Annotated in this window: 54 protein-coding genes (1 of these 54 cut by a window edge); 36 read left to right on the top strand and 18 right to left on the bottom strand. The window is 61.3% G+C overall.

The features are described from left to right. From AC1DV9_RS18240 to AC1DV9_RS18225, 4 genes are all read left to right on the top strand, one after another. On the top strand, nt 1–768 hold the 3' portion of the coding sequence (locus tag AC1DV9_RS18240; RefSeq protein WP_477949590.1) for an efflux RND transporter periplasmic adaptor subunit. It extends 543 nt beyond the left edge of the window; only the last 768 of its 1,311 coding nucleotides appear in the window; its start codon lies off the left edge, out of view; it ends in the stop codon at nt 766–768. Nucleotides 769–779: 11 nt separating this feature from the next. Then, entirely contained in the window at nt 780–1,496 is a 717-nt protein-coding gene (locus tag AC1DV9_RS18235; protein WP_477949588.1) for an ABC transporter ATP-binding protein, read from the top strand. Beyond that, complete coding sequence (locus tag AC1DV9_RS18230; RefSeq protein WP_477949586.1) at nt 1,486–2,694, top strand: ABC transporter permease; 1,209 nt, start codon at nt 1,486–1,488, stop codon at nt 2,692–2,694. Before AC1DV9_RS18235 ends, AC1DV9_RS18230 begins: the two co-directional genes overlap by 11 nt. 94 nt (nt 2,695–2,788) lie before the next feature. Continuing rightward, nucleotides 2,789–3,403 carry a GntR family transcriptional regulator gene (locus tag AC1DV9_RS18225; RefSeq protein ID WP_477949584.1) on the top strand — a complete coding sequence of 205 codons (615 nt, stop codon included), beginning with the start codon at nt 2,789–2,791 and terminating at the stop codon, nt 3,401–3,403. A 47-nt stretch (nt 3,404–3,450) separates the two neighbouring features. Here AC1DV9_RS18225 and AC1DV9_RS18220 read toward each other — a convergent pair whose 3' ends face one another. Then, on the bottom strand, nt 3,451–4,263 hold the full coding sequence (locus tag AC1DV9_RS18220; protein WP_112387494.1) for a ferredoxin--NADP reductase: 813 nt from the start codon (nt 4,261–4,263) through the stop codon (nt 3,451–3,453). A gap of 245 nt (nt 4,264–4,508) precedes the next feature. Between AC1DV9_RS18220 and pcsA the strand changes: the two genes are divergently transcribed. The 14 genes from pcsA to AC1DV9_RS18150 all read left to right on the top strand — a co-directional run bounded on the left by pcsA (nt 4,509) and on the right by AC1DV9_RS18150 (nt 20,699). Beyond that, on the top strand, nt 4,509–5,237 hold the full coding sequence (pcsA, locus tag AC1DV9_RS18215) for a phosphatidylcholine synthase (RefSeq protein ID WP_112387426.1): 729 nt from the start codon (nt 4,509–4,511) through the stop codon (nt 5,235–5,237). An 11-nt stretch (nt 5,238–5,248) separates the two neighbouring features. Continuing rightward, on the top strand, nt 5,249–6,229 hold the full coding sequence (locus tag AC1DV9_RS18210; RefSeq protein WP_477949582.1) for a quinone oxidoreductase family protein: 981 nt from the start codon (nt 5,249–5,251) through the stop codon (nt 6,227–6,229). 47 nt (nt 6,230–6,276) lie between these two features. Continuing rightward, nucleotides 6,277–7,851: an ABC transporter ATP-binding protein gene (locus tag AC1DV9_RS18205; protein ID WP_477949580.1), complete on the top strand. Its 1,575-nt coding sequence runs from the start codon at nt 6,277–6,279 to the stop codon at nt 7,849–7,851. Continuing rightward, the gene (locus tag AC1DV9_RS18200) at nt 7,841–8,926 is read left to right on the top strand and encodes an ABC transporter permease (RefSeq protein ID WP_477949578.1); all 1,086 of its coding nucleotides are present in this window, start codon (nt 7,841–7,843) and stop codon (nt 8,924–8,926) included. The genes AC1DV9_RS18205 and AC1DV9_RS18200 overlap by 11 nt, the downstream gene beginning before the upstream one ends. Continuing rightward, entirely contained in the window at nt 8,923–9,843 is a 921-nt protein-coding gene (locus tag AC1DV9_RS18195; RefSeq protein ID WP_112387423.1) for an ABC transporter permease, read from the top strand. Before AC1DV9_RS18200 ends, AC1DV9_RS18195 begins: the two co-directional genes overlap by 4 nt. Nucleotides 9,844–9,899: 56 nt before the next feature. Continuing rightward, nucleotides 9,900–10,970, top strand: coding sequence for a BMP family ABC transporter substrate-binding protein (locus AC1DV9_RS18190; RefSeq protein ID WP_112443912.1), 1,071 nt, complete (start codon nt 9,900–9,902; stop codon nt 10,968–10,970). 148 nt (nt 10,971–11,118) lie between these two features. Then, complete coding sequence (gene ytfQ / locus AC1DV9_RS18185; protein WP_112387421.1) at nt 11,119–12,081, top strand: galactofuranose ABC transporter, galactofuranose-binding protein YtfQ; 963 nt, start codon at nt 11,119–11,121, stop codon at nt 12,079–12,081. Between the two features lie 118 nt (nt 12,082–12,199). Then, complete coding sequence (ytfR, locus tag AC1DV9_RS18180; RefSeq protein WP_477949576.1) at nt 12,200–13,723, top strand: galactofuranose ABC transporter, ATP-binding protein YtfR; 1,524 nt, start codon at nt 12,200–12,202, stop codon at nt 13,721–13,723. After that, nucleotides 13,720–14,730, top strand: coding sequence for an ABC transporter permease (locus tag AC1DV9_RS18175; RefSeq protein WP_477949574.1), 1,011 nt, complete (start codon nt 13,720–13,722; stop codon nt 14,728–14,730). The genes ytfR and AC1DV9_RS18175 overlap by 4 nt, the downstream gene beginning before the upstream one ends. After that, on the top strand, nt 14,727–15,695 hold the full coding sequence (gene yjfF, locus AC1DV9_RS18170; RefSeq protein WP_112387418.1) for a galactofuranose ABC transporter, permease protein YjfF: 969 nt from the start codon (nt 14,727–14,729) through the stop codon (nt 15,693–15,695). Before AC1DV9_RS18175 ends, yjfF begins: the two co-directional genes overlap by 4 nt. Before the next feature lie 27 nt (nt 15,696–15,722). Next, nucleotides 15,723–16,463, top strand: a complete 741-nt coding sequence (locus tag AC1DV9_RS18165) for a FadR/GntR family transcriptional regulator (RefSeq protein ID WP_405049648.1) — start codon at nt 15,723–15,725, stop codon at nt 16,461–16,463. 92 nt (nt 16,464–16,555) lie between these two features. After that, nucleotides 16,556–17,917: a bifunctional UDP-N-acetylglucosamine diphosphorylase/glucosamine-1-phosphate N-acetyltransferase GlmU gene (gene glmU, locus AC1DV9_RS18160; protein WP_477949572.1), complete on the top strand. Its 1,362-nt coding sequence runs from the start codon at nt 16,556–16,558 to the stop codon at nt 17,915–17,917. Nucleotides 17,918–18,017: 100 nt separating this feature from the next. After that, nucleotides 18,018–19,844, top strand: coding sequence for a glutamine--fructose-6-phosphate transaminase (isomerizing) (gene glmS / locus AC1DV9_RS18155; protein ID WP_477949570.1), 1,827 nt, complete (start codon nt 18,018–18,020; stop codon nt 19,842–19,844). A 120-nt stretch (nt 19,845–19,964) separates the two neighbouring features. Beyond that, nucleotides 19,965–20,699 carry a DUF502 domain-containing protein gene (locus tag AC1DV9_RS18150; protein ID WP_112387414.1) on the top strand — a complete coding sequence of 245 codons (735 nt, stop codon included), beginning with the start codon at nt 19,965–19,967 and terminating at the stop codon, nt 20,697–20,699. Here AC1DV9_RS18150 and recG read toward each other — a convergent pair. Continuing rightward, entirely contained in the window at nt 20,655–22,760 is a 2,106-nt protein-coding gene (gene recG / locus AC1DV9_RS18145; RefSeq protein ID WP_477949568.1) for an ATP-dependent DNA helicase RecG, read from the bottom strand. The genes AC1DV9_RS18150 and recG overlap by 45 nt on opposite strands. Nucleotides 22,761–22,852: 92 nt before the next feature. On the opposite strand from recG, the gene AC1DV9_RS18140 reads away from it, so the two are divergent. Both AC1DV9_RS18140 and mfd read left to right on the top strand, forming a co-directional pair. Beyond that, nucleotides 22,853–23,170 carry an FAD assembly factor SdhE gene (locus AC1DV9_RS18140; protein WP_112387412.1) on the top strand — a complete coding sequence of 106 codons (318 nt, stop codon included), beginning with the start codon at nt 22,853–22,855 and terminating at the stop codon, nt 23,168–23,170. Beyond that, entirely contained in the window at nt 23,167–26,673 is a 3,507-nt protein-coding gene (mfd, locus tag AC1DV9_RS18135) for a transcription-repair coupling factor (RefSeq protein ID WP_477949566.1), read from the top strand. Before AC1DV9_RS18140 ends, mfd begins: the two co-directional genes overlap by 4 nt. Before the next feature lie 6 nt (nt 26,674–26,679). On the opposite strand, the gene AC1DV9_RS18130 is transcribed toward mfd, so the two are convergent. Continuing rightward, nucleotides 26,680–27,351 carry a DsbA family oxidoreductase gene (locus tag AC1DV9_RS18130; protein WP_477949564.1) on the bottom strand — a complete coding sequence of 224 codons (672 nt, stop codon included), beginning with the start codon at nt 27,349–27,351 and terminating at the stop codon, nt 26,680–26,682. 85 nt (nt 27,352–27,436) lie between these two features. Beyond that, entirely contained in the window at nt 27,437–29,239 is a 1,803-nt protein-coding gene (locus tag AC1DV9_RS18125) for an extracellular solute-binding protein (protein WP_477949562.1), read from the bottom strand. A 268-nt stretch (nt 29,240–29,507) separates the two neighbouring features. On the opposite strand from AC1DV9_RS18125, the gene AC1DV9_RS18120 reads away from it, so the two are divergent. Next, nucleotides 29,508–30,161, top strand: coding sequence for an invasion associated locus B family protein (locus AC1DV9_RS18120; protein ID WP_112387408.1), 654 nt, complete (start codon nt 29,508–29,510; stop codon nt 30,159–30,161). A 111-nt stretch (nt 30,162–30,272) separates the two neighbouring features. On the opposite strand, the gene hspQ is transcribed toward AC1DV9_RS18120, so the two are convergent. From hspQ to AC1DV9_RS18105, 3 genes are all read right to left on the bottom strand, one after another. Continuing rightward, on the bottom strand, nt 30,273–30,602 hold the full coding sequence (gene hspQ, locus AC1DV9_RS18115) for a heat shock protein HspQ (RefSeq protein WP_112387407.1): 330 nt from the start codon (nt 30,600–30,602) through the stop codon (nt 30,273–30,275). A gap of 150 nt (nt 30,603–30,752) precedes the next feature. Further along, on the bottom strand, nt 30,753–32,162 hold the full coding sequence (gene glnA, locus AC1DV9_RS18110) for a type I glutamate--ammonia ligase (protein WP_112387406.1): 1,410 nt from the start codon (nt 32,160–32,162) through the stop codon (nt 30,753–30,755). Nucleotides 32,163–32,222: 60 nt separating this feature from the next. Then, a complete protein-coding gene (locus AC1DV9_RS18105; protein ID WP_003539626.1) occupies nt 32,223–32,561 on the bottom strand; it encodes a P-II family nitrogen regulator in 339 nt (112 codons plus the stop codon). A gap of 342 nt (nt 32,562–32,903) precedes the next feature. On the opposite strand from AC1DV9_RS18105, the gene AC1DV9_RS18100 reads away from it, so the two are divergent. Next, nucleotides 32,904–34,379, top strand: a complete 1,476-nt coding sequence (locus AC1DV9_RS18100; RefSeq protein ID WP_477949560.1) for an NAD(P)H-hydrate dehydratase — start codon at nt 32,904–32,906, stop codon at nt 34,377–34,379. Here AC1DV9_RS18100 and AC1DV9_RS18095 read toward each other — a convergent pair whose 3' ends face one another. From AC1DV9_RS18095 to uvrA, 3 genes are read right to left on the bottom strand one after another with little or no spacing between them, the layout of a single operon-like run. Further along, nucleotides 34,380–35,186, bottom strand: coding sequence for a DUF72 domain-containing protein (locus AC1DV9_RS18095; RefSeq protein WP_477949559.1), 807 nt, complete (start codon nt 35,184–35,186; stop codon nt 34,380–34,382). 21 nt (nt 35,187–35,207) lie between these two features. Further along, nucleotides 35,208–35,660 carry a GNAT family N-acetyltransferase gene (locus AC1DV9_RS18090; protein WP_477949557.1) on the bottom strand — a complete coding sequence of 151 codons (453 nt, stop codon included), beginning with the start codon at nt 35,658–35,660 and terminating at the stop codon, nt 35,208–35,210. A 1-nt stretch (nt 35,661) separates the two neighbouring features. Continuing rightward, the gene (gene uvrA, locus AC1DV9_RS18085) at nt 35,662–38,586 is read right to left on the bottom strand and encodes an excinuclease ABC subunit UvrA (RefSeq protein ID WP_477949556.1); all 2,925 of its coding nucleotides are present in this window, start codon (nt 38,584–38,586) and stop codon (nt 35,662–35,664) included. A gap of 252 nt (nt 38,587–38,838) precedes the next feature. Here uvrA and AC1DV9_RS18080 point away from each other — a divergent pair, with 252 nt between their 5' ends. Both AC1DV9_RS18080 and AC1DV9_RS18075 read left to right on the top strand, forming a co-directional pair. Then, entirely contained in the window at nt 38,839–39,393 is a 555-nt protein-coding gene (locus AC1DV9_RS18080; protein WP_477949554.1) for a single-stranded DNA-binding protein, read from the top strand. Between the two features lie 67 nt (nt 39,394–39,460). Continuing rightward, a complete protein-coding gene (locus tag AC1DV9_RS18075) occupies nt 39,461–39,727 on the top strand; it encodes an RDD family protein (protein WP_477949552.1) in 267 nt (88 codons plus the stop codon). Between the two features lie 27 nt (nt 39,728–39,754). Here AC1DV9_RS18075 and AC1DV9_RS18070 read toward each other — a convergent pair whose 3' ends face one another. Then, nucleotides 39,755–40,384, bottom strand: coding sequence for a MarC family protein (locus AC1DV9_RS18070; protein ID WP_112387399.1), 630 nt, complete (start codon nt 40,382–40,384; stop codon nt 39,755–39,757). Nucleotides 40,385–40,600: 216 nt separating this feature from the next. Between AC1DV9_RS18070 and gyrA the strand changes: the two genes are divergently transcribed. From gyrA to AC1DV9_RS18045, 5 genes are all read left to right on the top strand, one after another. After that, complete coding sequence (gene gyrA / locus AC1DV9_RS18065; RefSeq protein WP_477949550.1) at nt 40,601–43,411, top strand: DNA gyrase subunit A; 2,811 nt, start codon at nt 40,601–40,603, stop codon at nt 43,409–43,411. 106 nt (nt 43,412–43,517) lie between these two features. Then, nucleotides 43,518–45,011 carry an FAD-binding oxidoreductase gene (locus AC1DV9_RS18060; protein ID WP_477949548.1) on the top strand — a complete coding sequence of 498 codons (1,494 nt, stop codon included), beginning with the start codon at nt 43,518–43,520 and terminating at the stop codon, nt 45,009–45,011. Between the two features lie 9 nt (nt 45,012–45,020). After that, nucleotides 45,021–45,428 carry a hypothetical protein gene (locus AC1DV9_RS18055; protein ID WP_477949734.1) on the top strand — a complete coding sequence of 136 codons (408 nt, stop codon included), beginning with the start codon at nt 45,021–45,023 and terminating at the stop codon, nt 45,426–45,428. Then, nucleotides 45,428–46,498 carry a hypothetical protein gene (locus AC1DV9_RS18050; protein WP_477949546.1) on the top strand — a complete coding sequence of 357 codons (1,071 nt, stop codon included), beginning with the start codon at nt 45,428–45,430 and terminating at the stop codon, nt 46,496–46,498. Before AC1DV9_RS18055 ends, AC1DV9_RS18050 begins: the two co-directional genes overlap by 1 nt. A 12-nt stretch (nt 46,499–46,510) precedes the next feature. After that, nucleotides 46,511–46,858, top strand: coding sequence for a hypothetical protein (locus AC1DV9_RS18045; RefSeq protein ID WP_477949544.1), 348 nt, complete (start codon nt 46,511–46,513; stop codon nt 46,856–46,858). Between the two features lie 41 nt (nt 46,859–46,899). Here the strand turns inward: AC1DV9_RS18045 and AC1DV9_RS18040 are convergent, their stop codons facing one another. The 3 genes from AC1DV9_RS18040 to AC1DV9_RS18030 all read right to left on the bottom strand — a co-directional run bounded on the left by AC1DV9_RS18040 (nt 46,900) and on the right by AC1DV9_RS18030 (nt 47,535). Next, complete coding sequence (locus tag AC1DV9_RS18040) at nt 46,900–47,034, bottom strand: hypothetical protein (RefSeq protein WP_281438207.1); 135 nt, start codon at nt 47,032–47,034, stop codon at nt 46,900–46,902. 33 nt (nt 47,035–47,067) lie between these two features. Continuing rightward, nucleotides 47,068–47,223: a hypothetical protein gene (locus AC1DV9_RS18035; RefSeq protein ID WP_310299585.1), complete on the bottom strand. Its 156-nt coding sequence runs from the start codon at nt 47,221–47,223 to the stop codon at nt 47,068–47,070. A gap of 159 nt (nt 47,224–47,382) precedes the next feature. After that, nucleotides 47,383–47,535, bottom strand: a complete 153-nt coding sequence (locus AC1DV9_RS18030) for a hypothetical protein (protein ID WP_477831494.1) — start codon at nt 47,533–47,535, stop codon at nt 47,383–47,385. Nucleotides 47,536–47,731: 196 nt separating this feature from the next. On the opposite strand from AC1DV9_RS18030, the gene coaD reads away from it, so the two are divergent. The 5 genes from coaD to tgt all read left to right on the top strand — a co-directional run bounded on the left by coaD (nt 47,732) and on the right by tgt (nt 51,649). Continuing rightward, nucleotides 47,732–48,226, top strand: coding sequence for a pantetheine-phosphate adenylyltransferase (gene coaD, locus AC1DV9_RS18025; RefSeq protein WP_477949542.1), 495 nt, complete (start codon nt 47,732–47,734; stop codon nt 48,224–48,226). Between the two features lie 28 nt (nt 48,227–48,254). Continuing rightward, entirely contained in the window at nt 48,255–48,815 is a 561-nt protein-coding gene (locus AC1DV9_RS18020) for a peptidylprolyl isomerase (RefSeq protein WP_112387394.1), read from the top strand. 39 nt (nt 48,816–48,854) lie between these two features. After that, nucleotides 48,855–49,364, top strand: a complete 510-nt coding sequence (locus AC1DV9_RS18015; protein WP_112387393.1) for a peptidylprolyl isomerase — start codon at nt 48,855–48,857, stop codon at nt 49,362–49,364. Nucleotides 49,365–49,436: 72 nt separating this feature from the next. Further along, nucleotides 49,437–50,522: a tRNA preQ1(34) S-adenosylmethionine ribosyltransferase-isomerase QueA gene (queA, locus tag AC1DV9_RS18010; RefSeq protein WP_477949540.1), complete on the top strand. Its 1,086-nt coding sequence runs from the start codon at nt 49,437–49,439 to the stop codon at nt 50,520–50,522. Next, a complete protein-coding gene (gene tgt, locus AC1DV9_RS18005; protein WP_112539426.1) occupies nt 50,519–51,649 on the top strand; it encodes a tRNA guanosine(34) transglycosylase Tgt in 1,131 nt (376 codons plus the stop codon). The genes queA and tgt overlap by 4 nt, the downstream gene beginning before the upstream one ends. A 3-nt stretch (nt 51,650–51,652) precedes the next feature. Here tgt and AC1DV9_RS18000 read toward each other — a convergent pair whose 3' ends face one another. The 4 genes from AC1DV9_RS18000 to AC1DV9_RS17985 all read right to left on the bottom strand — a co-directional run bounded on the left by AC1DV9_RS18000 (nt 51,653) and on the right by AC1DV9_RS17985 (nt 54,308). After that, a complete protein-coding gene (locus AC1DV9_RS18000; protein ID WP_477949538.1) occupies nt 51,653–52,081 on the bottom strand; it encodes a DUF4864 domain-containing protein in 429 nt (142 codons plus the stop codon). Between the two features lie 90 nt (nt 52,082–52,171). After that, nucleotides 52,172–53,437 carry a beta-ketoacyl-ACP synthase II gene (gene fabF / locus AC1DV9_RS17995; protein WP_477949536.1) on the bottom strand — a complete coding sequence of 422 codons (1,266 nt, stop codon included), beginning with the start codon at nt 53,435–53,437 and terminating at the stop codon, nt 52,172–52,174. Between the two features lie 13 nt (nt 53,438–53,450). Further along, a complete protein-coding gene (locus AC1DV9_RS17990; RefSeq protein WP_477949534.1) occupies nt 53,451–53,954 on the bottom strand; it encodes a winged helix-turn-helix transcriptional regulator in 504 nt (167 codons plus the stop codon). Between the two features lie 45 nt (nt 53,955–53,999). Then, nucleotides 54,000–54,308 (bottom strand): hypothetical protein, encoded by a 309-nt coding sequence (locus AC1DV9_RS17985; protein ID WP_477949532.1) that lies wholly within the window; start codon nt 54,306–54,308, stop codon nt 54,000–54,002. Nucleotides 54,309–54,509: 201 nt separating this feature from the next. Here AC1DV9_RS17985 and panC point away from each other — a divergent pair, with 201 nt between their 5' ends. Next, entirely contained in the window at nt 54,510–55,385 is an 876-nt protein-coding gene (panC, locus tag AC1DV9_RS17980) for a pantoate--beta-alanine ligase (protein WP_477949530.1), read from the top strand. After that, nucleotides 55,382–56,203 (top strand): 3-methyl-2-oxobutanoate hydroxymethyltransferase, encoded by an 822-nt coding sequence (panB, locus tag AC1DV9_RS17975; RefSeq protein WP_477949528.1) that lies wholly within the window; start codon nt 55,382–55,384, stop codon nt 56,201–56,203. Before panC ends, panB begins: the two co-directional genes overlap by 4 nt. The last annotated feature ends 279 nt before the right edge of the window (nt 56,204–56,482 follow it).

Below are 56,482 nucleotides of genomic sequence, written 5' to 3'. Positions count from 1 at the left end.
GACGCGACCTACAAGTATGATTCCGCCGTCGCTGCCAAACAGATCAACGAGGCTGATGTCCTGTCCGCCGAGGCCGATCTCCAGCTTGCGGAGGTCAATCTTCAAAAGTCGCGCATCGTATCGCCGATCGACGGCGTCATCCTGACCCGCTCCGTCGATCCCGGCGCGACGGTCGCCGCATCGCTGTCGGCGCCCGTTCTCTTCGTCATCGGCGGCGATCTGAAGAAGATGGAGCTGCAGGTCGATGTCGATGAGGCTGATGTCGGCCAGATCGCCGTCGGCCAGAAGGCGACATTCACCGTCGATGCTTATCCCGACCGGACATTCCCAGCTGAAATCGAGCAGATCCGCTTTGCCTCCGAGACGACGAACAATGTCGTCACCTACAAGGCGGTGCTGTCGGTCGACAATGCCGATCTGCTGCTGCGTCCCGGCATGACGGCGACTGCAGACGTGACGGTCGAGGCCGTCAAGAACACGCTGATGGTGCCGAACGCCTCGCTGCGCTATGCCCCGCCGGAAGCGGGCTCCGGCCGCAACCGCGGACTGCTCGGTCTCTTCCGGCCGCCGCGCATGGGGCCACGTTCGGGTGCCGGCGGTGAAGCGCTGACGGGAAACAAGCGCCGCATCTGGGTTCTCCGGGGTGAGCGGCAGGTTCCCGTGGTGATCCAGGTCGGTTCCTCCGATGGCCAGTTCACGCAGGTGGCGTCTGGCGACGTCAAGGAAGGCGACGCGCTTGTGACCGACGCCACGGCGAAGACGCGGTAGGCGGCAGAGCGATGAGCAATCCGCCGCTTCTGGAATTCAAGCAGGTCTCGAAAGTCTACGGCGAGGGCGAGGCGGCAATCCGCGCGCTCGACCATGTCGACATGATGATCAATGCCCATGAGTTCGTCGCCATCATGGGCCCCTCGGGCTCCGGCAAATCGACGGCGATGAATATCCTCGGCTGCCTCGATGTGCCGACATCGGGCGACTATGTCTTTCAGGGCATCTCCACCGGCGGGTTCGATCGCAGCCAGCTGACCCTGTTGCGGCGCCACATGCTGGGCTTCGTCTTCCAGGGCTTCAACCTGCTGTCGCGCACATCAGCTGTCGAGAATGTCGAGCTGCCGCTGATCTATCGCGGCATGGCGGCCGGCGAACGGCACGAGCGTGCCAGGGAGGCGTTGAAGCTGGTCGGCCTGTCTGGCCGCGAAAACCACAAGACGCAGGAACTCTCCGGCGGCCAGCAGCAGCGCGTCGCCATCGCCCGCGCCATCGTCACCGAGCCGGCGCTGCTGCTCGCCGACGAACCGACTGGCAATCTCGACACCAGGACCAGCGTCGAAATCATGGACCTGATGACCCGGCTGAACCGGGAACAGGGGATCACCATCGTCATGGTCACGCACGAGCCGGATATCGCCGCCTATGCTCAGCGGCTGCTGCGGTTCGTCGATGGCAAGCTCGAAACCGAAACGGTGCACCAGGCGAGGGCGGGCCATGTTTCTTGAGACGCTGAAACTTGCCCTGCGGGCCATCACCCGCAACATGCTGCGATCATTCCTGACGGTGCTCGGCGTGGTCATCGGCGTTGCCGCCGTCATCGCTCTCGTGACGATCGGCAACGGTACGACGGCCCAGGTCACCACTGAATTGCAGCGCCTCGGCACCAACATGCTGTTCGCAAGGCCCGGCCAGTTCGGTCCCGGACGTGCGAGTGCCGAAGCGCGCCGCTTCACGGTCAAGGACGTCGAGGCGATCCGCGATCAGGTCGGCGGTCTGCGCGCTGTTGCCCCGCTCAACCAGACGACGGCGACGGTCATATATGGTGGCCAGAGCCATTCGACCAGCGTCATGGGGACGACCAACGACTATTTCGTGGCGCAGGATTGGGACATGGCCCTTGGCCGCACGTTCGATGCCGCGGAGGAACGCGGCAGGGCGCGCTGCATTGTCGGCGAGACCGTACGCTCGCAGCTCTTCGGAGCCGCCGATCCGACCGGCCAGCAGATCCGCGTCGGCAAGGTCTCCTGCAGCGTCATCGGCGTTCTCGCCAAGCGTGGCCAGTCGGGCATGGGCAACGACCAGGATGATGTCGTCATCATGCCGGTGAAGGTCTACCAGCGCCGCATCGGCGGCAAGGCCAACGCCAACGTGCAGATGATCGTCATCTCGGCCCGAGACGGCGTTGCGACATCGAAGATCCAGGACGAGACGGAGAACCTGCTGCGTGAGCGGCGCAAGATCATTCCTGGCCGCGAGGACGATTTCAACGTCAACGACATGACGCAGATCGCCGAGGCGATGACCGGCACGACCACGCTGCTGACCGGCCTGCTCGGCGCGGTCGCGGCCATCAGCCTGCTCGTCGGCGGCATCGGCATCATGAACATCATGCTTGTTTCGGTCACCGAGAGGACCCGCGAGATCGGCATTCGCCTGGCGATCGGCGCGCTGGAAACGCAGGTGCTGATGCAGTTCCTCGTCGAGGCGGTGGCGCTGTCGCTCTTCGGCGGCATCACTGGCATCGTGCTCGGCATGGGGATCGGCTTCGTTTCGGTGACCCTACTCAAGGTTCCCTTCGTCGTCAGCCCGCTGATGATCGGCGTCGCCTTTGCCTTCTCGGCGGCGATCGGCATGATCTTCGGATATTTCCCAGCCCGCCGCGCCGCGCAGCTGAACCCGATCGAGGCGCTTCGTCACGAGTGAGGTGTCTTTGATTTGCCGTTCGCATCTGTGATCTTGTCATCGCCCGAAAGGCATGCAAGGGATGATATATCAGTAACTTGCGGCGGATCGCCTGATGCAGAACTCGCAAAGCCACCAATCCTATCTGGCGCTGGAGCACGCGATCGTCACGCTTGCGCTGAAGCCGGGTGCTCTGGTGACGGAACGGCAGCTGATCGACATGACCGGCCACGGTCGTACCCCGGTTCGCGAGGCGATCCAGAAGCTTGCCTGGCAGGGCCTGATCGTGGTGCGCCCGCGTGTCGGTTTGCAGATCGCCGAGATCGCGCCGGGTGATCATGCAAGCGTCATGCAGGTGCGCCGCGAACTGGAGCCGATTGCTGCCTCCCTCGTCGCCGAACATGCCGGTGACGACCATCGAATTGCTCTGGCGGCGTGCGAGAGCGCCATGCGGGCCTGCGCAGATAGCGGCGATCTCGCCGCCTTTTTCGCTGCCGACAAGGCTTTCGACGAAATCCTCGAGGAGGCCTGTCCGAACCAGTTCATCACCGCGGCGCTCGGCCCGGTACAGACGCATTCGCGCCGGATCTGGTACTCGACGGCCAATCCGTCGCGCATGGAGCGTTCCATCGCTCTGCATGCCGCCACGATTGAGGCGATCCGCGAGGCGCGCACCGATGAGGCGCGCGACACCATGGTGGTGCTGATCGACTATCTGAGCCAGAAATGAAAACGGCGCCGTTTCCGGAGCCGTTCGAAACAATCTGATGGGGCGTGTCAGCCGACGAAGGCGCGCTCGATGACGAATTCTGCCGGCTTGCTGTTGGCGCCTTCTTCGAGGCCTGCCTTTTCCAGCAGTTCCTTGGTGTCCTTCAGCATCGCCGAGGAGCCGCAGATCATGCCGCGGTCGATGGCCGGGTCGATCGGCGGGATACCGAGATCGGTGAACAGCTTGCCGGATTCAATCAGGTCGGTGATGCGGCCGGTGCGTTCGAAATCTTCGCGGGTGACGGTCGCGTAGTGGCGCAGCTTGTCGCCGACGACTTCGCTGAGCAGCTCGTCATTGCGGATCTCGTCAACGAGGTCGAAGCCGTATTTCAGTTCGGCGACGTCGCGGGTCGTGTGGGTGAGGATGACTTCCTCGAACTTCTCATAGGTCTCGGGATCGCGAATCAGGCTGGCGAAGGGCGCAATGCCGGTGCCGGTCGAGAACATGTAGAGACGCTTGCCGGGGGTCAGCGCATCGAGAACCAGCGTACCGGTCGGCTTCTTGCGCATCAGCACCTGGTCGCCGGGCTTGATGCCCTGCAGATGCGAGGTCAGCGGACCATCGGGAACCTTGATCGAGAAGAATTCGAGTTCTTCGGCCCAGGCGGGGCTGGCGATCGAATAGGCGCGGAACACCGGCTTGCCTTCGACCATCAGGCCGATCATCGCAAACTCGCCGGAGCGGAAACGGAAGCCCTGCGGCCGGGTCATCGTGAAGCGGAACAGCCGGTCGGTATAATGCGTGACGCTCAGCACCGTTTCGGCATAGACGTTTGCCGGAATGGAGGAGGCGAAGTCTTCGGTCTTTGCAGGGGCGTTCATTTCGGTATCGGATCCCGTATTCATCGCACGATAATTCTATTGCGAGGCTGATATTACAAAACCACCGCAAATTAAAGGCAATCCATTCTCTGCCGCGTGCCAGCCGCGAAATATGCATGTCATTCTCATGATTCAATGCCCTGTGGGCTCTTTTCGCTTTTGATCTGGCGGAGCGGGGCAAAGGATGCATATTAGGGCCAAAACGCGCCCGGTAGTAATGGGGGCGGCAGGCGGTACGGGGAAACATGAAGATTTTCAATTACAAGCGCGTGCCCTATGCGGAAATGCGCGCCTTTTCCGTCCATATTCTGACGGCTTCCGGCTCGTTTCTGGCTTTTCTCGGTGTCGTCGCCGCTGCCGAGCATCGCTTCATCGATATGTTCTGGTGGCTGGGTCTGGCACTGCTCGTCGATGGCATTGACGGCCCGATCGCCCGCAAGGTCCGCGTCAAGGAAGTGCTGCCCAACTGGTCTGGCGATACGCTCGACAACATCATAGACTATGTCACCTATGTGCTGCTGCCAGCCTTTGCGCTCTATCAGAGCGGCATGATCGGTGAGCCCTGGTCCTTCGCCGCGGCCGGCATGATCGTCGTCTCCAGCGCCATCTATTATGCCGACATGGGCATGAAGACGGAGGAGTATTTCTTCTCCGGATTCCCTGTCGTCTGGAACATGATCGTCTTCACATTGTTCGTCATGGATGCCAGCGCCTTGACCGCGATGATCGTCGTCACCGTATCTGTGGTCCTGACCTTCCTGCCGATCAACTTCCTGCACCCGGTCCGCGTCAAGCGGCTGCGGCCGCTCAATCTCGGCGTCTTCTTCCTCTGGTCGGCGATCGGCATCTATGCGCTGCTGATGCATTTCAGCATTCCGCACTGGGCTGTTGTTCTCTTCATCATCAGCGGTATCTATCTCTATTGCATCGGCGCCGTGCTGCAGTTTTTCCCGGCGCTCGGAAAATCGGCATAAGGACAGGCACGATGGCACAGACGAAGGCAGTCGCATTCAGCCGCAACGGCGGACCAGAGGTTCTGGAATATGTCGATGTCGATCTGCCGCCGCCATCTGCAGGTGAAGTGCAGTTGAAGCATGCCGCAATCGGCCTGAATTTCATCGACGTCTATTTCCGCGATGGCACCTACAAGGCGCCGCATCTGCCCTTCGTTACCGGCAAGGAAGCCGCAGGAACGATCACAGCGGTCGGGCCCGGTGTCACCGATTTTGCCGTCGGCGACCGCGTTGCCTATGCCGGCGCGGACGGCGCTTATAGCGTCGAGCGCAATGTCGAGACGAAGCATCTCGTCAAGGTTCCCGACGGTGTCAGCCTGGAGACCGCGGCGGCGATGATGCTGAAGGGCATGACCGCCGAGTATCTCCTGAACCGAACCTTCAAGGTCGGCCCTGAAACAGTGCTGCTGTTTCACGCTGCTGCCGGCGGCGTCGGTCTGATTGCCGGGCAGTGGGCGAGGGCGCTTGGCGCAACGGTCATCGGCACGGCCGGTTCCGACGACAAGGTCAAGCTGGCGCTGGAATACGGCTATGACCACGTCATCAACTACAAGTCCGGAAACTTCCTCGACCGCGTGAAGGAAATCACCGCGGGCAAGGGCGTTGACGTCGTCTATGACTCCATCGGCCGCGACACCTTCCCGCAATCGCTCGACTGCCTGAAGCCGCGCGGCCTGTTCGTTTCCTTCGGCCAGTCCTCGGGCGCCATCGAGAACTTCACCATGTCGGCGCTGGCGCAACGGGGCTCGCTCTACGCCACCCGGCCGACGCTCTTCAGCTATATTGCGACACCGCAGGAGCTTAAGGATTGTGCAAACGCGCTATTTGCTGTTGTGCTGAGCAACAAAGTGCGTATCAATATCAATCAAACCTATCCGTTGCGTGAGGTGGGACGGGCTCACGCGGATCTGGAAACAAGAAAAACGACTGGAACTACGCTGCTGATCCCATAGGGATTCCGTGCAAAAAGGACGGATCGGCAGAGAGAAATGAGGGGAACGTGTCGTCATCCAATGCGCCGTCGTCTGGTGCGTTACTGTCGGTCCAGAAGCTGACCAAGCATTTCGGCAGTTTTGCTGCCTGCAATGAAATCGACCTCGATATTGCGCCCGGCGAAATCCATGCTCTGCTTGGGGAAAACGGTGCGGGAAAATCGACCCTGGTGAAAATGCTGTTCGGCGTCCTGGAGCCGACGGCAGGTCACATCCTCTGGCAAGGCAAGCCTGTCTCGATTGGCTCCCCCGGCGAAGCCCGCAATCTCGGCATCGGCATGGTCTTTCAGCACTTCTCGCTATTCGAGGCGCTGACTGTTGCCGAAAACATTGCGCTTTCCCTCGCTGACACCATTCCGATCGGCAAGATCGCCGAAGAGGCGCGCACGCTGTCGGCAGCTTACGGTCTGCCGCTCGATCCGCATGCCCATGTTGCCGATCTCTCGGTCGGCGAGCGCCAGCGTATCGAGATCGTCCGCGCATTGCTGCAGAACCCCAAGCTGATCATACTCGACGAACCGACATCGGTGCTGACGCCGCAGGAAGCCGACAAGCTGTTCGAAACGCTTTTCAAGCTTAAGGCCGAGGGCCGGTCGGTTCTCTATATCAGCCATCGTCTCGAGGAAGTGCAGCGCATCTGTGATCGCGCCACCGTCCTGCGCCACGGCAAGGTCACCGGCGCTTGCGATCCGAAGCAGGAGACGCCGGCATCGCTTGCCCGCATGATGGTCGGCAGCGATGTCGCAGCCGTCACCCATCCCGATCGCGGCAATAAGGGCGAGGTGCAGCTTGCCGTCACCAGCCTGTCTGTCGCCGCGCGCACGCCTTTCGCGATGCCGCTAAGGGATGTCTCGCTTGCGGTGCGTTCCGGTGAAATCCTCGCGATCGCCGGTGTTGCCGGAAATGGCCAGGGCGAGCTCTTCGATGCGCTGTCGGGCGAGTACCCGGTCTCCGAGCCATCCGCCGTCGTCATCCGCAGCAAGCCCGTCGGCAACGTGGGGATCACCGCGCGCCGCCTGCTGGGCGCAGGCTTCGTTCCCGAGGAACGCCACGGCCACGCGGCTGTCTCCGCCATGAAGCTTTCCGACAATCTCGTCCTGGCGCGCTGCCAGTCCGACCGCAAGTCGTTCCTTGGCGGCGGCTTTCTCGGCGTCATCCGCCATGGTGCCGTCAAGAATGCCGCGCGCCGGATCTCCGAAGCGATGGACGTGCGCAAGAGCGGTGAGGATCCCGCAGCCGGATCGCTCTCAGGCGGCAATTTGCAGAAATTCATCGTCGGCCGCGAACTCGACCGTCAGCCGGCCGTCCTCGTCGTCAACCAGCCGACCTGGGGCGTCGATGCCGGTGCGGCAAGCCGCATCCGCCAGGCGCTGGTCGATCTGGCGCGTGCAGGTTCGGCCGTGATCGTCATCAGCCAGGATCTCGACGAAATCTTCGAGGTGGCAACCGAGATCGCTGTCATCTCCGAGGGACGGCTGTCGCCGCCTTTCCCTGCCGGTGAATTAACGCGCGAAAAGATCGGCCTGCTGATGGGCGGCCTGCACGACAGCAAGTCCGCTGCGGAGGCCGCACATGCGCATTGAACTCGAAAAGCGCCCGCAGGTCTCGAAGCTCTACGCCTTCGTCTCGCCGCTGCTGGCTTTGACACTTACGCTGATTGCCGGTGCGATCATGTTCGCGATCCTCGGAAAGGATCCGATCCAGGCGCTCGACGCCTTCTTCATCGAGCCGCTGCTCGAGGTCTGGTCGCTGCACGAACTGGCGATCAAGGCCGCACCGCTGATCCTGATCGCCGTCGGCCTGTCGGTCTGTTATCGCTCCAACAATTGGAACATCGGTGCCGAAGGTCAGTTCACGGTCGGCGCCATCACCGGCTCGATTCTGCCGATCGTTTTCACCGAATGGCATTCGCCGATGGTTCTGCCGCTGATGCTGATCATGGGCGCGATCGGCGGCGCGCTGTTTGCCGCGATCCCGGCGCTGCTGAAGGCGCATTTTAATACCAACGAAATCCTGACGTCGCTGATGCTGGTCTATATCGCCCAGCTGTTCCTCGACTGGTTGATCCGCGGCCGCTGGCGCAATCCGCAGGGCTTCAACTTCCCTGAGAGCGTCAGCTTTCCGCCGGAGGCGACGCTTCCCGCGATATGGGAAGAATCCGGCCGCGCCCACTGGGCCTTCATCTTCGCGATCGTGGCCGCGATCCTCGTCTGGTTCATGATGAAATACACGCTGAAGGGCTTCGAGGTCGTCGTCCTCGGCCAGTCGGAACGGGCAGGGCGCTTTGCAGGGTTCTCGTCGAAGCGGATGATCTGGTTCGGCTTCCTGTTCTCCGGTGCGCTTGCGGGGCTTGCCGGTATTTCGGAAGTCTCCGGCTCGATCGGGCATCTGCAGCCGGCGATATCGCCGGGCTATGGCTTCACCGCAATCATCGTCGCCTTCCTCGGGCGACTGAACCCGCTCGGCATCATTCTCTCGGGCCTGGTGCTGGCGCTGACCTATCTCGGCGGCGAGGCGGCGCAGCTCTCGATCGGCGTTTCCGACAAGGTGACGCGCGTCTTCCAGGGGCTGCTGCTGTTCTTCGTGCTCTCCTGCGACACGCTCATCTACTACAAGATCCGCATTATCTGGTCGCGGGTCCGGGGAGGTGCGGCATGAGCATCTTCGAAGCCATTCTTCTCACCGTCATCACCGCCTCCACACCGCTCGTCATCGCGGCACTCGGCGAACTGGTGGCGGAGCGTTCCGGTGTTCTGAACCTCGGCGTCGAGGGCATGATGATCATGGGTGCCGTCGCAGCCTTTGCCGGCGCGCAGTTGAGCGGTTCACCCTATATCGGCCTGATCTGCGGCATCGCCGCCGGTGCGCTGTTCTCGTTGCTCTTCGGCTTCTTGACGCTGACGCTGGTCGCCAACCAGGTCGCGACAGGTCTGGCGCTGACCATCCTCGGCCTCGGTGTTTCAGGCATGCTCGGCGAATCCTTCGTCAGCGTCCCCGGTATCCGGCTGAGCCCGATCGTGTTCCCGTTCCTGTCTGACATTCCGGTGATCGGCTCGGTGCTCTTCCGCCAGGACCTGACTTTCTACCTGTCGATCGCACTGCTGATCGGTGTCAGCTGGTTCCTGTTCCGCAGCCGTGCCGGGCTGAAGCTGCGCGCCATCGGCGATAATCACGCCTCGGCCCATGCACTCGGCATCAATGTCATCAGAACCCGTTATCTCGCCGTCATCTTCGGCGGCGCCTGCGCCGGTCTGGCCGGTGCTCAGCTGTCGCTGGTCTATACGCCGCAATGGGTGGAGAACATGTCATCCGGGCGCGGCTGGATCACGCTGGCGCTGGTCGTCTTTGCCTCCTGGCGGCCGCTGCGCGTCTTTGCCGGCGGTTATCTCTTCGGCGCCGTGACGATCCTGCAGCTGCATGCCCAGGCCTTCGGCATTGGTATCCCGGCGCAGTTCCTGTCGATGCTGCCCTATGCGGCCACTATTGTGGTTCTCATCATCATTTCTCATAATCGGCGCACGACGTTGATCAACACGCCCGCGTCGCTTGGCAAAGCCTTCGTACCGGAGCGATAGAAGAACAAGAATCAGACGGGTTTCCGGAAATCTCTTCAAAACCAACAGGGGTCACCATGAAGAAAATAGCACTCGCACTCGCCGCTTCCGCTGCCGCGCTGATCAGCGTCGGCTCGGCTCAGGCTGCGGACAAGACCAAGATCTGCTTCGTCTATGTCGGTTCGCATACCGACGGCGGCTACTCGCAGGCACATGATCTCGGCCGCCAGCAGATCCAGAAGGAATTCGGCGACAAGATCGACACGCCCTACCTCGAAAACGTTCCGGAAGGTCCGGATGCCGAGCGCGCCATCGAGCGTCTCGCCCGTTCGGGCTGCAAGCTGATCTTCACCACCTCGTTCGGCTTCATGGATGCGACCGTCAAGGTTGCTGCCAAGTTCCCGGATGTGAAGTTCGAGCACGGTACTGGCTACAAGTCCGGCCCGAATCTCGCGACCTACAACTCGCGCTTCTATGAAGGCCGCTATATCCTCGGCCAGATCGCCGCCAAGACATCGAAGAAGCACGGCGCAGCCTACATCGCCTCCTTCCCGATCCCTGAAGTCGTGATGGGTATCAACGCGTTCGAGCAGGGCGCGAAGTCCGTCGATCCGAGCTTCAAGCTCAAGGTCATCTGGGTGAACACCTGGTTCGACCCGGGCAAGGAAGCCGACGCTGCCAAGGCGATGATCGACCAGGGCGTCGATGTTCTGACCCAGCACACCGACACGACCGCGCCGATGCAGGTTGCCGAAGAGCGCGGCATCCACGCTTTCGGTCAGGCATCCGACATGATCGCAGCCGGCCCCAAGGCTCAGCTGACGGCAATCGTCGATACCTGGGGCAACTACTACTCCAAGCGCGTGCACGCGCTGCTCGACGGCACCTGGAAGTCCGAGCAGAGCTGGGATGGCCTGAAGGATAACATCCTGAAGATGGCGCCCTACACGAACATGCCGGATGACGTGAAGAAGATGGCCGAGGAAACCGAAGCCAAGATCAAGTCCGGCGAGCTGCATCCCTTCACTGGCCCGATCAACAAGCAGGACGGTACGCCGTGGCTCAAGGCTGGCGAAAAGGCTGACGACGGCACGCTGCTCGGCATGAACTTCTATGTCGAAGGCGTCGACGACAAGCTGCCGCAATAATATCTGACCGCAACTTTTGCGATTGCGAAAGGCGCTCCGAAAGGGGCGCCTTTTTTGCTGCAGCGCATGCTAAAATGTCCATTTACAAAAGTAATACTATATGATTTTTTGAGCCTGCCGCGAGGAGCGGCAATTGGGAGAGACAATCATGAAATTGAAAACTGCACTTTTGAGTGCCACGGTTCTGGCTGCCTGCATGTTCGGTTCGGCCAACGCGGCCCAGCTCGTCGTCGGCTTTTCGCAGATCGGCTCGGAGTCGGGCTGGCGTGCGGCGGAGACGACCGTCACCAAGCAGGAAGCCGAGAAGCGCGGCATCGACCTGAAGTTCTCCGATGCTCAGCAGAAGCAGGAAAACCAGATCAAGGCGATCCGCTCCTTCATCGCACAGGGCGTCAACGCCATCCTTCTCGCACCGGTTGTTGAAACCGGCTGGGACGACGTCCTGAAGGAAGCCAAGGAAGCCGAAATCCCGGTCATCCTTCTCGACCGCACCATCAAGGCGCCGGATGATCTCTATCTGACGGCCGTCACCTCCGATCAGATCCACGAAGGCAAGGTTGCCGGCGACTGGCTCGTCAAGAATGTCGGCGACAAGAAGTGCAACGTCGTCGAGCTTCAGGGCACCACCGGCTCCTCGCCGGCGATCGCCCGCAAGAAGGGCTTCGAGGAAGCCATTGCCGGCCACAAGAACTTCAAGATCGTCCGCAGCCAGACGGGTGACTTCACCCGTGCCAAGGGCAAGGAAGTCATGGAAAGCTTCCTGAAGGCGGAGAATGGCGGCAAGGATATCTGCGCCCTCTACGCCCATAACGACGACATGGCCGTTGGCGGCATCCAGGCGATCAAGGAAGCCGGCCTGAAGCCGGGCAAGGACATCCTCGTCGTCTCGATCGACTCGGTTCCGGATATCTTCACGGCGATGGCCGCAGGTGAAGCCAACGCGACCGTCGAGCTGACGCCGAATATGGCAGGCCCGGCCTTCGACGCGCTTGACGCCTACCTGAAGGACAAGAAAGCGCCGCCGAAGTGGATCCAGACGGAATCGAAGCTCTACACCCAGGCTGACGATCCGAAGAAGGTCTACGAGTCCAAGAAGGGTCTCGGTTACTGATCGGCACTGAACCCGCACCGGCCCATCATGGGCCGGTGCGGACCTGCCTCTGCACGCGGGACATCATGTCCCGCGCCTGCAACGGCAAGACGGCTGAATATCAGGAAAAGACCGGACCATGATTCACGATTTCGAGAACGTCCTCGTCGCGTCAGGCATATCGAAATTCTTCCCCGGCGCGGTGGCGCTGGACAAGGTTGATTTCACGCTGCGCAAGGGCGAAGTGCATGCGCTGCTCGGCGAAAACGGGGCAGGCAAGTCGACGCTGATCAAATGCATGACGGGCGCCTATCGCCGCGACGAAGGCACGCTGACGCTCGATGGCAACCATATCGATCCTGCCGATACGCTGGCAGCCCAGAAGCTCGGCATCGGCACTGTCTATCAGGAGGTCAACCTCCTCGCCAATCTCAGCGTCGCGGAGAACCTGTTTCTCGGGCGCCAACCGCGCCGCTTCGGCATGCTGGATATCCGCGCCATGAACCGGCAGGCGCGCGACCTGCTGGCACAATACGGTCTTACCATTGACGTCACCGCGCAGCTCGATCGCTTCTCGGTCGCCGTGCAGCAGGTGATCGCCATTGCCCGTGCCGTCGACCTGTCCGGCAAGGTCTTGATCCTCGACGAGCCGACCGCCAGCCTGGACACCCAAGAGGTGGCGATGCTCTTCGGCATCATCAGGAACTTGAAGGAGCGGGGACTAGGTATTGTTTTCATTACGCACTTCCTCGAGCAGGTCTATGAGATCAGCGATCGCATAACCGTGCTGCGCAACGGCAAGCTGGTCGGCACCCGCGACAAGGCGGAGCTACCGCGACAGGGTCTGATCTCGATGATGCTCGGCCGCGAACTGGCCCATGCCGAAGAGGCCGCCAAGGAGCGCAGCATTGCCGCCGGCGCCGTCAAATACCGCTTCGAAGGCTATGGCAAGCGCGGCAAGGTGAAGCCCTTCGACCTCGATGTCCGCGTCGGCGAAGTCGTTGGCATCGCGGGCCTGCTTGGATCCGGCCGCACCGAGACTGCGGAATTGCTCTTCGGCATCGAGAATGCCGATAGCGGCAAGGCCGAAGTTGACGGCAAGCCGGTGGCGCTGGCCAATCCAAGGGCGGCGATCCGCCATGGCTTCGGCTTCTGCCCGGAAGATCGCAAGACCGATGGCATCATCGGCGACCTGTCGATCCGCGAGAATATCGCCCTGGCGCTCCAGGCCCGCCGCGGCTGGGCGAGGCCGCTCTCCCGCAGCGAGCAGAATGCGCTGGCCGACCAATATATCAAGGCGCTGGATATCCGCACCACGGACCGTGAGAAGCCGATCCGGCTGCTGTCGGGGGGCAACCAGCAGAAGGCCATTCTGGCGCGCTGGCTGGCCACCAATCCGGACTTCCTGATTCTCGACGAGCCGACGCGCGGTATCGATGTCGGCGCCCATGCCGAGATCATCCGGCTGATCGAAGAGCTCTGTGCCAAGGGCATGTCGCTGATCGTCATTTCATCCGAACTGGAAGAACTCGTCGCCTACAGTTCGCGCGTCATCGTCCTGCGTGACCGCGAGCATATTGCCGAGCTGACGGGAGACCGCATAACCGCATCCGGCATCGTCGATGCCATTGCTGCGGCTGACAAGAAAACGGAGGATGCATGAGTTCCTCGCTGAAGGCGCTTGCCATACGCCTGGCGCCGCAATTGATTGCGCTTGCTGTCATTCTTTTGTTGAATTTCATCATGTTCCCGCAATTTTTTAATGTCGTTATTCAAAATGACCGCCTTTATGGCAGTCTGATCGACGTGCTGAACCGCGGCGCGCCGGTGGCGCTGCTGGCGATCGGCATGACGCTCGTGATCGCCACCAAGGGGATCGACCTCTCGGTCGGTGCCGTCATCGCCATCTGCGGCGCGGTCGCGGCTTCCTCGATCGTCTCAGGAAACTCGCTCGGCTATACGCTGATCGCAACGCTGATCGTCGGTCTGCTCTGCGGCGTGTGGAATGGCTTCCTGGTTGCCGTCCTCAATATCCAGCCGATCATCGCCACGCTGGTGCTGATGGTCGCCGGCCGCGGCATCGCCCAGCTGATCACCGAAGGCGTGATCATGACCTTCAACGATCCCGGCCTGATCTTCTTCGGCAGCGGCTCGTTCGCTTTCCTGCCGATGCCCGTCGTCATCTGGCTGGTGGCCGGAGCGATCGTTATCGCGCTGGTGCGCCGCACCGCTCTTGGCATGCTGGTTGAAGCAGTCGGCATAAACCGCAGAGCCAGCACGCTTTCTGGCGTTCGCACGCCTGTTTTGCTGATGGCCGTCTATATGCTGAGCGGCCTTTGCGCAGCCATCGCCGGGATCATCGTCGCCGCCGATATCAAGGGCGCGGATGCCAACAATGCCGGGCTGTGGCTGGAGCTCGACGCCATCCTGGCTGTCGTCGTCGGTGGCAACTCGCTGCTCGGCGGACGGTTCAGCATTCTCGGTTCGCTGATCGGCGCGATGATCATCCAGTCAGTCAACACAGGCATCCTCCTGTCGGGCTTCCCGCCGGAATTCAACCTCATCATCAAGGCGGTGATCATCCTGGTGATCCTGATCATACAGTCGCCGGCACTGCAGTCTGCCGCCGTCTTCTTCAGCCGCAAGTCCAGAGCGGAGCAGCCGAAATGAATTCCCGATACCTGCCGCTGCTCGCGACCATCGTCATCTTCATCCTGGCCTATGCGGCCTGCGCGCTGCAGTACCCCAACATGCTGTCGACGCGCGTTGCCGGAAACCTGCTCACCGACAACGCCTTTCTCGGCATCGCCGCCGTCGGCATGACCTTCGTCATCATTTCCGGCGGTATCGATCTGTCGATCGGTTCGGTCATCGCCTTCACCGGCGTCTTCCTGGCCGTCATTCTGCGTGACACCTCCATCCACCCGCTGCTCGCCTTCGTGCTGGTGCTTGTCATCACCACCGTCTTCGGTGGGCTGATGGGGGCGGTGATCCATTATCTGAAGATGCCGCCCTTCATCGTCACGCTCGCCGGCATGTTCCTGGCGCGCGGCATGTCTTACGTGCTGTCGATCGACAGCATCCCGATCGAGCATGACTACTATTCTACGCTCACAAGCATCTACTACCGCCTTCCGGGCGGCGGCCGCCTGACGCTGATCGGCGGCATCATGCTCATCGTCTTCATCGCCGGTATCGTCATCGCCCACCGCACCCGCTTCGGCGCCAACGTCTATGCGCTTGGCGGCGGAGTGCAGACGGCCGAGCTGATGGGGGTTCCGGTCGCCAAGACGACCATCCAGATCTACGCGCTTTCGGGCTTTCTGGCGGGCCTATCCGGAATCGTTTTTTCGCTCTATACGTCAGCCGGTTATTCCCTTGCAGCGGTGGGCGTCGAGCTCGATGCCATCGCAGCGGTCGTCATCGGAGGGACGCTGCTGACTGGGGGTGCGGGATTTGTAGCAGGGACCTTCATCGGTCTCCTGATACAGGGGCTCATTCAGACATACATCACCTTCGACGGGACCCTGTCGAGCTGGTGGACGAAGATCTTGATCGGGCTTCTGCTCTTTGCATTCATTCTGATGCAGAAGGCCATTCTGTTCCTTTCCAGCCTGAACAAGAGGTATGCCTGACGGAGGACGTGTTGCTTGCGCAACAGAATGATTGATACCCGCAGAACGGGGCGGAAGACACGGACAAGCCACGCACAGGTCGTGGACGAGCTTGGCAGAGCCATGGTCGCCGGAACATATCCGGTCGGTTCGATCCTGCCCGGTGACGTGGAGCTCGCCCAGCGCTTCAAGGTTTCCCGCACAGTGCTTCGCGAAACCATGAAGACGCTTGCCGCCAAGGGTATGGTCGTTGCCAAGGCGCGCGTCGGAACGCGTGTGACGGAGAAGAACCTCTGGAACATGTTCGACAGCGAGATCATCGCCTGGCACTTCGATAACGGCGCCACCGAAGAATTCCTGCTGCAGCTCTACGATATCCGCCTGGCATTCGAGCCCTTCGCGGCTGGCCTCGTCGCCGAGCGCGCCACCGGCGATGATATCGCGCATCTGCGCGAACTGGCTCTCGTCATGGCCGAACCCGGCCACACCACCGAGAGCTTGGCGCTTGCCGACCTCCGGTTCCATCTGGCGGTCGCCGATGCCTCGCACAATCCCTTCATGCGCACGCTCGGCAGCCTGATCGAAGCAGCCCTTGTCGGCATGTTCCGCATCAGCACGCCGCCATCGCAGAACGGCTTTTCGAATATCGCCGATACCCATATGCGGATCGTCGATGCGATCGCCGCCGGCGATGTCGCCGGTGCCCGCAAGGCGATGGAAGACGTCATCATCGATGGGCGTGATCACGTCCACGAAGCCTTCCTGACGATGAGCCGCGCCTCGGCCTAGCGGCGCAAGTCCATTTTTCATCTTTGTCGCCGCATCGCCTTGCTGCTATGTCACAGCAAAAGCGCCGAACAACGGATTCCCGGAGCCTGCACATGGAACGCACCTGCCTTGCCGTCATCCTCGCCGCCGGTGACAGCACCCGCATGAAGTCTTCGAAGTCGAAGGTTCTGCATCCGGTGGCCAACCGGCCGATGATCGCCCATGTAGTTGACGCGGTCTCGAAGGCCGGCATTTCTTCAGTGGCACTTGTCGTTGGCCGCGATGCCGACGAAGTGGCAAAAGCCGCATCGGTCAGCGGCGTTGCCGTCGAGGCGCATTTGCAAAAGGAGCGGCTTGGCACCGGTCATGCGGTTCTCGCTGCCCGCGAGGCGATCGCCCGCGGCTATGACGACATCCTCGTCACCTACGGCGATGTTCCGCTGCAGACCGACGGACCGCTGAAGGCGGCGCGTCAGGGGCTTGCTGATGGCAGCGACATCGTCGTCATCGGCTTCCATACGGACAAGCCGACCGGCTACGGTCGTCTGCTCGTCAAGGACGGCGAACTCATTGCCATCCGCGAAGAGAAGGACGCGACAGATGCCGAGCGCACCGTCAACTGGTGCAACAGCGGCCTGATGGCGATCAACGGCCGCAAGGCGCTGGATCTGCTTTCCCGAATCGGCAACAGCAATGCCAAGGGCGAATACTATCTGACCGACCTCGTCGAGATCGCCCGTTCGCTGGGCGGCCGGGTCACGGCTGTCGATGCGCCGGAAGTCGAGATGACCGGCTGCAACAACCGCGCCGAGCTCGCTAACATCGAGCGCCTCTGGCAGGAGCGCCGCCGCCACGAACTGATGCTGTCAGGCGTATCGATGATCGCGCCTGAAACCGTCTTCCTGTCGCATGACACTGTGATCGGTCAGGATGCGTTGATCGAACCGAACGTCATCTTCGGACCCGGCGTGACGATCGACAGCGGCGCCGTCATTCATGCCTTCTCGCATATCGAGGGCGCCCATGTCAGCGCCGGCGCCACGGTCGGCCCTTTTGCCCGCCTACGCCCAGGCGCCGATCTCGGCGAAGGCTCGAAGGTCGGCAATTTCTGCGAAGTGAAGAATGGCAAGATCGCCGAGGGCGCCAAGGTCAACCATCTGACTTATATCGGCGACGCCGTCGTCGGCGCTCACACCAATATCGGGGCAGGGACCATCACCTGCAATTACGACGGGGTGAACAAGCACGAGACCAGGATCGGTGCCAACGCCTTCATTGGGTCGAACAGTTCGCTGGTTGCACCTGTCCAGATTGGGGATGGCGCCTACATTGCGTCCGGCAGCGTCATCACCGATGATGTCCCTGACGAAGCGCTTGCATTCGGCCGGGCGCGCCAGGAAATAAAGCCGGAGCGTGCGAAGGTTTTGCGCGAGCGGGCGCTGGCGATCAAGGCTCAGAAGAAGGCCAAGGGCTGAGTTACGCACCGAAATCCAAAGTGACCGCCTGACCGATTGAGAAATAAGAATAAATCGATAGGAGTGGCGTCACTATTTCGAAGCGGTTGGGGATAATTTCATGTGTGGTATTGTTGGGATCGTCGGTAGCAAGCCGGTTGCCGGGCGTTTGGTCGATGCGCTGAAGCGCCTGGAATACCGGGGCTATGACTCGGCCGGTGTCGCCACGGTGCATGACGGCGCGATGGATCGCCGCCGGGCCGAGGGCAAACTTTTCAATCTCGAGAAACGCCTTGATTCGGAGCCGCTCGACGGCATTGTTGGCATCGCTCACACCCGCTGGGCAACGCACGGGGTTCCGAATGAAACCAATGCCCATCCGCATTTCGTCGGCGGCGTCGCCGTCGTTCATAACGGCATCATCGAAAACTTCTCGGAAATTCGCGATCACCTGACCGCCGAAGGTTCGGTCTTCGAAAGCCAGACCGATACCGAGGTCATCGCCCACCTGATGGCGAAGTATCTGCGCGAAGGTCTGCAGCCGCAGGCGGCACTCCTGAAGATGCTGAACCGCGTCACCGGCGCCTTCGCGCTGGCCGTCATGCTGAAGGATCATCCGAATACCATCATGGCGGCCCGCTCCGGCCCGCCGCTGGCGATCGGCCATGGCAAGAACGAGATGTTCCTGGGCTCGGATGCCATTGCGCTCTCGCCCTTCACCAATGAAATCACCTATCTCGTCGATGGCGACTGCGCGGTCATCACCCGGGAAGGCGCGACGATCCTCGATTTCAGCGGCAACGTCGTAAAGCGCCCGCGCCAGATTTCCCAGGCGACGGCCTATGTCGTCGACAAGGGCAATCACCGCCACTTCATGGAGAAGGAAATCTACGAGCAGCCGGAGGTGATCTCCCACGCGCTTAGCCACTACGTAAACTTCGCCGACAACACTGTCGGCGCCAACGCCGCAGGTATCGATTTCAAGTCGGTCAGCAGCCTGGCGATCTCCGCCTGCGGCACGGCCTATCTTGCCGGCCTTGTCGGCAAATACTGGTTCGAGCGCTATGCGCGCCTGCCCGTCGAGATCGACGTCGCCTCGGAGTTCCGCTACCGCGAAATGCCGCTGCAACCGACACAGGCCGCGCTCTTCATCTCGCAGTCAGGTGAGACCGCCGATACGTTGGCATCGCTGCGCTACTGCAAGGAAAACGGCCTGAAGATCGGCGCCGTCGTGAACGTCCGGGAATCGACGATCGCCCGTGAATCCGATGCCGTCTTCCCGATCATGGCCGGTCCGGAAATCGGCGTTGCCTCGACCAAGGCCTTCACCTGCCAGCTGGCCGTGCTGGCCTCGCTGGCACTCGGCGCCGCCAAGGCTCGTGGCACGCTGACCGCCAAGGACGAAAAGGAGCTCGTCAAGCATCTGGCCGAGATGCCGCGCATCATGAGCCGCGTGCTGAACCTCATCCAGCCGCAGATGGAAAGCCTGTCGCGCGAGCTGTCCAAGTGCCGCGACGTGCTCTATCTCGGCCGCGGCACCAGCTTCCCGCTGGCCATGGAAGGTGCGCTGAAGCTCAAGGAAATCTCTTATATCCACGCCGAAGGCTATGCGGCCGGCGAGCTCAAGCATGGGCCGATCGCACTGATCGACGAGAACATGCCGGTCATCGTCATCGCCCCTTATGACCGCTTCTTCGACAAGACGGTCTCCAACATGCAGGAAGTCGCAGCCCGCGGCGGCCGCATCATCTTCATCACTGACGAGGCCGGTGCCGGCGCCTCGAAGCTGCCGACCATGGCCACCATCACCCTGCCGAATGTCGATGAGATCATCGCTCCGATGATCTTCTCGCTGCCGATCCAGCTGCTTGCCTATCACACCGCCGTTTTCATGGGCACCGATGTCGATCAGCCGCGCAACCTTGCCAAGTCGGTCACGGTGGAGTGAACCCCGAAATCCCCGGACGAGGCTTGTCCGGGGAACCGAATTCTGGCAGCTTCGTTTCAAAGGTACGGGGGAGCGCCTGATCACGAAAGCCGATAGACTCAAGGGAGTTCATCGCCAGCGATGACGAACAAGATCCCCCGTTTGCCGATTGCAACGCGCATCAGAAACAACTTCCTCGCGGGCCTCATCATCTGCGCGCCGATCGCCATTACCCTGTGGCTGACATGGTCTGTCGTGCGCTGGGCCGACAGCTGGGTGAAACCCTATATTCCGGCCCGTTATGATCCGGACAGCTATCTGAATTTCGCGGTCCCTGGTTCCGGCCTGCTGATCGCGATGATCTTCATCACCATCATCGGTTTTCTCGGCAAGAACCTGATCGGCCAGACGATCGTGCAGTTCAGCGAATCGCTGGTGCGCCGCGTGCCGCTGGTGCGTAGCATCTATAAGAGCGTGAAGCAGATCTTCGAGACCGTGCTCAAGGAGCGCAGCAACTCCTTCAAGAAGGTCGGACTGATCGAGTATCCGAGCGCCGGACTCTGGTCGCTGGTGTTCATCGCCACCGATGCCAAGGGCGAGATTGCCTCGAAGTTCAATGCGATGGGCAAGGACATGGTCAGCGTCTTCCTGCCGCCAACGCCGGTGCCGACCGCCGGCTTCCTGATCTTCGTGCCGCGAGAAAAGATCGTCGTGCTGGATATGAGCGCTGAGGACGGCGCCAAGCTTCTGATATCAGGCGGCCTGGTCACGCCCGAACATCTGCCGGTTATCCCGGGTGCCGAGCCGCAGCCGAACGTCAAGCCGAAGCTCTCAGCCCGCGTGAAGAAAGCGGATCGCCTCATCGCGCCGGAATAGATAGAGCAGGGTGCGGACCGCCTGTCCGCGCTCGGTGGTCAGTTCCGGATCCCGCTCGATCAGATAGGCCGCGTCCTTCCGGGCAATCTCCAGCAGATCGGCATGCGCCTCCAGGCTGGCGATGCGAAAGCCCGGCGTTCCAGATTGCCGTGTGCCGAGCAATTCGCCTTCGCCGCGCAGCTTCAGATCCTCCTCGGCGATCCGGAAGCCATCTTCGGTTTCCCGCATGATCGTCAAGCGTGCGTGTCCTGTTTCCCCGAGCGGTCCCTTGTAGAGCAGAATGCAGGTAGACGCCTCGTCGCCGCGCCCGACACGGCCGCGCAGCTGGTGCAGCTGCGCAAGCCCGAAGCGCTCGGCATGCTCGATCACCATGATCGTCGCGTCAGGCACATCGACGCCGACTTCGACCACAGTTGTCGCCACCAGCAACCGAATCTCGCCGTTCTTGAACGCCATCATCACGGCATCCTTTTCCGGTCCGCTCATGCGCCCGTGGATAAGCCCGATACCGGGGCCGAGCGCCGAGGTCAGTGTCGAATGCCGCTCTTCGGCGGACATCAGATCCAGCTCTTCGGATTCCTCCACCAGCGGGCAGATCCAGTAGGCCTTCTTGCCCTCGGCCAACGCGCTCTTCAGCCGCTGGACGATATCGCCGGTGCGTTCGTTCGGAATGGTGATCGTCTGGATCGGCTTGCGCCCCGCCGGCTTCTCGGTGAGCTTCGAGACATCCATGTCGCCGAAGGCGGCGAGCACCAGCGTGCGCGGGATGGGGGTCGCGGTCATCACCAGCATATGCGGCGAGATGCCCTTTGCGGTCAGCCGCAGGCGCTGGTGAACACCGAAGCGATGCTGCTCGTCGACAACGGCCAGCATCAGGTTCTTGTAGCCGACGCTGTCCTGGAAGAGCGCATGCGTGCCGATGATGATCTGAGCCTCGCCGGAGGCAATGCGCTCAAGAATGTCCTCGCGCTCGCGCCCCTTGGTGCGGCCGGTCAGCACCTCGATGCGAAGACCGGCAGCCGCGCCGAATTTCGAGATCGTCGCATGATGCTGCCGCGCCAGGATTTCCGTCGGCGCCATCAGCACCGCCTGGCCGCCGCTCTCAATGACCGCCGCCATCGCCAGTAGCGCCACGAGCGTTTTGCCGGAGCCGACGTCGCCCTGCAAAAGGCGCAGCATGCGGTCTTCGCTCGCCATGTCCTTAAGCACTTCGGCGATCGCCTGCGTCTGACTTCCGGTTGGAGAAAATGGCAGCGACTGCAATATCTTGCCGCTGATTTCTCCAGTAGCACTTACGGGCTGACCGGAGACTTTGCGCAACCGCTGCCGGACGAGGCTCAGCGACAGCTGGCCGGCCAGAAATTCGTCATAGGCAAGGCGCCGGCGCGCCGGCGCCTGCGGATCGATATCGGCCGCATCCTGCGGTTCGTGCAGCATGTGGAAGCTGTCGCGAATGGTCGGCAGGGCCTGCTTCTGCGTCAAAGCCAGATCGATCCACTCCGGAAGTTCGGGCATCCGCGGCAAGCCGGCTTCGATGATCTTGCGCAGGGTCTTCGGCGATAGTCCCGCAGTCAGCGGATAAACAGGCTCGACCAGCGGCAGGTTCTCGGCCTCGCTCGCCTTCACGATGTAATCGGGATGCACCATCGTCGCCCGGCCATTGAACCAGTCGACCTTGCCGCTGACGGTCACCTCTTCGTCGAGCGGCAGCTGCTTCTCCAGCCAGTTGGCCTGCCCGCGGAAGAACACAAGACCAAGCTCGCCGGTCTCGTCATGCAGGAACACCCGGTAGGGAATATTGCTCTTGCCGCGCGGTGGCGCCTGATGCCGGTCGACCCGTCCGGTGATCGTCACGATCGCGCCCTGCGGCGCCCGCGCGATGCCAGGCTGATTGCGCCGGTCGACGATTGAAGACGGCGCATGAAACAGCAGATCGACGATCCGCGTATCCTCGGGCGTCTCGCGGCCGAGCAGCTTGACCAGCAGTTCCGCGATCTTCGGACCAACGCCTGCAAGAGCCGAAACAGGAGAAAACAGCGGATCGAGAATGGTGGGACGCATGGCGGCAAAATGCGATGAACAATAGGGCCTTGGCAAGGCTGACAACGCGCTTTCGAGGGGCTATAGAGGCGCATCAACAGGAAGGTACTGCCATGACAGGTGTGACACTCTCGAGCGCCGGGCTTGATCCGCGCCGCCGCCGGATCTTGTTCCGTTGCTGGCACCGGGGGCTGCGCGAAATGGATCTGGTCTTTGGCCAGTTTGCCGAAGCCGAGATCGCCACACTCTCGGACGCCGAACTCGATGAACTCGAGACCATCATGGGCGAGGAAGACAACGATCTGGTGCGCTGGGTGATGGGAACCTGGCCGGTACCGGAGCGTTTCCAGACACCGATGTTCCAGCGCATTGCCGCCTTCAAGCCGGACTTCGAATATCCCGCCGATACCGCCTCCAGGAAACCGGAATGATTTCAGGATTTGATGCAAAGAAGCTCGCACCCGCCGCCGAGCCGCTGACGATCGGCAACGTGCCTGCGGGCATGGAGCCGATGCTGCTCGCCGAACTGGCGCGCGCCGGCCGCCCGGTCGCCTATGTTCTTTCGGACGGCCATCGGATGGCCGATCTGGAACAGATGCTGAGTTTCGTTGCGCCTGATATACCGGTACTCACGCTGCCTGCCTGGGACTGTCTGCCGTATGACCGCGTCTCGCCAAGCGCCGATACCTCGGCCCGCCGTCTGGCCGCGCTGAGCGGGCTGATCGCGCATCAGAAGAAACCGCATGCGGCGATCGTTCTCGTCACCGTCAATGCGATGCTGCAGAAGGTCGCGCCGCAGGATGTGATTGAAAGCCTGGCGTTTTCGGCCCGTCCCGGCAATCAGGTCCGCATGGACGATATTGCCGGCCGCCTGGAGCGCAACGGCTTCGATCGTGTCGCGACCGTGCGCGAAGTCGGCGAATATGCCGTGCGCGGCGGCATTCTCGATGTCTTCGTGCCAGGCTCGGAAGAGCCGGTTCGCCTCGATTTCTTCGGCGATACGCTGGAAAGCATCCGCAGCTTCGATCCGGCCAGCCAGCGCACCACCGGGCAGGTGCGCTCGCTCGATCTCAATCCGATGAGTGAGGTGACGCTCACCCCGGATACGATCAGCCGCTTCCGCAAGAATTATCTCTCGTCCTTTGGTGCCGCGACCCGCGACGATGCGCTCTATCTGGCCGTCTCCGAAGGCCGCCGCTATCCGGGCATGGAACACTGGCTGCCGCTCTTCTATGAGAAGCTCGATACCGTCTTCGACTACCTGAAGGGTTTCCAGCTCGTGACCGACCACACGGTTCGGGAAGCGGCCGAAGAGCGTTCCAAGCTGGTTCTCGACTATTACGATGCCCGCCTCAGTTCCGGCCAGCCAGCCAAGGGCCAGATGTCGCAGGGGACACCCTACAAGCCTGTTACCCCCGGCCAGCTCTATCTCGACAGCAAGACTTTCGCGGCAACTCTGGATGCCTTCAACACCATCCGCATGTCGCCCTTCAACGAGCATGAGGGCGAAGCGCGCCGCGTCGTGAACATCGATGCCCGCCAAGGCGAGCGCTGGGCGCGTTCCAACGCGGAAGGCGCCGGCAATGCCGAGCGCGTCAACGTCTTCGACGTCGTCGTCAAGCATATCGCCGACAAGCGCGCCGGCGGCGCCAAGGTGCTGATCACCGCCTGGACGGAAGGCTCGCTGGAGCGGCTCCTCCAGGTGCTGAACGAGCACGGCCTGGAGCGCGTCAAGCCGATCGAGGCGCTGAAGGATATCGGCAGCCTTGCAAAGGGTGAGGCGGCAGCGGCCGTCTTCAGCCTGGAAGCCGGTTTCGAGACCGGTGATCTGATCGTCATCGGCGAACAGGATATTCTCGGCGACCGCATGGTGCGCCGCTCGAAGCGCCGCAAGCGTGCCGCCGATTTCATCTCGGAAGTGGCGGGCCTCGACGAAGGCTCGATCGTCGTCCACGCAGAACACGGTATCGGCCGTTTCATCGGCCTCAGGACCATCCAGGCCGCCGGCGCGCCGCATGCCTGCCTCGAGCTGCAATATGCCGATGAGGCCAAGCTCTTCCTGCCGGTCGAAAACATTGATCTTCTGTCGCGCTACGGCGGCGAAGGGACCGAAGCCAGCCTCGACAAGCTCGGCGGCGGCGCATGGCAAATGCGCAAGGCCAAGCTCAAGAAGCGCCTGCTCGATATGGCCGATGCGCTGATCCGCATCGCCGCCGAACGCCTGACGCGCCATGCGCCGGTGCTGACGACGCCGGAGGGCCTTTACGACGAGTTCGCCGCCCGCTTCCCCTATGATGAGACGGAAGATCAGGACACGGCGATCGAGGCCGTGCGCGGTGATCTCGCCGCAGGCCGGCCCATGGATCGCCTCGTTTGCGGCGACGTCGGCTTCGGCAAGACCGAAGTGGCGCTGCGCGCGGCCTTCGTCGCGGCGATGAATGGCGTCCAGGTTGCGGTCGTCGTGCCGACGACGCTGCTGTCGCGCCAGCATTTCAAGACCTTTTCCGAGCGCTTCCGCGGCCTGCCGATCCGCGTCCAGCAGGCATCGCGCCTTGTTGGCTCCAAGGATCTGGCGCTGACCAAGAAGGAAGTCGCCGACGGCAAGACCGATATCGTCGTCGGCACCCATGCGCTGCTCGGCGCCGGGATCAACTTCGCCAATCTCGGCCTGCTGATCATCGACGAAGAGCAGCATTTCGGCGTCAAGCACAAGGAACGGCTGAAGGAGCTGAAGAGCGACGTCCACGTGCTGACGCTTTCGGCAACGCCGATCCCGCGCACGCTGCAGCTGGCGATGACAGGGGTGCGCGAGTTGTCGCTGATCACCACGCCGCCGGTCGACCGCATGGCTGTGCGCACCTTCATCTCGCCCTTCGACAGCTTGGTGATCCGCGAAACGCTGATGCGCGAACACTATCGCGGCGGCCAGAGCTTCTATGTCTGCCCGCGCCTGGCCGATCTGGAAGACGTTCACGCTTTCCTGCAATCCGACGTGCCGGAGCTGAAGGTCGCCGTCGCCCATGGCCAGATGCCGGCGGGCGAACTCGAAGATATCATGAACGCCTTCTATGAAGGCCGCTACGACGTGCTGCTGTCGACCACCATCGTCGAATCTGGCCTCGACGTGCCGACTGCCAACACGCTGATCGTCCATCGCGCCGACATGTTCGGTCTCGCCCAGCTTTACCAGCTGCGCGGCCGCGTCGGACGCTCGAAGGTGCGCGCCTTCGCGCTGTTCACGCTGCCTGTCAACAAGGTGCTGACGGCGACCGCCGAGCGCCGCCTGAAGGTGCTGCAGTCGCTGGATACGCTGGGTGCTGGCTTCCAGCTCGCCAGCCACGATCTCGATATCCGCGGCGCCGGCAACCTGCTCGGCGAGGAACAGTCCGGCCATATCAAGGAGGTCGGTTTCGAGCTCTACCAGCAGATGTTGGAAGAAGCGGTTGCTGAAGTGAAGGGCGTCGACGAGATCGCCGATACCGGCTGGTCGCCGCAGATTTCCGTCGGCACGCCTGTGATGATCCCGGACAACTACGTTCCCGATCTACATCTGCGCATGGCGCTGTACCGCCGTCTCGGTGAAATCACCGAACTCAAGGAAATCGACGGCTTCGGCGCCGAGATGATCGACCGCTTCGGCCCGATGCCGATCGAGGTCCAGCATCTTCTCAAGATCGTCTATGTGAAATCGCTCTGCCGTATCGCCAATGTCGAAAAGCTGGATGCCGGCCCGAAGGGCATCGTTGTCCAGTTCCGCAACAAGGAATTCCCGAACCCCGCACACCTGGTCGGCTACATCGCCAAGCAGGGCTCGATGGCCAAGATCCGCCCGGACCACAGCCTGTTCCTGACCCGCGATCTCCCGACGCCGGAAAAACGGCTGCAAGGCGCAGCCGTGATCATGACGCAACTGGCGGAACTGGCGAAGGGATAGCCGGGATCAGTTCATCCCGGCGCGGGCTTCGGCCTTTGCCTTGGCGATATCGCGCAGCGCTCCGGCGATCACGTCGGGCGTCTGCGCGCCGCTGACGGCATATTGCTGGTCGAAGATGAAGAACGGAACGCCGTTGACGCCCATCTTTTGCGCCGCCTCGATCTCGCCGACGACAAGATCCTTGTCGGCATCGGAGGCTAGCAGCGAGGCAGTCACCGCGCGGTCGAGACGGGCCTTTTCGGCGATATTGAGCAGAACGGCATGATCGCCGACATTGCGGCCTTCCTCGAAATTCGCCTTGAACAGGCCGTTGACCACCTTGTCGGCCTTGTCGCGGTCCTCGATCATCGCCCAATGGATCAGGCGATGCGCATCGAGCGTGTTCGGGCCGATCTTGATGGCTTCGAAATTGAAGTTGATGCCGACTTCCTTGCCGAAATCGGTGAGCATCTTGTGCGCCTGCGCCACGCGTTCGGCGCCGCCGAGCTTCTCTTCCAGGCTCTTCTTCTGGTCGACGCCTTCGGCCGGATAATCGGGGTTCAGCCGGTAGGGACGCCAGTTGATGTCGACTCCGACTTCGTCCTGCACTTCGGCAATCGCCAGCTCCAGCCGCGCCTTGCCGAGATAGCACCAGGGGCAGACGACATCCGAGATGACGTCGATGGTGATGCGTTCCATGGTGCTTTCCTTTTCTGGCTCGGGTGCTTCACGCCATCTATGCGTTCAGGCCGCCGACTTCAACCAGGCAGGAAAAAGGAACCGCCTATTGGGCGCTTTGGTCCCACCAGGCCGGCAGTTGATAGCCGTAGAGCGGCACCTTGTCCGGATGGCCGATGCGCTTGCTGCGGGCGATCCACTGCTGATCGATATGGTAGAGCGGCAGCACATAATGGCCGGATAGCAGCAGACGATCGTGCGAGCGGACGGCGGCGGTGAAATCCTCGTCGGAGCGCGCCGCCAGCAGATGCTTGATCGCGGTATCGACATCGGGATCGGCGACACCGGCAAAATTGGAGCTGCCTTCGCGGTCGCGGCTAGCCGACGCCCAGTAGGAAAGCTGCTCGTTGCCCGGAGACAGCGACGAGACGTAGGATTTGACGATGACGTCGTAGTCAAAGCTGTTGGTCCGGCTCTGATACTGCGAATCATCGACAGTGCGGATGGAGACAGTGATGCCCAGCGTCTGCAACGAGCGCTGATAGGCGATCGCCAGTTTCTCCTGGTCGGCATTCTGGGTCATGATCTCGAAGGAGAGCGGCTTGCCCTTGTCATCGGTCATCTTGCCGTTCTTGATCGAATATCCGGCTTCCTTCAGCACGTCGACGGCCTGCTTCAGCACCTTGCGGTCGCGGCCGGAGCCGTCGGTGACAGGCAGCTTGTAAGTGCCATCGAGGATATCAGGATCGATCTTGTCCTTGAGCGGCCCGAGCATCGCCAGTTCGCGCTCGTCGGCCGGAACACCGAAGCTCGAGAGCGCGGAATTCTGCCAGAAACTTTCCGTGCGTTTGTAGGCGCCGGAGAACAGGTTCTTGTTCGCCCATTCGAAATCGAAGATCAGCGACAGGCCTTCGCGCAGCTTGAGGTTCTGGAACATCGGCCGGCGGGTATTGAAGACGAAGCCGAACATGCCGCTCGGCAGCTGCGGCTCGAACGTATCCTTGATGACGGCGCCCGAGCTGACAGCCGGGAAATTATAGGCGGTCGCCCAATGACCGGGACTTCCGTCCGGATAGACGTCGACATCGCCCTTCTTGAAGGCCTCGAACAGCGTCGTGTCCTGCAGGAAATACTGCACGGTGATCCGGTCGTAATTGTCCATCCCGACCTTGGAGGGGATGTCCTTGCCCCAATAGTTCGGATCGCGCTCGTAGGTGATGCTTTCGCCGGGCTTCACCGTCTTGATCTTGTAGGGCCCTGAACCAACCATCGCCGTCAGCGACGTGCGGTCGAAGGTCTCAGGGTCGATCAGGTGCTTGGGCAGAACAGGCATCAGCCCGAACACCATCGGCGTCTCGCGGTCGGCCTTGTCGTTGAAGGTGAAGCGCACGCTGCGATCGCCGATCTTCTCCATTTTCGACACGAGATTAAGGCGTGTCGAGAACGGCACGCGTCCCTTGTCGCGCAGCAGCTCGAAGGTGAACATCACGTCGTCGGCGGTGACGGGCTGCCCGTCCGCCCATTTGGCCTTGGGATTGAGGTTGAACTGGATGAAGGTCCGGTTGTCGTCCCATTCGACGGTTTCGGCCAGAAGGCCGTAGAGCGTGAAGGGCTCGTCGCGCGAACGCTGCAGCAGCGATTCGTAGACCAGATTGCCGTAATCGGGATCCCACATGCCGCGCGCCGTGGTGCGCATGCTCTTCAGGATGAATGGATTGAGATTGTCGAAGGTGCCGACCACGCCATAAGTGATATGGCCGCCCTTCTTTACATCCGGATTGACGTAGGAAAAGCTTTTATAGTCCGGCGGCAGCGCCGGCTGCCCATGCATGGCGATGCCGTGCAGCGGCTCGGCGACAGCGGCACTGCAGAAGAGCGCAAAGATGGCGGGCAGGGCGATCCGGAGCATCTTTCGTTCCTTTCCGGCAATGGCTCGATTCGCGAGAAGACTATCATGGAGCGCGCGAAATCGAACATTCTCACCCTCAAATCTTTCCGGGCATCCAGAAATTGCCAAAGAAATACTGGATATCTGGAGCGCCTCAATGTAACAGGTGTTCCCGAGTTTCGGGGTCATGCATTTGCCTTATTGTTTTAAGAGGTGGAATGCCGAATGACCCGGTTGGAAAGGGCTGCAAATCGCGGTCCCGAATGGGTATCAGGAGACGGAATCCGCTATGATGTTCAAGTCTGAAAAGAAAATGCGGGCAGCTCTGTCCGTTCTGGCCGTTGCTTTCGGCGCCGCTTCGGCACCGGTTGCTTCTTTCGCACAGGATGCAGCGAGCGCCCCTCAGCAGGCCGCCGGCGCACCGCGTCTCGGCTGGTACAAGACCTGCAGCAAGCAGGAAGACAACGACATCTGCGTCGTCCAGAACCTGATCCTCGCCAATGGCGGCCAGCTCGTCACTGCCGTGGGCCTCATCAGCGTTTCCGGCAAGGTCAACCGCAAGATTCTTCAGGTCTCGGTTCCGACCGCCCGCTTGATCCCGCCCGGCATCATGATGCAGATCGACAACAACAAGGGTCAGAAGCTCGATTACGCCGTCTGCCTGCCCGACAAGTGCACGGCTGAGCTGCCGCTGACCGACGCAATGATCGCCAGCCTCAAGAAGGGCAGCGACGTGATCTTCACCTCGATCAACTTCCGCCGCGCTCCGAACCCGATCAAGATCTCGCTCGAAGGCTTCACCGGCGCTTACGATGGCGAAGCAGTTTCCGAATCGAAGCTTGCCGAAAGCCAGAAGAGCCTGCAGGACAGCATGCAGAAGAAGGCTGAAGAAGCCCGTAAGAAGCTGGAAGACGCACAGAACGCTGCCAAGACCGCTCAGTAAGAGCCTCGCATACCGTTTCAGAAAACCCGGCCATCGCGCCGGGTTTTTTATTGCCGCCGGCAAAGAAAAACCCCGCCGGAGCGGGGTTTGTTAGGCTTGGATCCGATGCGCTTAGTTGGCCAGGCTCATCTTGGGCTTGAACTGGCCTGTCGGCGCCATGTCGAAGATCTGGTAGACCTGCTCGTTGCGGAGCGGCAGGCCGCTCTCGTCATTTTCCAGGTTCTGCTCCGAGACGTAGGCGACATATTCATTCTCGTCGTTTTCGGCGAGCAGGTGGTAGAACGGCTGGTCCTTGCTTGGCCGAACTTCGGCCGGAATGGAATTCCACCATTCCTCCGTATTCGCAAATTCCGGATCAACGTCGAAAATCACGCCGCGAAACGGAAATACCTTATGCCGGACCACTTCACCGATACCGAACTTTGCAACTCTTTCTTTCATGGTACGACTTCCTTTCATCACCAGATTTGGTGATTGGGCCTGCTCAAATCAAGATTTGTGCAGGATTTCGTCACATGAGTGTCATGTCGCCATCAGCCTCAGTGACATCTTGAAAAGCCCCGGCTTTCGCCAGGGCTTTCCGGTATTAGCTTATGCCGAGTAGTACATGTCGAATTCGACAGGATGCGGCGTCATTTCGAAGCGCATCACTTCGGCCATCTTCAGCTCGATGAACGAGTCGATCTGGTCGTCGTCGAACACGCCGCCGGCCGTCAGGAACTTGCGGTCCTTGTCGAGGCTCTCGAGCGCTTCGCGCAGCGAACCGCAGACGGTCGGGATCTTCTTCAGTTCCTTCGGCGGCAGATCGTAGAGATCCTTGTCCATGGCCTTGCCCGGATGGATCTTGTTCTTGATGCCGTCGAGGCCAGCCATCAGCATCGCTGCGAAGGCGAGGTACGGGTTCGCCATCGGATCCGGGAAGCGGACTTCGACGCGCTTGGCCTTCGGGTTGCTGCCGAACGGAATGCGGCACGAGGCGGAACGGTTGCGCGCTGAATAGGCGAGCAGAACCGGTGCTTCATAACCCGGGACGAGGCGCTTGTAGGAGTTCGTCGACGGATTGGTGAAGGCGTTCAGTGCCTTGGCATGCTTGATGATGCCGCCGATGAAATAGAGGCAGGCTTCGGAGAGACCTGCATATTCGTCGCCTGCGAAGCTCGGCTTGCCGCCCTTCCAGATCGACAGGTGCACGTGCATGCCCGAGCCGTTGTCGCCGAAGATTGGCTTCGGCATGAAGGTTGCCGTCTTGCCATAGGCATTGGCGACCTGATGGACGACATACTTGTAGATCTGCATCTTGTCGGCGTTGCGCACCAGCGTGTCGAACTTGATGCCGAGCTCGTGCTGAGCGGCCGCCACTTCATGGTGGTGCTTTTCAACGACGACGCCCATTTCGCTGAGAACCGTCAGCATCTCGGAACGCATGTCCTGGGCGCTGTCGATCGGCGGAACCGGGAAGTAGCCGCCCTTGACGCGCGGACGGTGGCCAAGGTTGCCTGTCTCATATTCAGTGTCGTCGTTCGACGGCAGTTCGTTCGAGTCGAGCTTGAAGCCGGTATTGTAGGGGTCTGCCTTGTACTTGACGTCGTCGAAGACGAAGAATTCGGCTTCCGGACCGACGAACACCGTGTCGCCGATACCCGATGCCTTCAGATAGGCTTCGGCCTTCTTGGCGGTGCCGCGCGGGTCGCGGTTATAGGCTTCGCCCGAGACCGGGTCGAGAATGTCGCAGATGATCACCATCGTTGACTGCGCGAAGAACGGATCCATGTGCACGGTGTCGGTATCCGGCATCAGCACCATGTCGGACTCGTTGATGGCCTTCCAGCCGCCGATCGAGGAACCGTCGAACATGACACCATCGGCGAACATGTCTTCGTCCACGCAGACGACGTCCATCGTGACGTGCTGCAGTTTGCCCTTGGGGTCGGTAAAGCGCAGATCGACGAACTTGACGTCGTTTTCCTTGATCTGCTTCAGAATTTCGGCTGCACTCGCCATGAAACACTCCCTTTGATTTGCTATGACGATCTGGCTTTGCCTCTTGGGGGCAAGGCTTGCTTAGATAGCGTCGATACCGGTTTCGCCAGTACGAATGCGGATGACTTCCTCGACATTCGAAACGAAAATCTTGCCGTCGCCGATGCGGCCGGTCTGTGCGGCCTTGCGGATGGCGTCGATTACCGCTTCTGCATTCTCGTCGGCGAGGACGACTTCGACCTTCACCTTCGGCAGGAAATCGACGACGTATTCGGCGCCACGGTAAAGCTCCGTGTGGCCCTTCTGGCGACCGAAGCCCTTGGCTTCCGTTACCGTAATGCCCTGCAGGCCGACTTCCTGAAGGGCTTCCTTCACTTCGTCGAGCTTGAAAGGCTTAATGATCGCTTCGATCTTTTTCATGAGAAAATGACTCTCCGCTTCTCCCGTTAAAGCGTGCGTATGCCGCTCGCCAAACATGATGCAGGTATCATGCCAGTTCGCAACCGGCCAGACCGAAAAAATCCCGCAAATGCACCCAAATCGATGCGATTGCCTGCATTTGCGGGCGATTTTTTAGAAAAATATAACGGTTTTTATCCAAAAAATCGAAAATACGCTCGAAATCGACAAATTTTGCAAGTCTGCGGTTTGCGTTGCGATGCAGGTTGGAGATTACAAAATAGGCAAAAGCACAAAATATATGCGAACATTGATTGAGCGAAAGCGGTTGTTTTTTAGGCGCTTTTTGACTTCAATGGCGCCATGACCGATCGATTGAGCGAATTGCTTCTCACTCCCAAGGAAATGGCGGCGGTCGATGCCGCTGCAGCAGAGACCGGCATCGACAGCTTTGGCTTGATGACCAATGCAGGCGGCGCTGTCGCCGCCGCCGCGATGCGGCTTTATCCCGGCGCGCTCCGCTTTGCCGTGCTCTGCGGCCCCGGCAATAATGGCGGCGACGGCTATGTCGCGGCGCGGTTTCTCGCCGAAAGCGGTGCCGGTGTTTCGGTGTTTCATCTCGGCGATCCCGATAAGCTCCAAGGCGACGCCTTGCGCGCCCGGTCGGAATGCACAGTGCCCAGCGAACCGCTGGCGTCCTATGAACCGCGGCCCGGCGATACCATCATCGATGCCTTGTTCGGCGCGGGGCTGAGCCGCGACGTGCCGCCCGAGGCGGCCTATGCCATGACGGCGATCCGCAAGGCAGGCCTCCCGGTCATCGCCGTCGATCTGCCATCCGGCATCCATGGCGCCACCGGAGAGGTTCTCGGCACAGCATTCGCCGCATCGCACACCATCACCTTCATGACCCGCAAGCCCGGCCATCTGCTGATGCCGGGCAGGGAGCTCTGTGGCACGCTTGAGGTCGCCGATATCGGTATTCCCGGCCGCATCGTCCGGGCGCAGGCGGTGTTGGGCATCGCCGAGAACACACCGGCGCGCTGGGCGCATCTGATGCCGTCGTCGAAGATGGAAACGCACAAATACAAACGCGGCCACCTCGTCGTCTTCTCAGGGACATCGGGCAAAACGGGGGCGGCCCGGATGTCGGCTATATCGGGCCTCAAGGCAGGCGCAGGTCTGGTGACGATCGCGGCACCCCCGGATGCTTTGCCCGAGAACAGCGCCCATTTAACTGCCGTCATGCTGCGTGAAGTCGGCGGCATTGCGGCGCTCGAGGCGTGGCTGGAAGACGATCGCCTGCAGACCTTCGTGCTCGGACCCGGTTTCGGCATCGGCGAGCAGGCGAGGGACTATGCCGCCGCACTCAGCGACCGCCATCTGGTTCTCGATGCCGATGGCATCACATCGTTTCGCCAGGAGCCGCGGCGGCTGTTCGATCTCTTTGCCGGCGGCGAGACGCGTCTGGTGCTGACGCCGCATGACGGTGAATTCGCACGGCTGTTTCCCGATGTCGCCGCCAATACCGAGATCGGCAAGGTCGGCAAGGCGCAGATGGCCGCGAAACGTGCCAATGCGGCCATCGTCTTCAAGGGAGCGGACACGGTGATTGCCGCGCCGGACGGGCGGGCGTTGATCAATACCAATGCGCCGGTCTGGCTGGCGACGGCAGGCTCCGGCGATGTGCTGGCCGGCATCATCGGCGCCTTGCTGACGCAGGGGCTGCCCGCCTTCGAGGCGGCAGCAGCCGGAGTCTATCTGCACGGAATGGCCGGACAGCGGGCAGGCAAGGGGCTGACGGCGGAGGATCTTGCCGCCCACGTTCTGCCGTTCTGATTATTCGCCGACTTCTTCCTGCAGCGCGATCGCACCGAAGGGAGCGTTGACCTTGCCCTCGTGGATCATGAAGGCGAATACATCGCGCGGCTCCACCTTGACCTTGCGGTCCCCATCGATGACAGGCAGATCATCCGGCACCTTGCCCGCCGCCCAGGTCTCCAGCCTGACCGCCCAGGCCTTCAGATCCGTCGGCGGATAGCAGGTCTTGATCTCGTCGGAGCCCTTCTGCAGGCGCGCATAAACGAATCCGGCCGTCACATCGGCAATCATCGGATAATCGAAATGCTCGGCGACAACAGGCGCGACGCCATATTTGGCCAGCAGCGCCACGAAGTCAGGTACCTTGAAACTGTCGTGACGGACTTCGACCACATGCCGGAGCGGCAAACCGTCCTGTTTGTCCGGCAACAGCTTGAGAAAGGCTTCGAAATCGTCGGGCTCGAATTTCTTGGTCGGCGCGAACTGCCAGAGGATCGGCCCGAGACGGTCGCCGAGCTCCGTCAGCCCCTGCGTCAGGAACCGCTGCATGGATTCGCCGGCCTCGCCCAAAACCTTGCGGTTGGTGACGAAACGGCTGGCCTTCAGCGAAAAGATGAAGCCATCGGGAACATCGGCGCCCCATTTGGCGAAGGTTTCCGGCTTCTGCGAGCTGTAATAGGTGCCGTTGACCTCGATCACCTTCAGCTGGCGGCTGGCATAATTGAGCTCGTCTTTCTGCTTCAGGTCGCCGGGAAAGAAGTGGTTGCGCCAGGGCTCGAATGTCCAGCCGCCGATGCCGACGCGGATAGTGCCGGATGTGCTCATTCTCTTCCTCCCTTTGCCCGTTCAGGCGATTTGCTTTGCCATATCGACGATCACCCATCCTGGCCGGTAAGGATTGGGCCGTCGACCCGTTTCCTGAAAGCCGGACTCTGCATAGATCGCAATGTTCCGCTCCATCCGCGCATTGGTGTAAAGCCGCAGCTCCGGCAATCCCCATTCGCGCGTCTTGTCTTCCACCCAGCCGAGGATCGCGCGTCCGATACCGCGGCTGTGGTGATCAGGCGAAACGGCGATACTGAAAAGCATCGCATGATCCGCATGCCGCTCCAGTACCGCAAGCCCAACCGGCTCACCCTCCATATCGAGAAGCCAGACTTCGCCATTGGCGATCCGCGGCTGATAGTCTTCGCGCATCGCCAGTGGCTCACCGCCAAACGCCTCGACATAGGGGCCGTAAGCCGCAGCCGTCAGGCGGCGAACAGTCTCCAGATCGTTCGCGCCTGCCTGCCTCAGCATCTCACTCCGCCGCCGCGACCGTCTTCTTCATTGGACGCCGCTCCAGCAGCTCCTTCAGGAACTGGCCGGTATAGGACCGCTTCTCTTTGACGATTGCTTCGGGCGTGCCGGTCGCAACGATCTCGCCACCACCATCACCGCCCTCGGGGCCGAAATCGAGCACCCAGTCGGCGGTCTTGATGACTTCGAGATTGTGCTCGATGACCACGACCGAGTTGCCTTGGTTGACCAGCTCGTGCAGCATTTCCAGCAGCTTGGCGACGTCGTGGAAATGCAGGCCGGTGGTCGGTTCATCGAGAATATAGAGCGTGCGGCCCGTTGAGCGCTTCGACAGTTCCTTGGCGAGCTTGACGCGCTGCGCCTCACCGCCCGACAGCGTATTCGCCTGCTGGCCGACCTTGATATAGCCGAGACCGACGTCGAACAGCGACTGCAGCTTGTCGCGCACCGCCGGAACGGCGGCGAAGAATTCGACGCCTTCCTCGACCGTCATGTCGAGAACATCGGAAATCGACTTGGTCTTGAAGGTGACGTCGAGCGTTTCGCGATTATAGCGTTTGCCGTGGCAGACGTCGCAGGTGACGTAGACGTCGGGCAGGAAGTGCATCTCGATCTTGATGACGCCGTCGCCCTGGCAGGCCTCGCAGCGGCCGCCCTTGACGTTGAACGAGAAGCGGCCCGGCTGATAGCCGCGCGCCTTGGCTTCCGGCAGGCCGGCAAACCAGTCGCGGATCGGCGTGAAGGCGCCGGTATAGGTCGCCGGGTTCGAGCGCGGCGTGCGGCCGATCGGTGACTGGTCGATATCGATCACCTTGTCGATATGCTCGAAGCCGTCGATCCGGTCGTGATCGGCCGGAATCTCCCGAGCGCCCATCACGCGGCGCGCCGCCGACTTGTAGAGCGTCTCGATCAGGAAGGTCGATTTGCCGCCGCCGGAGACGCCGCTGACGGCGGTGAAGACACCGAGCGGGATCGAGGCAGTGACGTTCTTCAGGTTGTTGCCGCGGGCGCCGACGACCTTGATCTCCTTGCCCTTCTTCGGCTTGCGCCGTTCATCCGGGATCGGCACGCCGAGTTCGCCGGACAGATACTTGCCGGTCAGCGACTTCGGGTTGGCCATGATGTCCTGCGGGGTGCCGTGGGCGATCACCTGGCCGCCGTGAATGCCGGCCGCCGGGCCGATATCGACGACGTCGTCAGCCGTCAGGATCGCATCCTCGTCATGCTCGACGACGATCACGGTATTGCCGATGTCGCGCAGATGCTTCAGCGTATCGAGGAGGCGCGCGTTGTCACGCTGATGCAGGCCGATCGACGGTTCGTCGAGCACGTAAAGCACGCCCGTCAGCCCCGAGCCGATCTGCGACGCCAGACGGATACGCTGGCTCTCGCCGCCGGACAAAGTGCCCGAGTTGCGCGACAGGCTGAGATATTCGAGGCCGACATCGTTCAGGAAGCGCAGGCGGTCGCGGATTTCCTTGAGGATGCGGACGGCGATCTCGTTCTGCTTGGCCGAGAAATGTGATGGCAGCACTTCGAACCAGTCGCGGGCGACCCGGATCGACATCTGCGTCACTTCGCCGATATGCAGCTTGTCGATCTTCACCGCCAGCGCTTCCGGCTTCAGGCGGAAGCCGGCACAGGAAGGGCAGGGTGCTGCCGACATGAAGCGCTCGATCTCTTCGCGCGCCCAGGCGGAATCGGTTTCCTTCCAGCGGCGTTCGAGATTCGTGATGATGCCTTCGAAGGTCTTGTGCGTCGTGTAGGAACGCGCGCCGTCGGCGTAGTGGAACTCGATCTTTTCCTCGGTGCCGTTCAGGATCACGTCCTGCGCCTTTGCAGAAAGGTCGTTCCAGCGGCTGGCGAGCTTGAAGCCGAAATGCTTGCCGAGCGCTTCCAGCGTCTGATTGTAATAGGGCGAGGACGACTTGGCCCAGGGCGCGATGGCGCCGTCGCGCAGCGTCCGCTCCGGTTCCGGTATGATCAGGTTGGCATCGATCTTCTGCTGCGCGCCGAGGCCGTCGCAGGTCGGGCAGGCGCCGGCCGGGTTGTTGAACGAGAAGAGGCGCGGCTCGATCTCCGGAATGGTGAAACCCGAGACAGGGCAGGCGAACTTTTCGGAAAACAGCACGCGCTCATGCGTCTCGTTCAGCGACTTGTTGGCCGAGCCGCCCGCCGAGGTTTCTTCGGGCGGCAGCGGCTTGTCGGCAAATTCGGCGACAGCCAGGCCATCGGCGAGCTTCAGCGAGGTCTCAAGGCTGTCTGCCAAGCGCGAAGACATGTCGGCGCGCACGACGATACGGTCGACGACGACATCGATGTCATGCTTGTACTTCTTGTCCAGCGCCGGAACGTCGGCGATCTCGTAGAACTGCCCGTCGACCTTGACGCGCTGAAAGCCCTTTTTCATGAGCTCGGCGAGTTCCTTCTTGTACTCGCCCTTACGGCCGCGCACGAGTGGCGCCAGAATATAAAGACGCGTACCCTCCTCGAAGGCGAGAACCCGGTCGACCATCTGGCTGACCGTCTGGCTCTCGATCGGCAGCCCGGTGGCCGGCGAATAGGGAACGCCGACGCGCGCAAAGAGCAGACGCATATAGTCGTAGATCTCGGTGACCGTGCCGACCGTGGAGCGCGGGTTGCGCGACGTCGTCTTCTGCTCGATCGAAATGGCCGGCGACAACCCGTCGATCTGGTCGACATCGGGCTTCTGCATCATCTCGAGGAACTGGCGCGCATAGGCCGAAAGACTTTCGACATAGCGCCGCTGCCCTTCGGCATAGATCGTATCGAATGCCAGCGAGGACTTGCCGGATCCGGATAGCCCCGTCATCACGATAAGCTTGTTGCGCGGCAGATCCAGGTCGATGCCCTTCAGATTGTGCTCACGCGCGCCACGGATGGAAATCGTCTTCAGTTCGCTCATCGTCTTCTGCTTTGGTCTCTCTGATGAAGCCCCTTATTTAGTGATGCTCGCGGGCGAGTCGAGGCTGAAATCCGGGCTGGGAGAAGGTTTTCGATTCTGTTGACAGGATCATAGTCATTTAATAGAACAAATAAAGAACAAAATTCCTTGTGGATGACGCCGCCATGGATGCCCCTCCCGAGGGCTCTATAGTTTAAGGTACATCCATTGTTTCTAGCGCCACCGGGCAGGGTGGCAGGTAAGGTGAAAAGTATGGCTGGTAGCGTGAACAAGGTAATTCTGATCGGAAACGTGGGTGCAGACCCTGAAATCCGCAGAACCCAGGACGGCCGTCCGATCGCCAACCTTCGCATCGCGACCTCGGAGACGTGGCGCGACCGCAATTCGGGCGAACGCAAGGAAAAGACCGAATGGCACACCGTCGTGGTCTTCAACGAAGGCCTGTGCAAGGTCATCGAACAGTACGTCAAGAAGGGCGCCAAGCTCTATATTGAAGGCGCGCTGCAGACCCGCAAGTGGCAGGACCAGCAGGGCCAGGATCGTTATTCGACGGAAGTGGTGCTCCAGGGCTTCGGCTCGACTCTGACGATGCTCGACGGCCGTGGTGACGGCGGTGGCGCGGGCTCCGGCTTCGGTGGCGGCGGTGGCCGCAGCAACAACAACGATTACGGCGGCGGCGGTGGCGGCTATGGCGACGATTACGGCGCACCTGCGCAGTCATCGGGCGGCGGCGGCCGTGGCGGCAGCTCTAGCGGAGGCGCCGGCGGCAACTTCTCGCGGGATCTCGACGACGACATCCCGTTCTGATCCAAACGGCGCCGCAAGGCGCCGTTTTCATTTGGGCATCCGGTCATCTTGATAGCGAGAGGTTTTCATGAGTGACGTTGCATCGGAGCAAAAAGTGCCGGCGACCTGGCGGATCGTTCTGGCCGCCATCCTTGATTTTTTCACGATCTTCTGGGTCGCCGGATACGGTGTGGCTCTGATCTTCGGTGGAAAGACGGAGAATGGTTTTTCGTTGGACGGCGGTCCGGCCCTCCTGTCCTTTGCCCTGATGATCGCCTATTTCGTCATCTTCAATAAATATCTGGGTGGAACCATCTGGAAGCGCATTCTCAAGGCCAAGCGGACGGATCGTTAGCCGCTCTGGAATGTCATCCTGCGGCGCCTAGAGGCTGAACGCCGCCTTGACGCCATCCACCACGAACTGCGCCGCCAGCGCCGCCAGGATGACGCCCAAGAGCCGCGTCAGGATTGCCCGGCCGGTGACGCCCAGAAAGCGGTCAAGGCGATCGGCGATCAACAGCGCCGCCAGCATCAGCAGCAGATTGGCGGCAATGACGATCAGGAGTTGCGCCCGCTCGAATGTCGTTGGCAGCGAGCCGGCAATCAGGATGGTTGCCGAGATCGCTCCAGGGCCGGCGATCAACGGGATCGCCAATGGGAAGACGGCGATATTCTGGATGTGGTCCTTGGTGATCGCCACGGTACTGGTCTTCTCCTTGCGGTCCTGGCGCTTCTCGAACACCATTTCGAAGGCGATCCAGAAGAGCAGCAGGCCACCGGCGATGCGGAAGGCGCCGATCGAGATGCCGAGCACGCCAAGCACGCTGGCGCCGAACAGTGCGAAGACCGCCAGGATGATGAAGGCGATGACCGAGCCGCGCACCGCCACCTGCTTGCGCTGGCTGCGGCTCATGCCCGTCGTCAGCCCTAAAAAGATAGGGGCGAGGCCCGGTGGATCGATGGTAACGAGCAGCGTCGTGAAGGCATTGATCAGTTGGTCGGCGCTTGCCATTGTCCCTCCGGAACACCATATGAAGTCTTGATTTTTCCGATTGTGAAGCTGCCCCTCGCATTTGGCAAATCGCCGTATGGCGCTGAAGCGCCGAAACGGCTGATTTGCCGCCTTTCCGCCGTAAAAGCCTGTTCAAAACGCCCGCTCAAATTGGCGCGGAACGGGGCTTTCCGCTATAAATCTTTCAGTGATTCTACAAAGAGATCGTGATCTGTTTTGACTGAACAAACACCCCCAGGCGGCGGGAAGCTCCCGCCAGGCATCGAGCCCATCTCCATCATGGAGGAAATGCAGCGGTCGTATCTCGATTACGCGATGAGCGTTATCGTCAGCCGCGCGCTTCCGGATGTCCGCGACGGCCTCAAGCCCGTGCACCGGCGCATCCTTTACGGCATGTCCGAGCTCGGCATCGACTGGAACAAGAAATACGTCAAATGCGCCCGCGTCACCGGTGATGTGATGGGTAAATACCATCCGCACGGCAACTCGGCGATCTACGATGCGCTGGCCCGTATGGCGCAGGATTGGTCTCTCCGGCTGCCGCTGATCGATGGTCAGGGCAATTTCGGCTCCGTCGATGGCGATCCGCCGGCGGCCGAGCGCTACACCGAATGCCGCCTGGAAAAGGCCGCGCATTCGCTGCTCGACGACCTCGACAAGGAAACCGTCGATTTTCGCGACAACTACGACGGCACGCTCTCCGAGCCGGTCGTGGTGCCCGCGAAATTCCCGAACCTGCTGGTCAACGGGGCAGGCGGTATCGCCGTCGGCATGGCGACCAATATTCCGCCGCACAATCTCTTGGAAGTCATCGAAGGCTGTATCGCACTGATCGACAATCCGGCGATCGAGCTGCCGGAGCTGATGCAGATCATCCCGGGTCCCGACTTCCCGACCGGCGCCAAGATCCTCGGCCGCTCCGGCATCCGTTCGGCCTATGAGACGGGCCGCGGTTCCGTTGTCATGCGCGGCGTTGCCACGATCGAGCCGATGCGCGGCGACCGCGAGCAGATCATCATCACCGAGATCCCCTATCAGGTGAACAAGGCGACGATGATCGAGAAGATGGCCGAGCTGGTGCGCGAGAAGCGCATCGAAGGCATCTCCGACCTTCGCGATGAATCTGACCGTCAGGGCTACCGCGTCGTCGTCGAGTTGAAGCGCGACGCCAACGCCGACGTCATCCTGAACCAGCTCTACCGCTACACGCCGCTGCAGACCTCCTTCGGCTGCAACATGGTGGCGCTGAACGGCGGCAAGCCGGAACAGCTGACACTGCTCGACATGCTCCGCGCCTTCGTCGCCTTCCGCGAAGAAGTTGTTAGTCGGAGAACGAAATTCCTGCTGCGCAAGGCGCGTGAGCGCGCTCACGTCTTGGTCGGTCTGGCGATCTCGGTTGCCAATATCGACGAAGTCATCCGCGTCATCCGCCAGGCGCCGGATCCGGCGACGGCCCGCGAGCAGCTGATGACCCGCCGCTGGCCGGCATCGGATGTCGAAAGCCTGATCCGCCTGATCGACGATCCGCGTCACCGGATCAACGAGGACATGACGTATAACCTCTCGGAAGAGCAGGCGCGCGCTATCCTCGAACTGCGTCTTGCCCGCCTGACGGCGCTTGGCCGCGACGAAATCGGCGACGAACTCAACAAGATCGGCGAGGAAATCAAGGATTACCTCGATATTCTGTCGTCGCGCATCCGCATCATGACCATCGTCAAGGATGAGCTCGGCGCCGTTCGTGACGAGTTCGGCACCCCGCGCCGCACCGAAATCATCGACGGCGGCCTCGAAATGGATGATGAGGATCTCATCGCCCGCGAGGACATGGTCGTCACCGTCTCGCATCTCGGCTACATCAAGCGCGTGCCGCTCACCACCTACCGGGCGCAGCGCCGCGGCGGCAAGGGTCGCTCCGGCATGACCACCCGCGACGCCGATTTTGTTAGCCGGCTATTCGTGGTCAATACCCATACGCCCGTGCTGTTCTTCTCTTCTCGTGGTATCGTTTACAAGGAGAAGGTCTGGCGTCTGCCGATCGGCACCCCGACATCGCGCGGCAAGGCACTGATCAACATGCTGCCGCTGGCGCCCGGCGAGCGCATCACCACCATCCTGCCGTTGCCGGAGGACGAGGATAGCTGGGATAGCCTCGACGTGATGTTCTCGACGACCCGCGGCACGGTTCGCCGCAACAAGCTGTCGGACTTCGTTCAGGTCAACCGAAACGGCAAGATCGCCATGAAGCTCGAGGAGGAGGGTGACGAAATCCTCTCCGTCGAGACCTGCACCGAACATGACGACGTGCTTTTGACCACGGCGCTCGGCCAGTGCATCCGCTTCCAGGTGGACGACGTTCGCGTCTTCGCCGGCCGCAACTCGATCGGCGTGCGCGGCATCAATCTCGGCGACGGCGACCGGATCATCTCGATGACCATCGTCGGTCACGTCGATGCCGAGCCGTGGGAGCGTGCTGCCTATCTGAAGCGCTCCGCTGCAGAACGCCGCGCAACCGGCGTCGATGAAGACGATATCGCTCTCGTCGGCGAGGAGGTCACCGAGGAGGGACAGCTTTCCGACGAACGCTACGAAGAGCTGAAGGCACGCGAGCAATTCGTGCTGACGGTTTCCGAAAAGGGCTTCGGCAAGCGCTCCTCGTCCTACGACTTCCGTATCTCCGGCCGTGGCGGCAAGGGCATCCGGGCCACCGACACGTCGAAGACCGGCGAAATCGGTGCACTCGTCGCTGCCTTCCCTGTTGATGATGGCGACCAGATCATGCTGGTTTCGGATGGTGGTCAGCTGATCCGTGTACCGGTCGGCGGCATCCGCATCGCCAGCCGCGCAACGAAGGGCGTGACGATCTTCTCGACTGCCAAGGACGAGAAGGTTGTGTCCGTCGAGCGTATCAGCGAGCCGGAGGATGACGGCGAGGAAGCGGGCGAGGGAACCGGCGAAGCGGTTGCCGAAACCGGCGAAGCAACGCCTGTAGTCGAGGGTGAGGCACCGCCTTCCTCTGAAGAATAATTTAACCAGGCTTTGGTTTGAGAACCGGGCGGCCCCTGCCGCCCGGTTTTTTTATGGAGTAAAGAGATTTCTGCTAGCTTGAGTTGATATTTGAGTGAGGGGAATCATGGGGAACTGGACGCGGCGCGGCGTTCTCGTTGCGGGCTCGGCGATCGCCGGAGCGGTGGCAGGACAATACCTTCTGTCGCCGTCGAGCGATCCCGGCCCGGCCTTTCCCGCAGATGTCGATGCACCGGCAGGCGTGGCGATCCTCAATGATGCCGGTGAACTGTCGCCGACGCCGGTTGCCCGGCACCTGACCTTCAGCGAGCCGCCGCAACAGGCGCTTGTCGACCGCCTACGGGCAACACTCGCGGACGCTCGCAGCAGCGGCCAGCCAGTGGCGGCAAGTGCCGCCCGTCATTCGATGGGTGGCCATAGCCTGCCACTGAATGGGACGGCCCTGACCCTCGATCAGAACTGGCTGGAAGCCGATACCGCGGCAAAGACCTATCGTGTCGCCGCCGGCACCCGCTGGTCGACTGTTATCAGCAAGCTCGATGCGATCGGCTTTTCGCCCGCCGTCATGCAGTCGAACAGCGATTTCGGCGTCGCCAGCACCTTCTCGGTCAACGCGCACGGCTGGCCGGTGCCCTTCAGCGCCTGCGGCAGCACGGTGCGGTCGATGAAGATGATGACCTCCGACGCTAATCTGCTGACCTGCTCGCGCACCGAAAATGCCGATCTCTTCAACCACGCCATGGGCGGCTATGGCCTGTTCGGGGTGATCACCGAGCTTGAACTCGACATGGTGCCCAACAGCCTGCTGGAGCCGTCCTTCGAACATCTTGCCGGCGAAGACGTTGGCCGCCGTTTCGCTGAAGTGCTGGCATCCGATCCATCAGTGCAGATGGCCTACGGACGCTTGGACATCTCGCTGGACCGATTCTTCGAAGACGGGCTGCTGATCACCTACCGCCCGGCGGCCGATCAGTCCTCCATTCCCGCCGCCACCGGATCCGGCTTCATCAGCCACGTCTCGCGCGAAATCTTTCGCCGCCAGCTGGGCTCCGATGGCGTCAAGCACATGCGCTGGCGGACGGAGGCGGTGCTCAATCCGCAGATTTCATCTGCTTCGACCCGCAACAGCCTGATGAACGAGCCGGTCGTCACCCTCGACGACCGCGATCCCTTGCGCACCGACATCCTGCACGAATATTTCGTCTCACCGTCGCGATTTGCCGATTTTGTCGCGGCCTGCCGCGATGTCATTCCCGCCTCATACCAGCAGCTCTTGAACATCACGCTGCGTTATGTGAACACCGACAGCGACAGCGTTCTGGCTTACGCTACGGAACCTCGCATTGCCGCTGTCATGCTGTTCTCGCAGGAGAAGACGGTGCGCGGCGAGGTCGATATGGCGCGGATGACCGAAGCTCTGATTGAGCGGGTGATTGCCATCGGCGGCAGCTACTATCTGCCTTACCGGCCGCATGCACGGCTGGATCAACTGCAGCGGGCCTATCCGCGCACGGCCGATTTTGCGGCAGCGAAACGCAAGGCCGATCCGGATCTGCTGTTCCGCAACCGGTTCTGGGATAATTATCTGGGCAAGATCTGAGGGGGAATGATGAGCAAGCTTCGACTGATCGCGGCACTTTACACCGTGGCGCTGCTGTTTGCGGCGGCGCTCAATTACATTCCGGGCCTGACGGATGCGCAGGGCAGGGCCTTCGGCATCTTCGCGCTCGATATCTATGACGACAGCCTGCATCTGGCTTCAGCCTTGTGGGCCGCGATCGCTGCCTATCTGTCGGCAAGGGCGTCGCGCTCCTTCCTCTTCTATTTCGGGCTGCTCTATTTCACCGACGGCCTGCTCGGCCTTATCACCGGCTCCGGCTATCTCGATCTCGGTATCGTCAATTACGGCATCCAGGATCTGCCCTTCGACTTCAAGATTCTCGCCAATCTGCCTCATCTGTTCCTCGGCGGTGTCGCGATCGTCTCGAGCTATCTCTTCCGCAGCGAGGCGCGCTGATGCGCCGGCTGCTAAAGGTCTTCGGATTGTTTCTGGGTGCGATCGTCATCATCGTGCTGCTGTTGCTCAGCCCGGCCGCCTATGTCGAAACCTTCTGCCATGCCGATCCGGAGGCGGACAGCTACAGCCCGCTGATCCGCGATCCCCAGATGAAGCGTGAGGAAGCCAACACGTTCCTCACCTATCCCGAATGGCACATCGTCTATGCCTATGATGGGCTGGCCGAGGTGCTGAAATCAGGCGACGAATATCGTTTCGACTATCTGGCAAGCGTTCGCGATTTCTGGAAGGCCGATTGCGCACTGACGGCGATTGCCGATCGCCATGGCGGCGCCGATACGCAGACCCGCATGATGGTGGCAACGATCGGCGTCAGCTTCACGCTCGAAATGGGCCTGAAGGCAGCCTACGAGGAAACGCTCGGCCGCCTGACGGCCTATTGGCGTGGCGATCAGAAGACCCCGCAGGATATCGTCGCCCGCGACATGGCAGGCGATTACGCCGCATTCCTGCGCCAGACACCCTGGTACAAATATCCGTTCCAGCCGGAGATCGACAAGCTCTGGGCCGCACCGATGGACGAGCCGGTTCGCGGCTGGGAGCGGCGGCTGGCGCTCGGCGGCGAATGGAAGGCGAAAATCGCCTATGCCGGCATGATCGCCAACGCCGTTGCCGCCACCGGCGAGGCGAAACTGACGATCTTCTCTATCGTTTCAGGGATTCAGGCGCCCGCGCTTTCGGCAATGCCCGATGTCAGGGTCGTCTCGGAAAACGCCAGCGGCATTCTCATAGAAACGCCACGCTACGATCACTTCACCCATATCCTTGCCGATATCGCCAAGGCAGGCGGGACGATCCGGGAGATTGCCGGCAACGACGAGATCATGGTGTCGCTGACGGCGACTGCGGGTGACCAGACGCCGCCGGCGGGCGAGTTGATCGCCCGTTTCCCGCGCGCAGGCTTCGACAGCGACCGGCTGCTGGTAGCGGTCAAGATTGCCGATCTCGCCCAGCTGCTGCGCGAGCGTCCGATTGCCGATCCCGGGATCGAGCATATATTCGACTTCTGACGGGAGAAGGCGATGAGATTGCTCATGCGGATAGCGAGAACGGCGGGAGTGGCAAGCGCCATTCTCATGGCCGTATTCCTGCTGTTTGCCGGCGTCTTCGCGGCGACAGGAAATGCGCCCGCCGCCATGGTCTTCCGCCCGCCCGGCAGCCCGTCGAACCTGCCCGATGGGGTGAAGCTGCTCAGATGGGGGAGTGCCTTTGCCATCGTTCGTGGCGACAGCCCCGATTACGTCCGCAGGCTTTATGCCAATGGCGCGCTTCTTGTGCTGCCGTTCCGCAAAAGTGGCTGTCTCGCCTATCGCCGGCCTGATCGGACAAAGAAAAAGCCGGACGCTTTTGTGGCGTCCGGCTTCATCTGACCCGAGCGCGGGAGGGGAATGCGCTCAAGGGCGGGAGTGGCTTAGAAAGTGATGCGCTTTTCGTTGTAAGCCTTGACCTCTTCGCTTTCACGGCGAAGAGCGGAAATGGTTGATGCCACAGACACGATGAACATCACGCTGATAAGAGCGGTAAGTACAGTCAAGATCGTGAACATGGGCAATCCTTTCCGAAGTTGCGTTCACGTTCCTCAGTACTGGCTGACGATCGGCGCGCGGGCCGAAGCGTAAGGGCCAAATACCTTGGACGTATCAGTCTTCTGATCGTAGAGTGCGATTGTTGCGGTGAGCATTCCCGTGACCATTGCCATCCAGAAAACGTTAATGACGGTAATCTTATCGGGCATATTCTTTTCCTTAAAACCGCGTATCGCATCTACGCTTCGGTTGATTAAATGCATCCGCTTGGAAATGGTTCCGCAGGATGTTGACGTGTCGTTTACTAAGCTTGGTCTGAAGCGACCTTGAATGCCTCGTTCATCTGGCGTTCAGATTCGCGAGGCCCTTCAACGCAGCCGGCCGAGCTGGCGCATCAGCGCATGGTGTTCGCTGACTTCAGGCCGCACCCAGCGCACTTCATACTTTTCCTTGTAAAGGCCGTAGGCGACCTCGCCGGCAAGAGAGATGAAGACGGCAAGCGCGATCAGCAGCATGAGCATTGAAGTGACTTCCAGGGGAAGCCGGATACCGGAATGGCATCGGCCGTGTTGATGGTTTTCATTATGCCGATCGCATCTGAAACGGCCTTGAACGGAGCATTCATCCGCCGTTCAGCCGCCCGGCCGGGAGATGCCAAATGACTTGCGGGAACGGGGCATCCGTGACAAAAGGCAACGAACGAAACGGCCGGGTTCCATGACGACTGCTTTTTATCCGGGGTCCTTCGACCCGATCACCAAGGGACATATGGATGTGCTCGTCCAGGCGCTGAATGTGTCCGCGAAAGTGATCGTCGCGATCGGCGTTCATCCGGGAAAGGCGCCGCTATTCTCCTTCGAGGAGCGGGCCGAACTGATCCGCAAGTCGCTGGCCGAAATCCTGCCGCAGAAGGCTGCCGGCATCGATGTGGTGTCCTTCGACAATCTGGTTGTCGATGCGGCCCGCAAGCACGGCGCCTCTCTGCTGATCCGCGGTCTGCGCGATGGCACCGATCTCGATTACGAAATGCAGATGGCAGGCATGAACCGGCAGATGGCGCCTGATATCCAGACGGTTTTTCTGCCGGCTGGAACGGGTTCACGGCCCATTACCGCCACATTGGTCCGCCAGATCGCCGCCATGGGTGGAGATGTCAGCGCCTTCGTTCCGGCCGCAGTCCTGCAAGCCCTTCAATCCAAGCGCAAATCTTGAGGCGGTCGTCCGCCGCAACGGAGCTACAATGAAACTGTTTTATGCCGCTTTTGCCGCCGTGCTGTATATCGCGTCCTTCGCTGGTGACGCTCTTGCTGCCGATACGCTCACCATTCAGCTGAAGGATGGTCCTGTCGTGATCCAGCTGGCGCCCGACGTTGCGCCGAAGCATGTCGCCCAGATCGAAGCGCTCGCCAAGAAGGGCGCCTACGACAACGTTGCCTTCCACCGCGTCATCGACGGCTTCATGGCCCAGACCGGCGACGTCCAGTATGGCAACATGTCGAAGGGTTTCGACCCGAGCCTTGCAGGCACCGGCGGCTCCGACCTGCCGAACATTCCTGCCGAGTTCTCGAAGACGCCTTTCGTCCGCGGCACGGTCGGCATGGCCCGCTCGCAGGATCCGGATTCGGCCAATTCGCAGTTTTTCATCATGTTCGCTGACGGCTCCTTCCTGAACGGTCAGTACACCGTCGTCGGCAAGGTCGTCTCCGGCATGGAATTCGTCGACAAGATCAAGAAGGGCGAAGGCCAGAACGGCGAAGTCAGCAATCCTGACCGCATGGTCAAGGTCACCGTCGCCAAGTAACTCAAAGCAAGCAGTTCAAGAACAACGAGGAGAATAAGAATGGCCGAGATCAAGGATCCCGAAAACACCATCATCCTGGAAACCACCAAGGGCAAGGTCGTTATCGCGCTGCTGCCGCAGGTGGCACCTGAGCATGTCGCCCGCATCAAGGAACTCGCCCGCGAGAAGGCCTATGACGGCGTCGTCTTCCACCGCGTCATCAACGACTTCATGGCCCAGACCGGCGATGTGAAGTTCGGCAAGAAGGGCAGCGAGAGCTTCAACCCGGGCCGGGCCGGCATGGGCGGCTCCGAGAAGCCTGACCTGAAGGCCGAATTCTCCGCGACCCCGCATAATCGCGGCGTCTGCTCCATGGCCCGCTCGCAGAACCCGAACTCGGCCAACAGCCAGTTCTTCATCTGCCTTGCGGATTCTCCGTGGCTGAACAAGCAGTATTCCGTCTGGGGCCAGGTCATCGAAGGCATGGACAATGTCGACAAGATCAAGAAGGGCGAGCCGGTCGTAGACCCGGATTCGATCGTCTCGATGCGGGTTGCCGCCGACGTCTGATTGTGATTTCTGACGGAACCCGCCCTTGCGTGAGAACGCGGGGCGGGTTTCGCTTTGCCCGGAAGTACCCCGATGCGCGTAGACCTTTTCGATTTCGACCTGCCGGATGAGCGGATTGCGCTCAGGCCCGCCGAGCCGCGCGACAGCGCGCGCCTGCTGGTCGTCGATGCCGCTGCCAGCGAGACGCTGAGCGATCATGTGGTCCGCGATCTGCCGAATTTTCTGAAGCCGGGCGATGCGCTGGTTTTCAACGACACCAAGGTCATTCCCGCGCAGCTCGAAGGCATCCGCCACCGCGAAGGGGCGGGCGGCCAGCAGGTTTCGGCGACGCTGCACATGCGTGTCGCCACCAATCGCTGGAAAGCCTTTGCCAAGCCCGGCAAGCGCATCAAGGAAGGCGACCGTATCGCTTTCGGCCATAACGGTGAAAGCTGCTTCCTCGGACAGCTCGATTGCACCGTTGTCGAAAAGGGCGATGCCGGCGAGGTGACGCTGGCCTTCGACCTCTCCGGCCCGGCACTTGACGAAGCTATCGCCAGCGTCGGCCATATCCCGCTGCCCCCCTATATCGCCGCCAAGCGGCCGGAAGACGAACGCGACCGCGCCGATTACCAGACGATCTATGCCCGCGAGGAAGGCGCTGTCGCCGCTCCCACAGCCGGCCTGCATTTCACGCCGGCACTTTTCGAAGCGCTCGACAAGGCTGGGATCGAACGGCATTTCGTGACGCTGCATGTCGGCGCCGGAACCTTCCTGCCTGTGAAGGCTGAGGATACCGATGACCACAAGATGCATCTCGAAAGTGGCTACGTCACCGAAGAGATCGCCGCCAAGCTCAACGCCGTCAAGGCGAGGGGCGGGCGCATCATCTGCGTCGGCACGACCTCGCTGCGGCTGATCGAGAGTGCCGCTGCCGATAGCGGCGAGATAAAGCCCTGGGCCGGTGCCACCGGTATCTTCATCACGCCCGGCTACCGCTTCAAGGCGGTCGATATGCTGATGACCAACTTTCACCTGCCGCGCTCGACTCTGTTCATGCTGGTCTCCGCCTTTGCGGGTTTCGAGACCATGCACGCGGCTTACGAACACGCCATTTCGACAGGCTACCGCTTTTATTCCTACGGCGATTCCAGCCTGCTTTTCCGGAACGACAGATGACCGAGAATTTTCAATTCACTCTCAAGAAGACCGATGGCGGCGCCCGCCTCGGCGAAGTCACCATGCCGCGCGGCACGATCCGCACCCCGGCCTTCATGCCTGTGGGCACAGTCGGCACGGTCAAGGCGATGTATCTCGACCAGGTCCGCGATACCGGCGCCGATATCATTCTCGGAAATACCTATCACCTGATGCTGCGCCCCGGAGCCGAACGCGTTGCCCGCCTCGGCGGCTTGCATAAGCTGATCCGCTGGGAGCATCCGATCCTGACCGATTCAGGCGGCTTCCAGGTCATGTCGCTCTCCGGTCTGCGCAAGCTCGACGAGCAGGGCGTCACCTTCAAGTCGCATGTCGACGGCAGCCTGCACCACATGTCGCCGGAGCGCTCGATCGAGATCCAGGGGCTGCTCGGCTCCGATATCCAGATGCAGCTCGATGAATGCGTGGCACTGCCCGCCGAGCCGCGCGAAATCGAACGCGCCATGGAAATGTCGCTGCGCTGGGCCGAGCGCTGCAAGGTGGCCTTCGGCAACCAGCCGGGCAAGGCGATGTTCGGCATCGTCCAGGGCGGCGATCAGCCGAACTTGCGCGTTCGCTCGGCAGAGGCGCTGAAGCAGCTCGATCTCAAGGGCTACGCCGTCGGAGGCCTCGCGGTCGGCGAGCCACAGGACGTGATGCTGCGGATGCTGGAAACCACGCTTCCGGTTCTGCCGACCGAAAAGCCGCGCTATCTGATGGGCGTCGGTACGCCTGACGACATGCTGAAATCAGTCGCCCGCGGCATCGACATGTTCGACTGCGTGATGCCGACGCGCTCCGGCCGCCATGGCCTGGCCTTCACCCGCCGCGGCAAGGTCAATATCCGCAATGCCCGTCACGCCGAGGATATGCGGCCGCTCGACGACCAGTCGAACTGCCCGGCGACCCGCGATTACTCGCGCGCCTATCTGCATCACCTCGTGCGTGCCAACGAGGCGCTCGGAGGCATGCTGCTCTCCTGGCATAACCTGAACTATTATCAGGAACTGATGCAGGGCATCCGCAAGGCGATCGCCGAGGGACGCTTTGCCGATTTCATGGCCGAGACGATCGAAGAGTGGGCGAGGGGCGATCTCGAGCCTGTCTGAGGCTCAGATCCCTTTGCTGTCCGTGTTCGGAATGATCTGGACGCCGTTGATCTTGTAGCTGCCGTCGGGCTGGCGCGCCATCTGGTAGATCGCCGTCCAGTCCTTGCCGTCGCGCCCTGAGATCAGCACTTCATTATAGATCATCGCGCCGTCGGCGATCGATTTGCTGCGGCCGAAGGCGTAATTGCCGGGATGATAAACCGGCTCGTAGCTTTTCTTCACCATCGCAAAGAACACGTTCTTGTCCGGAAACAGCGCCTTGATCCTAGGAGCCGCATAGGAATAGGCGGTATCGGGATCGTCCTTCAGAAAGGCATTGATCTGCCCTTCGATGATCTGCTGCGTCGTTGCGATGGGATCTTCGGCGCGCGCCTGTAACGGTGTGGTCAGCAATGCGGCAGACAGAAGAAGCACGGCGGATAGAGCACGCATGAGATTGTCTCCGGCCAATAGACTGGAGTGTAGGGCATTTCAGCAAATTTGAAAGTGGCGGACCGATCGCCCGCCACTCGCAGGAGACGTTCAGTTCCAGCGGCGGAAGAGGGCGCTGGCGTTGACACCGCCAAAGCCGAAGCCGTTGCTGATCGCATAGTCCATCTCGAGCTTACGCGACGTCTTGCCGACGATATCGAGACCGTTGGCGACGGCATCCGCCTCATCGAGATTGCGCGTCGGCGGAACGATCTGGTCGCGCAGTGCCAGGATCGTGAAGATCGCTTCCAGCCCGCCGGCCGCGCCGAGAAGATGGCCGGTCGCGGATTTGGTGGCACTGATGGCGATCCCGCCATCGCGGCCGAAGACCGTGCCGATCGCCGCCATCTCGCCACGGTCGCCGACCGGCGTCGACGTTGCGTGGGCGTTGAGATGCTTGATCTCTGATGGCGCGATTTTCGCCTGCCGGATGGCGGCTTCCATCGCCCGGCGCGCGCCGTCGCCGTCTTCGGGTCCTGCGGTCATGTGATAGGCATCAGCCGCCGTGCCGTAGCCGACCAGTTCCGCCAGCGGGGTGGCGCCGCGAGCCAGCGCATGTTCCAGCGTTTCGATGACCAGGATACCCGCACCTTCGCCCATGACGAAGCCATCGCGGGCAGTATCGAATGGCCGCGAGGCGAGCTCGGGCGTGTCGTTGAAGCCGGTGGAAAGCGCGCGTGCGGCCGCAAATCCACCAAGGCTCACGCGGTCAATACAGGCCTCTGCACCGCCACAGATCGCCACATCGGCTTCACCTGATCGGATCAGCCGGGCCGCGTCGCCAATGGCCTGGACGCTGGCGGCGCAGGCGGTAACCGGCGCGCCGAGCGGCCCCTTGAAGCCGTACTTGATGCTGATCTGTCCGGCCGCCAGGTTGACGAGGAACGAGGGTACGATGAACGGCGAAAGCCGTCGCGGCCCGCGGGTTTCGACCGTGCGCACCGCATCGGTGATCGCAGGAAATCCGCCGACGCCGGAAGCGATGATCGTTGCCGTGCGTTCGCGGGAGGCGGTATCTTCGGGCATCCATCCAGCCTGACGCACCGCCTCATCGGCGGCACCCATAGCGAAATGGATGAAGCGGTCCATCTTCTTCTGGTCCTTCGGACCGATGTAACGATCCGGATCGAACCCGCCCTCTGCATCCTCGCTGATATCAGGCACGACGCCGCCGACCTTGGCCGCCAGATCGCCGACGATACCCTCGCCCAGCAAGCGAAGCCCGGAGCCGCCGGCAAGCAGTCGCTTCCACGCAATCTCCACACCTGTTCCAAGCGGCGAGACAAGTCCCATACCGGTGACGACAATGCGATCCATGATCTGTTCCTTCTTAAGCATCAAAGCCCAGATACCAGGCCTTCATCCGCGCAATGCGCTCATGCGCCGCCTCATCGGCCGCAGGGCCGGGCAGCAGGCAGGTATTCCGGGGGGTGAGTTCTTCGCCGGTTTTGGCATCGACCAGCTTGGTTTCAAGCTCTTCGCCGGATGTATTGCCGAGAAGATAGGCGAGATCTTCCTGCGGGGCGTGCCGTCCGCCCCATGTCGACAGCGCCATCAGCACCGGAAAGAAGTCCTGTCCCTTCGCGGTCAGCACATATTCATGGCGGGCAGGGCGCTCGCTGTAGAGCCGCTTATCGAAAATGCCTTCCTCGACCAGATGGGCGAGGCGCCGTGTCAGGATGTTCGGCGCGATCCCAAGGCTCTTCTGGAAATCGTCGAACCGCGTCAGCCCCTGAAAGGCGTCCCGCAGGATCATGATGCTCCAGGAATCGCCGACGCTGTTCAGCGCGCGGGCGGCTGGGCATGGGAAGATGGCAAAGCTGGTTCGTTGCATGAAGCAAGTCACTATCGCAGTAACTTGCTTTAAGCAAGTAACTCATTAGCGCGCGCTGGACGCGAAGATGCGGGCGAGGATGACGCCCATGACAAGCATGCCAGCGGCAACGAAGATCGTATCGCCGGGCGTGCCGATATAGAGCGGTCCGATATTGGCGAAGAGCAGAAAGGCGATCAGGAAATTCAGCCAGCCCCAGATGACGTTGATTTCAGGAGAACTGAGATCCGAGCTGCCGAGCCGCGCGAAGGGGGTGCGGAAGGGGCGCCCGCTGACGCCATTGACGAAGTGCGGAATGCCGTTTGTCAGGAACGCGGCGGCGATGAAATGAACGATATAGGCGATCCAGGGCAAGAGAGCCTCCGACTGAGAACATGTCCTCTCTAGATTGGCAGCATAAGCAGGAAGGCAAGGGGACAAACAGGGTGTCGCAGCCGCGAAATTTCCACCCATTATCAGCAGATTAGCATATAATCGTTTATATCCTGGACGACGGATTGACCTTCCGGCCCGATTGCAATTTCTATGCGCGCGAGGTGGAGTGACGGGGGAATAATGCGAGTTTTCTCTGACATTGGTGAGCTGCGCGCAGCACTTGAGGCTTTGCGCCGGCAATCGCGCACAATCGGCCTAGTACCGACGATGGGCTATCTGCATGCTGGCCATATGGAGCTGGTGGCGCGGGCGAGGGTGGAGAACGACATTGTTGTCGCCTCGATCTTCGTCAACCCGCTGCAGTTCGGCGCCAACGAGGACCTCAGTAAATATCCCCGCGATATCGAGCGCGACACGGCCATGCTCCGGCAAGCCGGTGTCAACATCCTCTTTGCGCCTGGCGTTACCGACATGTATCCGAAGCCGATGATGACCGTCGTAGACGTGCCCGAGATTGGCCGCGAGCTCGAAGGGGCGGTGAGGCCCGGCCATTTCGCCGGCGTCGCCACGGTCGTCTGCAAGCTCTTCAATATCGTCCAACCGCAGCGCGCCTATTTCGGCGAGAAAGACTATCAGCAGGTCGTTGTCATCAGGCGGATGGTCGAGGATCTGGCATTGCCGGTCCGGATCGTCCCGGTGCCGACGGTGCGTGATCACGATGGCCTGGCGCTATCGTCGCGCAATGTCTATCTGAGCGCCGACGAGCGCAAGGCAGCCGTGATCGTGCCGCAGACGCTCGCGGAAGCCGAGCGGCTGGTCGCTGCTGGCCTGACCGATCCGGCCGAGCTTGAGCATTTGCTGAAGACCTTTCTCGGCCGCGAACCACTCGCCAATCCGGAAGTCGTCGCCGTCCGCGATGCCGCGACGCTAAAACCGGTCGAGGTAATCCGCGATCCCGTCGTCGTCGCGCTGTTCGTCAGGATCGGCACGACCCGGCTGCTCGACAACCGTGTAATCGGCGGGCAGGGCATCATGAAACTGGGAGCGGTGCGATGAGTGCATCAGGAACAACAAGGCGTCTGACCCCGTCGAAGATCACGGCGATGAAGGGCGCCACCCCGATCGTCTGCCTGACGGCCTATACGACCCCGATGGCCCGTCTCCTCGATGCCCATTGCGATCTGCTGCTGGTCGGAGATTCGCTGGGAATGGTGCTCTATGGCATGGAGACCACGACCGGCGTCACGCTCGACATGATGATCGCCCACGGCAAGGCCGTCATGCGCGGCGTCGAGAAAGCCTGCGTCGTCGTCGACATGCCGTTCGGAACCTATCAGGAATCGAAAGAGGTCGCCTTCCGCAACGCCGTGCGTATCCTGCAGGAAACCGGCTGTGATGCCGTGAAGCTCGAGGGTGGCGAGGAGATGGTCGAGACGATCGCCTTCCTGACGGCACGCGGCATTCCTGTGCTCGGCCATATCGGCCTGATGCCGCAGCTTGTCCACACCGCCGGCGGCTACCGCTCGGTCGGCCATACCGAACACGAAACCTCGAAGATCCGCCGCGACGCCCACGCAATCGGCGGCTCCGGTGCCTTCGCTGTCGTCATCGAGGGAACCGTCGAACCGCTGGCCCGCGAAGTCACATCGGCCATCCATGTCCCGACGATCGGCATCGGCGCATCGTCCGCCTGCGATGGCCAGATCCTGGTGTCCGACGATATGCTCGGGCTGTTCAACGATTTCACGCCACGCTTCGTCAAGCGCTACGATGAGCTCGGCAAGCGTGCTGCCGCCGCGGCAGAGGAGTATGCTGCAGACGTTCGCTCACGAAAATTTCCAGCGGCCGAACATACGTTCAAGCGGCGGACGTAACCGGGCAAAACAGTTGCGGGCGGCATTCATAGGCAGCTCGCCAATAGCCACACAATGTCACAGCTATTTAAAGATGAGACAAAATAAGCAATTTAGAAACGCGACGTAATTCTATTAACTATTACTGGAATTGCAAGATTCTATATTGATGTGTGCTCGGGAATTAGCCGCCGTCCGGGCGGAGATGGCCAGGGTTGCGCAGCTCGGTCGGCGGCGGATGACTCAAGCGCAATCATATACTGCGCTTTCTCAGCCGGATCGCTTACATCACTCGGCCGG

It is taken from the genome of Rhizobium sp. 01L410 (genome assembly GCF_056400165.1).
Note: the sequence above shows the minus strand (reverse complement) of the source record. Positions and strands in the feature narration are given on the sequence as shown.

Bases quoted from the DNA above. Each gene is read 5' to 3' on its own strand.
- AC1DV9_RS18235 (WP_477949588.1), top strand. From the start codon at position 780: ATGAGCAATCCGCCGCTTCTGGAATTCAAGCAGGTCTCGAAAGTCTAC.
- glmS (WP_477949570.1), top strand. From the start codon at position 18,018: ATGTGTGGTATTGTTGGGATCGTCGGTAGCAAGCCGGTTGCCGGGCGT.
- AC1DV9_RS18230 (WP_477949586.1), top strand. From the start codon at position 1,486: ATGTTTCTTGAGACGCTGAAACTTGCCCTGCGGGCCATCACCCGCAAC.
- ytfQ (WP_112387421.1), top strand. From the start codon at position 11,119: ATGAAATTGAAAACTGCACTTTTGAGTGCCACGGTTCTGGCTGCCTGC.
- AC1DV9_RS18035 (WP_310299585.1), bottom strand. From the start codon at position 47,223: ATGCCCGATAAGATTACCGTCATTAACGTTTTCTGGATGGCAATGGTC.
- AC1DV9_RS18060 (WP_477949548.1), top strand. From the start codon at position 43,518: ATGGGGAACTGGACGCGGCGCGGCGTTCTCGTTGCGGGCTCGGCGATC.
- AC1DV9_RS18130 (WP_477949564.1), bottom strand. From the start codon at position 27,351: ATGGAACGCATCACCATCGACGTCATCTCGGATGTCGTCTGCCCCTGG.
- tgt (WP_112539426.1), top strand. From the start codon at position 50,519: ATGACCGAGAATTTTCAATTCACTCTCAAGAAGACCGATGGCGGCGCC.
- AC1DV9_RS18015 (WP_112387393.1), top strand. From the start codon at position 48,855: ATGGCCGAGATCAAGGATCCCGAAAACACCATCATCCTGGAAACCACC.
- AC1DV9_RS18190 (WP_112443912.1), top strand. From the start codon at position 9,900: ATGAAGAAAATAGCACTCGCACTCGCCGCTTCCGCTGCCGCGCTGATC.
- AC1DV9_RS18210 (WP_477949582.1), top strand. From the start codon at position 5,249: ATGGCACAGACGAAGGCAGTCGCATTCAGCCGCAACGGCGGACCAGAG.
- recG (WP_477949568.1), bottom strand. From the start codon at position 22,760: ATGCGTCCCACCATTCTCGATCCGCTGTTTTCTCCTGTTTCGGCTCTT.
- AC1DV9_RS18095 (WP_477949559.1), bottom strand. From the start codon at position 35,186: ATGAGCACATCCGGCACTATCCGCGTCGGCATCGGCGGCTGGACATTC.
- coaD (WP_477949542.1), top strand. From the start codon at position 47,732: ATGACGACTGCTTTTTATCCGGGGTCCTTCGACCCGATCACCAAGGGA.
- AC1DV9_RS18075 (WP_477949552.1), top strand. From the start codon at position 39,461: ATGAGTGACGTTGCATCGGAGCAAAAAGTGCCGGCGACCTGGCGGATC.
- panB (WP_477949528.1), top strand. From the start codon at position 55,382: ATGAGTGCATCAGGAACAACAAGGCGTCTGACCCCGTCGAAGATCACG.
- AC1DV9_RS18090 (WP_477949557.1), bottom strand. From the start codon at position 35,660: ATGCTGAGGCAGGCAGGCGCGAACGATCTGGAGACTGTTCGCCGCCTG.
- AC1DV9_RS18050 (WP_477949546.1), top strand. From the start codon at position 45,428: ATGCGCCGGCTGCTAAAGGTCTTCGGATTGTTTCTGGGTGCGATCGTC.
- AC1DV9_RS18125 (WP_477949562.1), bottom strand. From the start codon at position 29,239: ATGCTCCGGATCGCCCTGCCCGCCATCTTTGCGCTCTTCTGCAGTGCC.
- AC1DV9_RS18045 (WP_477949544.1), top strand. From the start codon at position 46,511: ATGAGATTGCTCATGCGGATAGCGAGAACGGCGGGAGTGGCAAGCGCC.
- AC1DV9_RS18000 (WP_477949538.1), bottom strand. From the start codon at position 52,081: ATGCGTGCTCTATCCGCCGTGCTTCTTCTGTCTGCCGCATTGCTGACC.
- AC1DV9_RS18080 (WP_477949554.1), top strand. From the start codon at position 38,839: ATGGCTGGTAGCGTGAACAAGGTAATTCTGATCGGAAACGTGGGTGCA.
- uvrA (WP_477949556.1), bottom strand. From the start codon at position 38,586: ATGAGCGAACTGAAGACGATTTCCATCCGTGGCGCGCGTGAGCACAAT.
- pcsA (WP_112387426.1), top strand. From the start codon at position 4,509: ATGAAGATTTTCAATTACAAGCGCGTGCCCTATGCGGAAATGCGCGCC.
- AC1DV9_RS18225 (WP_477949584.1), top strand. From the start codon at position 2,789: ATGCAGAACTCGCAAAGCCACCAATCCTATCTGGCGCTGGAGCACGCG.
- AC1DV9_RS18175 (WP_477949574.1), top strand. From the start codon at position 13,720: ATGAGTTCCTCGCTGAAGGCGCTTGCCATACGCCTGGCGCCGCAATTG.
- AC1DV9_RS18100 (WP_477949560.1), top strand. From the start codon at position 32,904: ATGACCGATCGATTGAGCGAATTGCTTCTCACTCCCAAGGAAATGGCG.
- AC1DV9_RS18140 (WP_112387412.1), top strand. From the start codon at position 22,853: ATGACAGGTGTGACACTCTCGAGCGCCGGGCTTGATCCGCGCCGCCGC.
- glnA (WP_112387406.1), bottom strand. From the start codon at position 32,162: ATGGCGAGTGCAGCCGAAATTCTGAAGCAGATCAAGGAAAACGACGTC.
- AC1DV9_RS17990 (WP_477949534.1), bottom strand. From the start codon at position 53,954: ATGCAACGAACCAGCTTTGCCATCTTCCCATGCCCAGCCGCCCGCGCG.
- AC1DV9_RS18040 (WP_281438207.1), bottom strand. From the start codon at position 47,034: ATGTTCACGATCTTGACTGTACTTACCGCTCTTATCAGCGTGATGTTC.
- AC1DV9_RS18020 (WP_112387394.1), top strand. From the start codon at position 48,255: ATGAAACTGTTTTATGCCGCTTTTGCCGCCGTGCTGTATATCGCGTCC.
- AC1DV9_RS18150 (WP_112387414.1), top strand. From the start codon at position 19,965: ATGACGAACAAGATCCCCCGTTTGCCGATTGCAACGCGCATCAGAAAC.
- queA (WP_477949540.1), top strand. From the start codon at position 49,437: ATGCGCGTAGACCTTTTCGATTTCGACCTGCCGGATGAGCGGATTGCG.
- AC1DV9_RS18030 (WP_477831494.1), bottom strand. From the start codon at position 47,535: ATGCTCATGCTGCTGATCGCGCTTGCCGTCTTCATCTCTCTTGCCGGC.
- hspQ (WP_112387407.1), bottom strand. From the start codon at position 30,602: ATGAAAGAAAGAGTTGCAAAGTTCGGTATCGGTGAAGTGGTCCGGCAT.
- AC1DV9_RS18195 (WP_112387423.1), top strand. From the start codon at position 8,923: ATGAGCATCTTCGAAGCCATTCTTCTCACCGTCATCACCGCCTCCACA.
- fabF (WP_477949536.1), bottom strand. From the start codon at position 53,437: ATGGATCGCATTGTCGTCACCGGTATGGGACTTGTCTCGCCGCTTGGA.
- panC (WP_477949530.1), top strand. From the start codon at position 54,510: ATGCGAGTTTTCTCTGACATTGGTGAGCTGCGCGCAGCACTTGAGGCT.
- AC1DV9_RS18120 (WP_112387408.1), top strand. From the start codon at position 29,508: ATGATGTTCAAGTCTGAAAAGAAAATGCGGGCAGCTCTGTCCGTTCTG.
- AC1DV9_RS18220 (WP_112387494.1), bottom strand. From the start codon at position 4,263: ATGAACGCCCCTGCAAAGACCGAAGACTTCGCCTCCTCCATTCCGGCA.
- AC1DV9_RS18055 (WP_477949734.1), top strand. From the start codon at position 45,021: ATGAGCAAGCTTCGACTGATCGCGGCACTTTACACCGTGGCGCTGCTG.
- mfd (WP_477949566.1), top strand. From the start codon at position 23,167: ATGATTTCAGGATTTGATGCAAAGAAGCTCGCACCCGCCGCCGAGCCG.
- AC1DV9_RS18200 (WP_477949578.1), top strand. From the start codon at position 7,841: ATGCGCATTGAACTCGAAAAGCGCCCGCAGGTCTCGAAGCTCTACGCC.
- AC1DV9_RS18165 (WP_405049648.1), top strand. From the start codon at position 15,723: ATGATTGATACCCGCAGAACGGGGCGGAAGACACGGACAAGCCACGCA.
- glmU (WP_477949572.1), top strand. From the start codon at position 16,556: ATGGAACGCACCTGCCTTGCCGTCATCCTCGCCGCCGGTGACAGCACC.
- ytfR (WP_477949576.1), top strand. From the start codon at position 12,200: ATGATTCACGATTTCGAGAACGTCCTCGTCGCGTCAGGCATATCGAAA.
- AC1DV9_RS18070 (WP_112387399.1), bottom strand. From the start codon at position 40,384: ATGGCAAGCGCCGACCAACTGATCAATGCCTTCACGACGCTGCTCGTT.
- AC1DV9_RS18105 (WP_003539626.1), bottom strand. From the start codon at position 32,561: ATGAAAAAGATCGAAGCGATCATTAAGCCTTTCAAGCTCGACGAAGTG.
- yjfF (WP_112387418.1), top strand. From the start codon at position 14,727: ATGAATTCCCGATACCTGCCGCTGCTCGCGACCATCGTCATCTTCATC.